This window comes from Agrobacterium sp. ST15.16.024 (assembly GCF_027956545.1).
GTDB lineage: Bacteria > Pseudomonadota > Alphaproteobacteria > Rhizobiales > Rhizobiaceae > Agrobacterium > Agrobacterium cucumeris.
On the sequence record NZ_JAQKGO010000003.1, the window covers coordinates 55,015 to 112,685 of the forward strand.

The 57,671-nt window shown below is 59.0% G+C and carries 53 protein-coding genes and 1 other RNA gene (2 of these 54 only partly in view); 23 read left to right on the forward strand and 31 right to left on the reverse strand.

Annotation, left to right across the window (positions count from 1 at the left end):
- Window positions 1–242 carry the end of a phosphoserine phosphatase SerB gene (gene serB, locus PL640_RS12225; RefSeq protein ID WP_269703072.1) on the forward strand. Its footprint begins 649 nt before the window's first position, so 242 of the gene's 891 nt are visible here — the last part of the coding sequence; its start codon lies off the left edge, out of view; its stop codon occupies window positions 240–242.
- Entirely contained in the window at window positions 239–811 is a 573-nt protein-coding gene (locus PL640_RS12230) for a GNAT family N-acetyltransferase (protein WP_142840230.1), read from the forward strand. The genes serB and PL640_RS12230 overlap by 4 nt, the downstream gene beginning before the upstream one ends.
- Before the next feature lie 24 nt (window positions 812–835).
- On the opposite strand, the gene PL640_RS12235 is transcribed toward PL640_RS12230, so the two are convergent.
- From PL640_RS12235 to PL640_RS12265, 7 genes are all read right to left on the reverse strand, one after another.
- A complete protein-coding gene (locus PL640_RS12235; protein WP_271362134.1) occupies window positions 836–1,585 on the reverse strand; it encodes an SDR family oxidoreductase in 750 nt (249 codons plus the stop codon).
- Window positions 1,586–1,674: 89 nt separating this feature from the next.
- Window positions 1,675–3,219: a Do family serine endopeptidase gene (locus tag PL640_RS12240; RefSeq protein WP_269703078.1), complete on the reverse strand. Its 1,545-nt coding sequence runs from the start codon at window positions 3,217–3,219 to the stop codon at window positions 1,675–1,677.
- A 305-nt stretch (window positions 3,220–3,524) separates the two neighbouring features.
- Complete coding sequence (gene hflC / locus PL640_RS12245; RefSeq protein ID WP_142840233.1) at window positions 3,525–4,451, reverse strand: protease modulator HflC; 927 nt, start codon at window positions 4,449–4,451, stop codon at window positions 3,525–3,527.
- A 1-nt stretch (window position 4,452) separates the two neighbouring features.
- Window positions 4,453–5,574 (reverse strand): FtsH protease activity modulator HflK, encoded by a 1,122-nt coding sequence (gene hflK / locus PL640_RS12250; RefSeq protein WP_142840234.1) that lies wholly within the window; start codon window positions 5,572–5,574, stop codon window positions 4,453–4,455.
- 143 nt (window positions 5,575–5,717) lie between these two features.
- Entirely contained in the window at window positions 5,718–6,245 is a 528-nt protein-coding gene (locus tag PL640_RS12255) for a dihydrofolate reductase (RefSeq protein ID WP_271362135.1), read from the reverse strand.
- Window positions 6,242–7,036 (reverse strand): thymidylate synthase, encoded by a 795-nt coding sequence (locus PL640_RS12260; RefSeq protein WP_271362136.1) that lies wholly within the window; start codon window positions 7,034–7,036, stop codon window positions 6,242–6,244. Before PL640_RS12260 ends, PL640_RS12255 begins: the two co-directional genes overlap by 4 nt.
- A 92-nt stretch (window positions 7,037–7,128) precedes the next feature.
- Window positions 7,129–7,437, reverse strand: a complete 309-nt coding sequence (locus PL640_RS12265) for a DUF2853 family protein (RefSeq protein WP_035242256.1) — start codon at window positions 7,435–7,437, stop codon at window positions 7,129–7,131.
- Window positions 7,438–7,579: 142 nt separating this feature from the next.
- Here PL640_RS12265 and ssrA point away from each other — a divergent pair.
- The 5 genes from ssrA to PL640_RS12290 all read left to right on the forward strand — a co-directional run bounded on the left by ssrA (window position 7,580) and on the right by PL640_RS12290 (window position 9,800).
- Window positions 7,580–7,953: a transfer-messenger RNA gene (gene ssrA / locus PL640_RS12270) on the forward strand.
- 229 nt (window positions 7,954–8,182) lie between these two features.
- Window positions 8,183–8,695, forward strand: coding sequence for an SspB family protein (locus PL640_RS12275; protein WP_046798099.1), 513 nt, complete (start codon window positions 8,183–8,185; stop codon window positions 8,693–8,695).
- Window positions 8,696–8,737: 42 nt separating this feature from the next.
- Window positions 8,738–8,941 carry a DUF4169 family protein gene (locus PL640_RS12280; protein ID WP_269703085.1) on the forward strand — a complete coding sequence of 68 codons (204 nt, stop codon included), beginning with the start codon at window positions 8,738–8,740 and terminating at the stop codon, window positions 8,939–8,941.
- Window positions 8,942–9,047: 106 nt separating this feature from the next.
- Complete coding sequence (locus PL640_RS12285) at window positions 9,048–9,257, forward strand: ribbon-helix-helix domain-containing protein (protein ID WP_271362137.1); 210 nt, start codon at window positions 9,048–9,050, stop codon at window positions 9,255–9,257.
- Between the two features lie 213 nt (window positions 9,258–9,470).
- A complete protein-coding gene (locus PL640_RS12290; protein ID WP_271362138.1) occupies window positions 9,471–9,800 on the forward strand; it encodes a hypothetical protein in 330 nt (109 codons plus the stop codon).
- 245 nt (window positions 9,801–10,045) lie between these two features.
- Here the strand turns inward: PL640_RS12290 and PL640_RS12295 are convergent, their stop codons facing one another.
- Window positions 10,046–13,747 (reverse strand): AsmA family protein, encoded by a 3,702-nt coding sequence (locus PL640_RS12295; RefSeq protein WP_271362139.1) that lies wholly within the window; start codon window positions 13,745–13,747, stop codon window positions 10,046–10,048.
- Between the two features lie 91 nt (window positions 13,748–13,838).
- Entirely contained in the window at window positions 13,839–15,251 is a 1,413-nt protein-coding gene (locus tag PL640_RS12300; protein WP_271362140.1) for an FAD-binding oxidoreductase, read from the reverse strand.
- 294 nt (window positions 15,252–15,545) lie between these two features.
- On the opposite strand from PL640_RS12300, the gene PL640_RS12305 reads away from it, so the two are divergent.
- The 3 genes from PL640_RS12305 to PL640_RS12315 all read left to right on the forward strand — a co-directional run bounded on the left by PL640_RS12305 (window position 15,546) and on the right by PL640_RS12315 (window position 19,082).
- Window positions 15,546–16,448, forward strand: a complete 903-nt coding sequence (locus tag PL640_RS12305) for a hypothetical protein (protein ID WP_271362141.1) — start codon at window positions 15,546–15,548, stop codon at window positions 16,446–16,448.
- A gap of 310 nt (window positions 16,449–16,758) precedes the next feature.
- A complete protein-coding gene (locus tag PL640_RS12310; RefSeq protein WP_271362142.1) occupies window positions 16,759–17,664 on the forward strand; it encodes a hypothetical protein in 906 nt (301 codons plus the stop codon).
- Window positions 17,665–17,882: 218 nt separating this feature from the next.
- A complete protein-coding gene (locus PL640_RS12315) occupies window positions 17,883–19,082 on the forward strand; it encodes a calcium-binding protein (protein WP_271362143.1) in 1,200 nt (399 codons plus the stop codon).
- Window positions 19,083–19,144: 62 nt separating this feature from the next.
- Here PL640_RS12315 and PL640_RS12320 read toward each other — a convergent pair whose 3' ends face one another.
- Together PL640_RS12320 and PL640_RS12325 are read right to left on the reverse strand one after the other, a co-directional pair.
- Entirely contained in the window at window positions 19,145–22,294 is a 3,150-nt protein-coding gene (locus PL640_RS12320; RefSeq protein WP_271362144.1) for an efflux RND transporter permease subunit, read from the reverse strand.
- The gene (locus PL640_RS12325; protein ID WP_271362145.1) at window positions 22,291–23,457 is read right to left on the reverse strand and encodes an efflux RND transporter periplasmic adaptor subunit; all 1,167 of its coding nucleotides are present in this window, start codon (window positions 23,455–23,457) and stop codon (window positions 22,291–22,293) included. The genes PL640_RS12320 and PL640_RS12325 overlap by 4 nt, the downstream gene beginning before the upstream one ends.
- A 226-nt stretch (window positions 23,458–23,683) precedes the next feature.
- Here PL640_RS12325 and PL640_RS12330 point away from each other — a divergent pair, with 226 nt between their 5' ends.
- The 5 genes from PL640_RS12330 (at window position 23,684) to PL640_RS12350 (ending at window position 28,779) form a co-directional block, all read left to right on the forward strand.
- A complete protein-coding gene (locus PL640_RS12330; protein WP_271362146.1) occupies window positions 23,684–24,094 on the forward strand; it encodes a carboxymuconolactone decarboxylase family protein in 411 nt (136 codons plus the stop codon).
- A 102-nt stretch (window positions 24,095–24,196) separates the two neighbouring features.
- A complete protein-coding gene (locus PL640_RS12335) occupies window positions 24,197–26,671 on the forward strand; it encodes an ATP-dependent helicase (RefSeq protein ID WP_142840247.1) in 2,475 nt (824 codons plus the stop codon).
- A 105-nt stretch (window positions 26,672–26,776) separates the two neighbouring features.
- Entirely contained in the window at window positions 26,777–27,589 is an 813-nt protein-coding gene (locus PL640_RS12340) for a glycosyltransferase family 25 protein (RefSeq protein ID WP_271362147.1), read from the forward strand.
- Window positions 27,590–27,874: 285 nt separating this feature from the next.
- Window positions 27,875–28,357: a DMT family transporter gene (locus PL640_RS12345; RefSeq protein WP_142840249.1), complete on the forward strand. Its 483-nt coding sequence runs from the start codon at window positions 27,875–27,877 to the stop codon at window positions 28,355–28,357.
- Window positions 28,354–28,779, forward strand: coding sequence for a DMT family transporter (locus PL640_RS12350; protein ID WP_271362148.1), 426 nt, complete (start codon window positions 28,354–28,356; stop codon window positions 28,777–28,779). The genes PL640_RS12345 and PL640_RS12350 overlap by 4 nt, the downstream gene beginning before the upstream one ends.
- A 16-nt stretch (window positions 28,780–28,795) precedes the next feature.
- Here the strand turns inward: PL640_RS12350 and PL640_RS12355 are convergent, their stop codons facing one another.
- Complete coding sequence (locus tag PL640_RS12355) at window positions 28,796–30,064, reverse strand: DUF2778 domain-containing protein (protein WP_271362149.1); 1,269 nt, start codon at window positions 30,062–30,064, stop codon at window positions 28,796–28,798.
- 451 nt (window positions 30,065–30,515) lie between these two features.
- On the opposite strand from PL640_RS12355, the gene pncA reads away from it, so the two are divergent.
- Window positions 30,516–31,142 (forward strand): bifunctional nicotinamidase/pyrazinamidase, encoded by a 627-nt coding sequence (gene pncA / locus PL640_RS12360; protein ID WP_271362150.1) that lies wholly within the window; start codon window positions 30,516–30,518, stop codon window positions 31,140–31,142.
- Between the two features lie 8 nt (window positions 31,143–31,150).
- Here the strand turns inward: pncA and PL640_RS12365 are convergent, their stop codons facing one another.
- Window positions 31,151–31,387, reverse strand: coding sequence for a DUF2164 domain-containing protein (locus PL640_RS12365; protein ID WP_271362151.1), 237 nt, complete (start codon window positions 31,385–31,387; stop codon window positions 31,151–31,153).
- 180 nt (window positions 31,388–31,567) lie between these two features.
- Between PL640_RS12365 and PL640_RS12370 the strand changes: the two genes are divergently transcribed.
- A complete protein-coding gene (locus PL640_RS12370) occupies window positions 31,568–32,287 on the forward strand; it encodes an AzlC family ABC transporter permease (protein WP_142840253.1) in 720 nt (239 codons plus the stop codon).
- Entirely contained in the window at window positions 32,284–32,598 is a 315-nt protein-coding gene (locus PL640_RS12375) for an AzlD family protein (RefSeq protein ID WP_271362152.1), read from the forward strand. The genes PL640_RS12370 and PL640_RS12375 overlap by 4 nt, the downstream gene beginning before the upstream one ends.
- Here the strand turns inward: PL640_RS12375 and PL640_RS12380 are convergent.
- Window positions 32,595–34,436: an aminopeptidase P family protein gene (locus PL640_RS12380; RefSeq protein WP_271362153.1), complete on the reverse strand. Its 1,842-nt coding sequence runs from the start codon at window positions 34,434–34,436 to the stop codon at window positions 32,595–32,597. The two genes, PL640_RS12375 and PL640_RS12380, sit on opposite strands and share 4 nt — an antisense overlap.
- A 293-nt stretch (window positions 34,437–34,729) precedes the next feature.
- On the opposite strand from PL640_RS12380, the gene PL640_RS12385 reads away from it, so the two are divergent.
- Window positions 34,730–34,903: a hypothetical protein gene (locus PL640_RS12385; protein ID WP_003522343.1), complete on the forward strand. Its 174-nt coding sequence runs from the start codon at window positions 34,730–34,732 to the stop codon at window positions 34,901–34,903.
- A gap of 148 nt (window positions 34,904–35,051) precedes the next feature.
- On the opposite strand, the gene PL640_RS12390 is transcribed toward PL640_RS12385, so the two are convergent.
- The 3 genes from PL640_RS12390 to PL640_RS12400 all read right to left on the reverse strand — a co-directional run bounded on the left by PL640_RS12390 (window position 35,052) and on the right by PL640_RS12400 (window position 37,080).
- Window positions 35,052–35,930 carry a 50S ribosomal protein L11 methyltransferase gene (locus PL640_RS12390; RefSeq protein ID WP_271362154.1) on the reverse strand — a complete coding sequence of 293 codons (879 nt, stop codon included), beginning with the start codon at window positions 35,928–35,930 and terminating at the stop codon, window positions 35,052–35,054.
- A 93-nt stretch (window positions 35,931–36,023) separates the two neighbouring features.
- Entirely contained in the window at window positions 36,024–36,623 is a 600-nt protein-coding gene (sco, locus tag PL640_RS12395) for a cytochrome oxidase assembly protein Sco (RefSeq protein ID WP_046798081.1), read from the reverse strand.
- A gap of 142 nt (window positions 36,624–36,765) precedes the next feature.
- Entirely contained in the window at window positions 36,766–37,080 is a 315-nt protein-coding gene (locus tag PL640_RS12400; RefSeq protein WP_271362155.1) for a hypothetical protein, read from the reverse strand.
- Window positions 37,081–37,148: 68 nt separating this feature from the next.
- Between PL640_RS12400 and PL640_RS12405 the strand changes: the two genes are divergently transcribed.
- Window positions 37,149–37,616: a chemotaxis protein CheW gene (locus tag PL640_RS12405; RefSeq protein ID WP_003522339.1), complete on the forward strand. Its 468-nt coding sequence runs from the start codon at window positions 37,149–37,151 to the stop codon at window positions 37,614–37,616.
- Between the two features lie 220 nt (window positions 37,617–37,836).
- Here the strand turns inward: PL640_RS12405 and PL640_RS12410 are convergent, their stop codons facing one another.
- The 3 genes from PL640_RS12410 to gcvA are packed head-to-tail and all read right to left on the reverse strand — an operon-like array spanning window position 37,837 to window position 39,929.
- Window positions 37,837–38,328: a CreA family protein gene (locus PL640_RS12410; RefSeq protein WP_035220532.1), complete on the reverse strand. Its 492-nt coding sequence runs from the start codon at window positions 38,326–38,328 to the stop codon at window positions 37,837–37,839.
- A gap of 46 nt (window positions 38,329–38,374) precedes the next feature.
- A complete protein-coding gene (locus tag PL640_RS12415) occupies window positions 38,375–38,983 on the reverse strand; it encodes a 3'-5' exonuclease (protein WP_174029814.1) in 609 nt (202 codons plus the stop codon).
- Window positions 38,984–39,026: 43 nt separating this feature from the next.
- Window positions 39,027–39,929, reverse strand: coding sequence for a transcriptional regulator GcvA (gene gcvA, locus PL640_RS12420; RefSeq protein ID WP_271362156.1), 903 nt, complete (start codon window positions 39,927–39,929; stop codon window positions 39,027–39,029).
- A gap of 198 nt (window positions 39,930–40,127) precedes the next feature.
- Here gcvA and PL640_RS12425 point away from each other — a divergent pair, with 198 nt between their 5' ends.
- A complete protein-coding gene (locus PL640_RS12425; protein ID WP_271362157.1) occupies window positions 40,128–41,054 on the forward strand; it encodes a DMT family transporter in 927 nt (308 codons plus the stop codon).
- A gap of 299 nt (window positions 41,055–41,353) precedes the next feature.
- Window positions 41,354–41,881, forward strand: coding sequence for a GNAT family N-acetyltransferase (locus PL640_RS12430; protein WP_271362158.1), 528 nt, complete (start codon window positions 41,354–41,356; stop codon window positions 41,879–41,881).
- A gap of 4 nt (window positions 41,882–41,885) precedes the next feature.
- Here PL640_RS12430 and PL640_RS12435 read toward each other — a convergent pair whose 3' ends face one another.
- The 9 genes from PL640_RS12435 to PL640_RS12475 all read right to left on the reverse strand — a co-directional run bounded on the left by PL640_RS12435 (window position 41,886) and on the right by PL640_RS12475 (window position 54,175).
- Window positions 41,886–42,782 (reverse strand): aminoglycoside phosphotransferase family protein, encoded by an 897-nt coding sequence (locus tag PL640_RS12435; protein ID WP_271362159.1) that lies wholly within the window; start codon window positions 42,780–42,782, stop codon window positions 41,886–41,888.
- 64 nt (window positions 42,783–42,846) lie between these two features.
- Window positions 42,847–45,021 (reverse strand): NAD-dependent DNA ligase LigA, encoded by a 2,175-nt coding sequence (gene ligA, locus PL640_RS12440; RefSeq protein WP_271362160.1) that lies wholly within the window; start codon window positions 45,019–45,021, stop codon window positions 42,847–42,849.
- 114 nt (window positions 45,022–45,135) lie between these two features.
- The gene (gene recN / locus PL640_RS12445) at window positions 45,136–46,809 is read right to left on the reverse strand and encodes a DNA repair protein RecN (protein WP_271362161.1); all 1,674 of its coding nucleotides are present in this window, start codon (window positions 46,807–46,809) and stop codon (window positions 45,136–45,138) included.
- A 15-nt stretch (window positions 46,810–46,824) separates the two neighbouring features.
- Entirely contained in the window at window positions 46,825–47,691 is an 867-nt protein-coding gene (locus tag PL640_RS12450) for an outer membrane protein assembly factor BamD (protein ID WP_142840264.1), read from the reverse strand.
- 235 nt (window positions 47,692–47,926) lie between these two features.
- Complete coding sequence (gene lpxC / locus PL640_RS12455) at window positions 47,927–48,886, reverse strand: UDP-3-O-acyl-N-acetylglucosamine deacetylase (protein ID WP_271362162.1); 960 nt, start codon at window positions 48,884–48,886, stop codon at window positions 47,927–47,929.
- A gap of 270 nt (window positions 48,887–49,156) precedes the next feature.
- On the reverse strand, window positions 49,157–50,908 hold the full coding sequence (ftsZ, locus tag PL640_RS12460) for a cell division protein FtsZ (RefSeq protein ID WP_142840266.1): 1,752 nt from the start codon (window positions 50,906–50,908) through the stop codon (window positions 49,157–49,159).
- A gap of 92 nt (window positions 50,909–51,000) precedes the next feature.
- Window positions 51,001–52,332, reverse strand: coding sequence for a cell division protein FtsA (ftsA, locus tag PL640_RS12465; RefSeq protein ID WP_003522206.1), 1,332 nt, complete (start codon window positions 52,330–52,332; stop codon window positions 51,001–51,003).
- Window positions 52,329–53,261: a cell division protein FtsQ/DivIB gene (locus PL640_RS12470; RefSeq protein WP_161991238.1), complete on the reverse strand. Its 933-nt coding sequence runs from the start codon at window positions 53,259–53,261 to the stop codon at window positions 52,329–52,331. Before PL640_RS12470 ends, ftsA begins: the two co-directional genes overlap by 4 nt.
- Entirely contained in the window at window positions 53,249–54,175 is a 927-nt protein-coding gene (locus tag PL640_RS12475) for a D-alanine--D-alanine ligase (protein ID WP_271362419.1), read from the reverse strand. The genes PL640_RS12470 and PL640_RS12475 overlap by 13 nt, the downstream gene beginning before the upstream one ends.
- A gap of 543 nt (window positions 54,176–54,718) precedes the next feature.
- On the opposite strand from PL640_RS12475, the gene PL640_RS12480 reads away from it, so the two are divergent.
- The gene (locus tag PL640_RS12480) at window positions 54,719–56,023 is read left to right on the forward strand and encodes an MFS transporter (RefSeq protein WP_142840268.1); all 1,305 of its coding nucleotides are present in this window, start codon (window positions 54,719–54,721) and stop codon (window positions 56,021–56,023) included.
- A 75-nt stretch (window positions 56,024–56,098) separates the two neighbouring features.
- Here PL640_RS12480 and PL640_RS12485 read toward each other — a convergent pair whose 3' ends face one another.
- Both PL640_RS12485 and murB read right to left on the reverse strand, forming a co-directional pair.
- Window positions 56,099–56,908, reverse strand: coding sequence for a GGDEF domain-containing protein (locus tag PL640_RS12485; protein WP_271362163.1), 810 nt, complete (start codon window positions 56,906–56,908; stop codon window positions 56,099–56,101).
- Between the two features lie 184 nt (window positions 56,909–57,092).
- Window positions 57,093–57,671 carry the 3' portion of a UDP-N-acetylmuramate dehydrogenase gene (gene murB / locus PL640_RS12490; protein ID WP_046798066.1) on the reverse strand. Its footprint extends 387 nt past the window's final position, so only the last 579 of its 966 coding nucleotides appear in the window; its start codon lies off the right edge, out of view; its stop codon occupies window positions 57,093–57,095.

Consider the following 57,671-nt stretch of genomic DNA (forward strand, 5'->3'; position numbering starts at 1 on the left):
AGCAGGCCAAGGTGGATGCGCTGAACGACATCGCCGCAAAGCTTGGCATCTCTCCGGAAGAGGCGATGGCCGTCGGCGATGGCGCCAACGATCTCGGCATGCTGCATCTGGCCGGCGCGGGTGTTGCCCTGCACGCCAAGCCCGCCGTGGCGGCCGAAGCACAGATGCGCATCGACCACGGCGACCTGACCGCGCTTCTTTACATTCAGGGTTACCGCAAGACGGATTTTGTCACTCCATGATCATCCGCGAAACACCAAGGCTCATTCTGCGCGAGTGGAAGGAGAGCGACCGCGACCTGTTCCGCGAAATCAACGCGGACGAAAAGGTCATGGAGTTTTTTCCCTTCCGCCGCAGCCATGCGGAAGCGGACGCCGTACTGGAAACCATCAACGGCATGATCCGTGGCAGCGGTTATGGCTTCTACGCCATGGAACTGCGCGAAACCGGCGAAGTCATGGGTTTCTGCGGCATATCGCCAGTCATGAACCTCGATCCGCCTTTCCCGCTCGGCACCATGGAGATCGGCTGGCGGCTCGCCACCCGCTTCTGGGGCCACGGCTATGTCACCGAAGCTGCACAATCGCTGCTCGTCATGGCCTTTGATGAAAAGGAAACGCCGGAAATCGTCTCCTTCGCCGTTCACGACAACCACCGCTCGACCCGCGTGATGGAGCGCATCGGCCTGAAGCGGGACCCGTCACGCGATTTCGATCATCCGCGCGTGCCTGATGACACGCATCCGCATCTGCGTCCGCATGTAACCTATGCGCTGACGCTGGCGGAATGGCGGGAACGGCAGTCGCAATAACGCCCTTCCCGCCAGTCTCGAACCTTACTTCACCGCCGCATTGCCGCCATCCGCAAACAGCGCCGCCCCGGCAACGAAACTCGACATCGGGCTGGCGAGGAAAAGGGCTGCCTGCGCCAGTTCTTCCGGCTCGGCGATGCGTTTCATCGCATGCAGGCCTGCCGCCCATTCCTTCTGGGCCGCATCTCCGGCCATGGGTGTGTCGACCCCGCCGGGAAGCAGCCCGTTGGCGCGAATGCCCTGCACGGCATAATCGGCGGTAATGCCTTTCACCAACCCCATCAACGCCGCCTTCGACGTGCCATAGGCCGCCATGCCCGGTATGCCGGCACTGGTGCCGACGAAGCTGGAGATAAAGACGATCGAACCACCGCCCCGCTTCAGCATCAACGGAATCTGGTGGCGCGCACCGAGATATGCGGAAGTGAGATTGGCTGTGATTACATGATCCCATTCCTCGGCGGAAATCTCCGCCAGCGGCTTCATGGCGCCGACCGCGCCTGCATTGTTGACGGCGATATCGAGACCGCCGAAAATGCTTACGGCCGCATCCGTCAGCCGGGAATGAGTTTCCTCAAGATTGACATCGCCGACAACGGCATGGACACGGCCACCGATCTCGCGAATCCCGGCGGCAACCTCTTCCAGTGCCGCAGCACCCCGCGCATTGATGACGACGGCTGCCCCTTGCGAGGCAAACAGCCTCGCCGTCGCCCGGCCGATGCCGGATGACGCACCAGTGATGATGGCAACCTTGTTTTCGAGTAATTTCATATCCTTGACCTCCATTGATGGAGACCAAGGATTAGAGAGGGGCCGGGATCACAACCACCCGATTCCTGCCGAACCGGGTGGAAAGCGCTTTACTCCAGCGGCAGCGCCACCACGCGCAGATTGCCCTGTGCATCGGCAACCATCATATGCGCATTCTTGCGGCCTTCGGATTTCAGGCCGTTGATGCGAACCAGCACGTCGCCGGGAACTTCCATGAAATCCTGACCGACTTCGACGATGATATCGCCCGGTTTCATGCCCTTCTGTTCGGCCGGCGAACCCGTATCGACGCTTGCGACCAGCACGCCTTCAACGCTCTCGGCGATGCCCTTTTCCGTGCGCAGCTCATTGCTGAGAACGACCAGGTTCATGCCAAGCACGCTCTGCGGCGCTTCACGCACTTCCGGCGTTTGGTCCTGAGCCTGATCGTCGGTGCCGCCATCATCATCAGGGGCAACCACGCCGCCATCACCGTCTTCGGCCTGCGGGTCTTCGGTCGCGGCCTTTTCGTCGGTCGTATCCTGCAACTGGCCGAGCTTGACCTTGACGGTCTCCTCCTTGCCGTCGCGCAGGATCACTACATCGACTTCCTTGCCAACCGGGCTTTCCGCCACGATTCGCAAGAGATCACGCATTTCATGAATGTCCTTGCCGTCGAATTTCAGCACGACATCGCCGGCCTGGATCGGGCCGTTCTCCACCGGGCCGCCTTTGGCCACACCGGAGATAAGCGCACCCTTGGCGCTTTCCATGCCGAGGCTTGCCGCCACATCGTCGGTGACCGGCTGAACACGAACACCGAGCCAGCCGCGACGGGTCTCGCCGAATTCGATCAGCTGCTGCACGATATTCTGCGCAAGCTCCGTCGGAACGGCAAAACCGATACCGATCGAACCGCCACTCGGCGAAATGATCGCGGTATTGATGCCGATTACCTCACCCTTCATGTTGAAGAGCGGACCACCCGAATTGCCCTTGTTGATCGCCGCATCGGTCTGGATGAAATTGTCATAGGGACCGGCATTGATGTTGCGGCCGCGCGCGGAAATGACACCGACAGTCAGCGAACCGCCAAGGCCGAAGGGGTTGCCGATGGCCATTACCCAGTCGCCGATGCGCATGCTGCGCGAATCACCGAACTTGACGGCCTTCAGCGGCGTTTTTGGCTCTACCTTCAAGACCGAAAGGTCGGTCTTGGTATCGGTGCCAACAAGCGTTGCCTTCAGCTTCGAGCCGTTCGGGAAAATCACCTCGATGGCATCAGCACCCTCGATGACGTGATTGTTGGTGACGACATAACCGGCGGGATCGATCACGAAACCGGAACCCAGCGAGTTGACCTTTTCACCGCCCTCCGGCTTCTGGCTGTCGAAATAATCCTTGAAGAATTCCTGGAAGGGCGACCCTTCCGGCAACTTCGGCGGAACAGGACCCTTGCCCTCAGTCTTGACGTTCTGTGACGTCGAAATATTCACCACCGCATCCAGGAGCGGCTCGGCAAGATCGGCCACAGACTCCGGCCCATGGCTCTGCGCCCTTGCCGCAACCGGCGCCGAAAGGCTGCCCGCCACAAGCGCGATGCCCGCGACTGCGGCAATGCTGTTGCGAAAAGGCGAAAGAAGGGTCACGGCCATAAGCGTCCTCGCGTTTCAGATAGTCTCGCCTTGCATATATCGACAAAGCATAAGGCGGAATGATGAAGTGTAAAAATACCTTTTCGTGAACAGGCGGATGATGCCTTGCCCCTGCCCACAGCATTGGCACGAAACGGGAGTGAAAAGAAAGGGCCGGCCAAAACCAGTCCTCAGATTACCAACAACGGCCGCCAAGTCCTCTCCTCGGCCATCCCTCGGGTCGTGCCTGAGGATGACGCCGTGCGGGGGCTGTCAAAAAGAAAGGGCCGGTAAAACCGGCCCTTTCAAACTCTCTTGATCCGATATCAGTTCGCCGGCGCGGGCGCCGCGGGTGCGGCAGGAGCCGCAGACGGCGCGCCGTTGATGTTGTTGAAATAACGGAAGAAGGTCGAATCCGGCGACAGGACCAGCGTCGTGCCGGTACCGGTCATCGAATTGGCATAGGCGGCCATCGAGCGATAGAATTCGAAGAAGTTCGGATCGCGCTGGAAAGCCTCGCCGAATATGCGGTTACGGTTGGCATCGCCTTCACCGCGCAGCACTTCAGACTGACGACGCGCATCGGACTCGAACTCGACGACCTGACGGTCGGCGATAGCGCGGCGGCGCTGGGCTTCTTCATTACCGCGGGCGCGGATGAGTTCTGCTTCAGCGAGACGTTCCGACTTCATGCGCTCGAAGGTCTGCTGCGACACTTCCTGCGTCAGATCCGTACGGCGGATGCGGACATCCACGATGCTGATGCCGAGCGATTCCGCGTCAGGACGCAGATCGTCACGCACTTCCTGCATCATCGATGCGCGTGCATCCGAAAGCGCCGATTCAAAGCCGCGAAGACCGTAGACCCGGCGCAAAGATGCGTCGAGACGGGTGCGAAGACGCGATTCGGCCGACATCTGGTCACCCGAGACCGTCTGGCGGAACCGGCGTGCGTCCGTGATGCGATAGACAACAAAAGCGTCTACTTCATAGAACTTGCCGCCCGAAACCTGAACACGGATATTGTCGTGATCGAAGCGCAGCGCCCGGTTCTCGACATATTGCACCCGGTCGGCATCCATGAAGGCGAAGGGCAGCTTGAAATAGAGGCCCGGCGCGGTTTTCACATCCTGGATCTGACCGAAGCGCACGACGATGGCCTGCTGGCGCTCGTTGACGACGAAGATCGATGAATAGCCGAGGAAAAGCACGGCGGCGAGACCGACGAGAATGGCCGTAAGACGGTTACCCATATCAGTTGCCTCCCTGCTGTGCTGCGCCCGTATTGCCGCGCATGATCTCATTCAGAGGCAGATAAGGCACCACGCCCTGCTTTTCGTCGATGATGACCTTGTTGGAGCCCTTCAGGACCTGTTCCATGGTTTCAAGGAACATGCGTTGGCGGGTCACATCAGGTGCCGTGCGATACTGGTCGTAGATGGAGATGAAGCGCTGCGCCTCACCCTCAGCCTCGTTGACGACACGCGACTTGTAGGCGTTCGCCTCTTCGACGATCTGTGCCGCCTGACCGCGTGCCGCACCCAGTTTCTGGTTGGCATACTGGTTGGCTTCCTGAACGAAACGGTCTTCATCCTGCTCGGCGCGCTGCACTTCATCAAAGGCATCGGCCACTTCGCGCGGCGGCGCCGCATCTTCGATGGCGACCGCATTGATGGAAATGCCGGCGCCATAACCGTCCATGGTGGACTGGATGATGGTGCGAACGTCGCCGGCAATCGCCTGACGGTTATCGCGGAAAATATCCTGCGCCGGACGACGGCCAACCACTTCGCGCATGGCGCTTTCGGAAACCTGCTGCAGGGTTTCCGCCGGGCTGTCGACATTGAAGAGATAGGATTTCGGATCCGAAACGGTATAGAGCACCGAGAACTGCACGTTGACGATGTTCTGGTCGCCGGTCAGCATCACGCCGCTCGACGACGAAGACGAGGCGCGCGAACCGATATTCTGCTGCTGCTCGGTGACCTTGACGATTTCAACCGTCTCGATCGGCCACAGATGGAAATGCAGGCCCGGCATCGAGATTTCATCCTTGGGACGTCCGAAACGCAGCTCAACGCCACGCTCGTCCGGCTGGACGGTATAGATGGACTGGATGCCGAGGAAAACGAGGATGACAAGAACGAGGATCGCAACCGCGCCGCCATTGAAGCCACCCGGCAGGACATTCTTGAAACGGTCCTGACTGCGCCGGATGATCTCTTCCAGATCAGGTGGGCCGCCATTGTTGCCGCCACCGCCGCCGCGAGGCCGGTTAGGCCCCTGTCCCCACGGGCCGCCACCGCCACCCTGGTTGTTTCCTCCACCGCCGCCGCCCCAAGGGCCGCCGCCGCCATTCTGATTGCTCCAGGGCATCAATACCTCTTTATAAAAGCCTCTCCCGGTTCCGTTCGAAAGCGATTGCTCGCGTGCGGCGGGAATATCGACCCGTTATAGGAAGGAGAAGCGTCCGTTTCAACGCAGAGGTGGTAACTAAATACCCAATCAGGGTAAATAGTTCACTTTGACGCGGCTCTTCGCAAATAAGTGGTGAACAGAACCGGATAATTGTCCCTTTCCCCTGCGGGAACGGCATTCTCGTCGGTTTTTTCGAAGACCTCAGGATCGATATCCGGAAAAAAAGTGTCGCCATCGAGCTTTACCGCCACATGGGTGACGGAAAGTTGATCGGCAAATGGCATGGCCTGACGATAAATCTCGCCGCCGCCGGCCACGAAAACCTCATCGACACCCAGTTCCGCAGCCTTGTCTTTGGCAAGCTTCAAAGCCTCTTCCAGCGACGAGACCACATCCACGCCCGCAGGCCTGTAATCGGCATTGCGGCTGACGATGATATGCGGCCGGCCCGGCAAGGGGCGCTCACCGACAGACAGAAACGTCTTGCGGCCCATGATGAGCGGCTTGCCCATCGTCATCGCCTTGAAGCGCTTGAGATCAGTGGAAAGCTTCCACGGCATATCGAGGTCACGGCCGATGACACCGTTTTCCGAGACGGCAACGATGATGGTGACGCGTGGCTCGCTCATACTGCGATCGGTGCCTTGATGCTTGAATCGGCCTCGTAATTCTCCAGCGTAAAGTCTTCGAACTTAAAGCCGAAAAGGTCCTTCACCTCAGGGTTGAGGCGCATTGTCGGCAGGGCTTTCGGGGTGCGGGTCATCTGCAGCCGCGCCTGTTCGAAATGATTGGCATAGATATGTGCGTCGCCAAGCGTATGGACAAAATCGCCCGGTTTCAGGCCCGTCACCTGCGCCACCATCAGCGTCAGCAGCGCGTAAGAGGCGATGTTGAAGGGCACGCCAAGGAAAATATCAGCCGAGCGCTGATAAAGCTGGCAGGACAATTTGCCATCCGAAACATAGAACTGGAACAGGCAATGGCAGGGCGGCAGCGCCATTTCGTCCACCAGCGCCGGGTTCCAGGCCGAAACGATGTGGCGGCGGGAATTGGGGTTGGTTTTCAGCGCCTCGATCAAAAGAGCGATCTGGTCGATATGACGACCATCCGGTGCCGGCCACGAGCGCCACTGCGCGCCATAGACCGGGCCGAGATCACCGTTTTCATCGGCCCACTCATCCCAGATGGAAACGCCGTTTTCCTTGAGATAGGCGATATTGGTGTCGCCCTTCAGGAACCACAGAAGTTCATGGATGATCGAGCGCAGATGCAGCTTCTTGGTGGTGAGAACCGGAAAGCCCTGCGAAAGGTCGAAACGCATCTGGTAACCGAAGACCGAGCGCGTACCGGTGCCGGTGCGGTCTCCGCGGTCGGAGCCGGTATCCATCACATGCCGGAGAAGATCGAGATATTGTTTCATGCGTTCTGCCGCCGATTCCCTGATATCAGGAGAATATAATAGCACAGGGCGGCAGAACCAATCACCTAATGCGGGCTTATCCCCGGCTCAAATCAAAGCGACTGGAGTTTGCCCAGTTCCTTGGCCACCAGATAATAGAAGGTCACGCGCGACTTGGAGCGGTCCGCAGCCATGGCTTTCGCAGTGGCGTCGATCGCCTTGTCGGCACTGTCGTCGGTCACGCCGAGCTTCTTGCCGCACCAGCTTGCCTTGACACGCGCAAGTTCTTCCGGATCGGAAGCAGACACCAGCGATGAATCCCGGTTGCGCAACGCAATGCCGAGATGCTTGACGATTTTGCCAACGATGGCTTCGTCGGCTGCCGCATCGTATTTCTTCACATCTGCGAGATAGTCGGTCATATCAACTCCTTCGTGTGTCCCCGGCGCCACGTTGCTTCTGGTGACCGGTTGCATGGAGAATGTGACAGCAATCTCTCGTCGTCAAGAATTGTCTAAATCGTCAACGTCAAACACGAAACCTTTTCATGGAATTGTCATAGCCCCCCTTTTCTCCGCCGGGCGAAACGCCTATATGAGCTTTGCCGGGGCAACCCGGCTATGGCGATAAACGGTCGGTGTAATAAACCTATTGGACCCGGGGGCGGTACCCGGCGCCTCCACCAAAAACCGGCGGACTTCTTTTAAGGGAAGGCCGGCTTTTGATGGGGGCGAAATAGGATCGACAAGGGCGTAAAGATCGAACTTTTGCTCGGCATGATACCGCCGTTATCGGGTCACAAGTGTAGTTGCAAACGACAACAACGCTAAGGAATATGCTCTCGCTGCCTAATGGCGGTGCGGGAATTCCGCTCTAAGTCCTTACGGTTAGCCCCGTAAGGCGGGGTTCGGAGGTACCTGGCAACAGAAACCTCCACCTTCTCCATTTTGCCTGAATTGGTTATATGATAGCTGACTTGCGAACGGCATCGGCTTTTCCGTTGCTGCCGTTCGGGACATTGCGTATACTTGGGCAACGCGCAGCCGTCTGGATCGAGTTCGATCTCCGGTTCAGGATTGCGCAAAGATTCAAAGTGTTACAGCGTCCTTGGCGCGCAAGGCGCGCAGCGCATTAAAAGACGTTCGAATAAGGGAAAGACAGGACCGCATGGGGCAGGATCATATCCGTTACGACATTCTCGCACAGGATGCCCTTCGCGGCGTTATTCGTAAGGTTTTGGGTGAAGTGGCCGCCACCGGCCGCCTGCCCGGCGACCATCATTTCTTCATCACATTCCTGACCGGCGCGCCGGGCGTGCGGATTTCCCAGCACCTCAAGTCGAAATATGCCGAGCAGATGACCATCGTTATCCAGCACCAGTTCTGGGATATGAAGGTAACGGAAACCGGCTTCGAAATCGGCCTGTCCTTCTCCGATACGCCGGAAAAGTTGGTTATCCCTTACAACGCCATTCGCGGTTTCTACGATCCTTCCGTCAATTTCGAGCTTGAGTTCGACGTGCCTCTGGCCGATGAAGAAGAGATGGAAGAGGCCGAAATCACCGCCTATCCCGTTTCCAACGAGGCAAAGCCCGCTTCCACCTCCGAGGCCCCCAAGGCCGGCGAGGAAAAGAAGGAAGGCTCCGTCGTTTCGCTGGATGCCTTCCGCAAGAAGCAGTAAGGCCGTTCTTCCACCACCCGAAACCCAAGGAGACATATCCGCATGGCCGCCGATATCGTCAATCTGCGTCAGTTTCGGAAGCAGAAAGCCCGCAGCGAAAAGGAAAAACAGGCGGAACAGAACCGCCTGTCCTTCGGTCGCAGCAAGACCGAAAAAAACCTGACATCGGCCCTTAATGAGAAAGCTGAAAAGGCGCTCGATCAGGGACGACTCGAAAAGGATGATGGCGGGACCGACAGGGACTGACGATCGGACGTGCCGCAGCCAACTCCCCCGCAAAATCGGAAACCAGTCGCGAAACAGAGGCTTGCCGGCGAAACATGATTCAGATTTCCAGCCGGAGGCCGATCTGATGATCCGCAAGCACTCAGCCACATTACACGGCCACCGCACCAGCATTTCACTTGAAGATGCCTTCTGGGAAGAACTGAAGACGATTGCCGAAAGGCGCAAGATCAGCTTCGCCGCCCTGCTCGCGGAAATAGATGACAACCGGCCCCCCGACAGCAATCTGTCCTCGTCTTTGCGCGTTTATGTGCTGAACTGGCTGAAGACCCGATAATCTTTCCCTCAAGCCCACGACATGGTCACCGGCCCTGATCTTCCAGCCCACAGACTACAAACATTCCGGCCAGAAAACTCGTAACGTCGCGAAAGCATTCATTAAACATTCGCGGCCTAATCTGCGCTGCAAGGCATTCCCGTATTGCGTAGCCTTGTTTTCAGTCTTTGTTTCATAGTTTTTCCAATCCCCACATCCGCCACGAGGCGACCCATGGTTTCTGCCATTTCGGGAACAAGCGCCGCTGTTTCCGTCCTTTCCTCTTCATCCACCTCTTCTTCAAGCGTTTCCGAGCTGAAATCGCAGATTGCCGAAAAGCAGTCGGAGTTGGCCCAGACGACCGAAGCGAAAGCCCAGGAAGAACTGAAGAGCGCCATCGCCTCGCTCAAGGCTCAGCTTGAAGCTCTCGAAAACAGCGCCGAGAAATCGGCAGCGTCGGGCAGCAGCGAGGATAAATCCAGCCTCTCGGGAGAGAGCAGCAGGATTGGCACGAAAAACTTCGATGCCGACACGCCTTTCGGCGAACGCGAGAGCTGGATTTAACCGGCTGCCCGGCAACTCTGGAAACGCCGCCAAAAAACACAGCTATCCAGACCACCGCACCAACAATTGTTCTGAGGCAATGCCATGAGCCGTTGCCAGACACCCCTCCTCTGACTTGACCCGAGGGTGCGCGACCGGGTGCGACGATGGCCATGGATGCCCGGGAAGGGAATGGCCCCGTTTTTGGGTACCAGCCTAGACATCCTGCAAATCTGAAGGCGATCCACCCTCAGATTTCAAACAAGCTATGGATTGACCGGAGCATTTTCCGGCGCCAGGTCCCGGATTGCATTTTCCGTCGGCGGCACGACCAGAATCGGCGCCGATTGCCGCTCCGGCACGGGTTGCTGCTGCTGCTGTTGCTGCAACCGCTCCTGCTGTTCTTTCTCCTGGCGAAGACGCTCCTCGGCCGCAGCCTTCAGCCGGGCCTCCTCTTCCGCCTTTGCTTTGGCTTCCGCCTCCACCCGTTCCTTTTCAGCCTGCCGCTCGGCCGCCTGGGAGCGGTAAAGCGTCACCTCGCGGCGCAGCCGCTGCTTTTCAAGAACGCTGGCCTGCATGGCCTCCACCCGACGGCGCTCCTTTTCGAAAGCCCTGAGCGACAGGTAATTGCTGAGCGTCGAAACATCGATCGTCAAAGCCGGCGCCGCCAGCGGACCATTATAGTTGAGGCGCAGAGACGGTTCGGCTCCAGCAACCGCTTCGGTGCCGGGATTGAAGAGAAGATCGAGATCGCCATTCACGGTCGATGCGGCAATATCCACCGTCGCATCGCCGGCAAGCGTCACAGGATCGATCCCGGCGCGCAGGTTCTGGAAATGCAGCGCACCGCCATTCAGCGAGAACGGCAGGGCCACATCACCGAGCCCGATTTCGCCCTGCCACAGGTTCTGGTCCACCAGCGGCCGAACTTTGGGCGCATCGATCGGCTGCTGCAAACCATCCGCCGCCTGCAGGATCGGCGGCAGGGCGCCGGGGTTCAGCCCCTTCAGCACCAACCCGCCAGCGCGGATTTCACCTGAACCACCCGCCGATTTCAGAATTTCACCGACACTCTTGCCCGTCGATTCGGCCGTCAGGTCGATGGCAACCCGGCCGGTCGCCACCGGGCCATTGGCGTTCGCCCACAGGATAGGCTCCGGATTGGCGTCGGTCACCGCGATCTTGGTGCGGAAAATCCCCGCCCCTTCACCCGTGGACATGGCAAGCCGGCCCGTCAGTTTGCCGCCCATGAAGCCGCCCGTGACATCATCGAGCGAAAGACTGCCCGAATCATGCGTGACCTTGGCCGCCAGACCCGTGATCGTGCCAAACGGACCCGCTTCGAAATTCTCCGCTTTCAGCGACACCGAGGCCTTGAGCTGGGGGAACGCGGCCATGGCCAGCGGCTTGGCGTTGAGCGCACCACTTTCCGGATCGATCACCGGCCCGTAGATCGCATCGCCCAGCCAGGCAAGATCGGCGGTCCTGACCGACAGATCACCGCTGACAGGATAAGGCGCGGCGCGCTGAACCGCGAGATTGCCGGAGAACGGATTGCCGCCCACTTGCCCGCCCACGGAGGAAAAAGCGATCTTCTGTGCATCGACCGCCACTTTCGCATTGGCTTTCACAGCCATGCCGCCGCCGAGTTGCGGTAAACCCACCGCGTTCATGATGAGATATGGTTCGATATCAGCACTTTCGAGCGCCACATCCGCGCTGCCCTCACCGAAATTGGCGGCAGCAACGGCAAAGGAGCCGCTCATCGAAAAATGCGTACGCTCCGTCGAGAAGCGGATATCGGTCTGGGCCGGCGAGCCAAGCGTGCCATTGAGCTTGACGGAAAGAAGCCCCTCGCCATCCGCATCGAACGGCAGCGGATCAAGCCCCGCCTGCCCGAACAGGATCGCCGTCGACTGGTTTTTCAACACCGCTTCCAGCGACATCGCCGTATCATCGGTGATCGACAGGAAATCCGGCATCTTGGCAACGGCCGACAGGCGGCTGCCATTGACGGTACCCGACACGGCCACATTGGCCCCGCCATTTTCACTATTCACTGAAACATCGACGGCAAGATCGGAATTGGCGTACCACGGCGCGCTGGCGGCCAGACGGCTGAGGAAGGGGTGGTTGGGCAATTTCTGCTGCAGCATGGTGAAGAACGGCTGCATATCCGGAGCATGCAGGTTTACCGTGCCCTTGCCCGCATATTTCAGCAACGAACCCTGCAGCTGCCCCGTGGCCTTGACCTCAGCGCCGGCAATATCGCCAGCCGTCATCTTTTCGAGCGTCAGAACACCGCCGGCCATGGTGAAGGCGGTTTCGACATGATTTGCGGTCACGCCGGCCATGTTGAACCGGTCGGCCTTAAACTTGGCGTCAATGCGATGATCGAGAACCGAGCTTCCAACCTGATCGCCCAGCGCCAGACTGCCGAGCGCCTTCAGCGCATCAAGATCGATTTCATTGCCGGCCAGATCAATGGAAAGATTGGACGTCTTGCCATCGGAGCGCCGCTCCAGCTCACCCTTCAGCGAAGCGTCGCCAATGGCAAGCTCGAGATTGTTGAAACGCTGGTTGAGTGTCGTCAGAGAGACATCGGCGGAAAAACCGGCCGCATTCAGCTGCCGGATTGCCGGATCGACCGAGCCGGAGAGCCAGTTGGCAAGCCCCGAAGGCTGGTTTGAGGCGAGAAGCAGATTGCCGTTGAACGCCGGGCCGCCAAGCAATGTCAGCGATCCCTTGGCTTCCAGCTGCGTCCTGCCGGGCAGTGTCGCAACCGCATTCACCACCTGCCAGCCGCTGCCTTCCGGGCGCACATCCAGCCTGATGTCACGGATGGTCGTATCGTCGGAAACCAGCGCCGGAAGGCTGATGCTGGCCTTGCCCGGCACCTGCGGCACTGGAATACGCGCCACCATGGCCGCAAAGGCCTCGATGCGCTGGCGCACGGAGACGGTGGGCTGGCGCGAGGTCTTGCCCGTCTGCACGACGGGTGGCGCAAAGCGCGCGACATCGATCTGCTGACCATCCGCCGTCAGCAGGAATTCCGGTTTCGCACCGGTATCCAGCGTCGCCTCGCCGGTCACGACATAGGGGTTTTCGCTGCCACCAAGCTCCATGCGGTAGCTCGATATGCGCACGCTTTCATTGGTCAGTTCGAAACTGCCGCGTGTACGCGGCGAAGAAAACAGAGATTGTCCCGCCTGTTTCTGCTTTTCGTCTTCCCGGAAGCTGAAAGCGAAAGAGCCGCTATAGGCAGGTTTGCCCGCCGTTGCGGCAATCGCGCCATCAAGATCGACCTCGACCGGATGTTCATCCGGCACCACCCGCACCCTGAGCCCCATGCGGCCAGCGGCATAATCGGGCTCGCTGCTGGAGAGCGAGAACGAACCCGGATGCCCGTCAACGGCAGCACGCCCTTCCGCCTTCCACGGCCCGGCCAGCGAATTGGCGGACATGTCGGCGTTAAGGCCGGTCACGACGCGGTTGCGGCCGGATTGCTCATCGATGAATTCGATTTGCCCGCCTTCGATCTGTACGCTTTCCAGAACCACGGTGCGGGCGGGAATTTCCGCCCGGCTGCCACGCATCCAGTCCAGCGTGCCGTCCTTCAACAGCCTGATCTTGGCTTTTGGCTCCTCGATGCGCATGTCGAAGATACGCGCCTCGCCGGAAAGGAAAGGGGCAAGCTCGGCATCCATGGAGAAACGGGCGACCTGGATGAGCGGCGATCCATCCGCATCCGTTCCGGCGCGCACATCATGCAGGGTTACCGAAGGGAAAGGCAGGATACGGGCCTCCACCCGGCCGTGCACCACCACCTTCTTGCCCAGAATGCGGCTTGCCTGGTCTTCAAAGTCGCGGCGGAAATCCGTCCAGTCGACGAAATAGGGAATGAGCAGCGCCGAAAACAGCACCAAGGCCAGCAGTCCGCCCAGAAAAACCAGAATACGCCCGAGCACTGACCTGCATCTCCCTTCGCGAACGCTGCAAACCTATTCTTTTCTGCCTTAACGGCAAGCAGCCTTTTGTACCAATCAATTGTGAGAATGATCAGACAAGCCGGAACAGCTTGCCCGGATTGAAAATATTATCCGGATCGAGCGACGTTTTGATGGCACGCATCACATCCAGTGCATTCCCAGCCTCTTCGGCCAGAAAACTCATCTTGCCCTGGCCGATGCCGTGCTCGCCGGTGCAGGTGCCGTCCATGGCAATCGCCCGGCGGTTGAGGCGGGCGACGAAAGCTTCGGTTTTCGCGACACTTTCGGCATCCTTGCCATCGAACAGAATAAGGACATGAAAGTTCCCGTCGCCCGCATGGCCGACGATTGGCGCCAGAAAGCCGTTTTCAGCAATATCCCGCTGCGTTTCCACTACGCAATCCGCCAGCCTTGAAATCGGCACGCAGACATCCGTGGAAAGCCCGTCGAGGTCAGGCGCAAGCGCCCGCGATGCCCAATAGGCGTCATGCCGCGCCTTCCACAGCTTGTTGCGCTCGGCAGCATCGCCCGTCCAGCGGAAATCGACGCTGCCGCATTCGGCCGCGATCTCGGCAAATTGCTGCGATTGCAGCGCCGCCGTTTCTTCCGTGCCGTGAAACTCCACGAACAGCGTCGGCTTTTCCGCGTAGTTCAGGCCGGAATAGGCGTTGCAGGCGCGCACCTGCACCTCATCAAGCAGTTCGATGCGGGCAACCGGAACGCCCATCTGGATCGTCATGATGACGGCATCACAGGCCGCCTTGATGCTATCGAAGGTGCAGACCCCGCCGGCGATCTTTTCCGGTATGCCCTGCAGTCGCAGCGTGACCGAGGTGATGACGCCGAGCGTCCCCTCCGCCCCCACGAAAAGCCGTGTCAGATCGTAACCCGCAGACGATTTGCGGGCGCGGCGGGCCGTGCGGATTTCCTCACCATTGGCGACGACGGCGGTGACGGCCAGCACATTGTCCTTCATCGTGCCGTAGCGCACGGCATTGGTGCCTGACGCCCGCGTCGAGGCCATGCCGCCGATCGAGGCATTGGCGCCCGGATCGATCGGGAAAAACAGGCCGGTATCGCGCAGGTAGACATTCAGGTCCTCGCGCGTCACGCCCGGCTCCACCGTCACGTCAAGATCTTCGGCATTCACCTCAATGATGCGATTCATCCGGCTGAAATCGATGCAGATTCCACCATTGGGCGCATTTACCTGTCCTTCGAGCGAAGACCCCGTTCCGAACGGAATGACCGGCACCTTGTACTGCGCACAAGCCTTCACCACGGCCTTCACATCATCAGCGTTTTCGGCAAAGACAACACCGTCAGGCGCCTGCAGGGTCAGATAGGTGGTGGTGTGGCCGTGCTGTTCGCGAAACGCCTGCCCGGTCTGGAGCTTCTCACCAAGCTGCTGCTTCAGCACCGCGAGCACTGAGGCAATGCCCTCCTCGTTCCGCTTTCCCGCCACCACATCTTTCAGCGCCATCGTCTGTCTCCACCGCAACATCCGCCCGTAACGGAGCAGATCCGTTACGAAATTCCGTCAGGTGGTATGGGATAAGGTTAACGCTTTGTCCAGCCGATCAGCCGCCCGAACGGCAAGAACGAACTGCTACCGCCGCGGCTTCGTTGCTCGGCGTATTGCCAGCCCCGAGCAAGCTCCGCCCCATATACACCTTATACGTGAATTTATTCATCGATACTCATAAATGCATATGAATTACAACCGGAATGCGGATCCTGGAAAAGCATGCCCGCGTTCAAACATCAGGGTTTCAAGATGACTACAATTACAAGTCAGCCCTTCACCGCATCGAATTCTTTTCGGCCGCTGACCGAAAACATTTCCCCCGGAGACCAGGCAAGCTCCCCCTCACACGCCATGAAAGGCGTCGATCCTCTGACCGTGCTGCTTGCGTCCGACCCGGACAATGAAACCGGCGACCTCACCTACGACAGGACAGGCAGGATCGACACCATGTCGACGAAAATCATCGCTGACGCTGATAACGTGAAAAGCAACTTAGGCGCCGAGGGGGAACATGACTGGGCAGCAGAACTCATCCGGACCACCAGCCTCGACCTTTCCCCAGCCTCCAGCAGAATGAATTTGTGGGGAGAAAGGTTGCGCTTTGACAAGGCTATGCACGCCCCGGGCGTGCGGCCTGAGGATATTGTCCGCAATTTCGTTCCAGAGGGCATGACAAAGGAGAGTGTTTATGAGCTGACGCCAGAGGCATATCAAACCGCGCTAAGTAACGCGAGCCACAATGCTTCAGAGCGCGAACAGAGGGAAAGTTGGGCGTTACACGGCATCGATTTTGATGCCTATTGGTCCGGTTTTGACAGCCCGGCATATGCCGCCATGGGCGTTCCCGGAAGCATAGAGACACTTCAGAATGCAATCGATTTCTATAACAGCACGCACAAAGCTAAAACCCAACAAGTGGATCCGGAAACCTTGACGGAGAAACAGCGGGCAACACTTAAAATGCTCGAGGAAAGCAATAATTACTGGAAAAAACGCGCCAAGGATCAACTCGATCAGACGATTTCCAGCCTGTTCAGGAGCTACGACAGAACAGGAAATCTGATTGAAACGGATGCCGCTGGCCGCGTGAGCGTCGGAAGCTTCGAACTATCGTACAAAGGTGTTCAGATTTATCGTCCGAACAATAATTGAATAGTCTCCGAACGAGCGAAGCGCTCCACCGCAACATCCGCCCCGTAACGGAGCAGATCCGTTACGAAATTCCGTCAGGTGGTATGGGATAAGGTTAACGCTTTGTCCAGCCGATTAGCCGCCCGAACGGCAAGAACCAATGGCTACTGCCAATGCTCCGGAACTCGGCGACTGCCAGCCCCGAGCAAGCCTGGCCCCATATACATCTTATGCGTGAATTTATTCGTCGATACTCATAAAAGCATATGGATTACAACCTGAATGGGCGTCCCGGAAAGGCGTGTCCCCATTCAAACATCAGGGTGCCAATATGACTACAATTACAAGTCAGCCCTTCGCGGAATCGAATTCTCTTCAGCCGCCGATCAAAAGCATTTCCCCCGGAGACCAGGCAAGCCCTCCCTCACACTCCATAAAAGGTGTCGATCCTCTGACCGCACTGCTTGCCTCTTATCCGGACAACGGAACGGGCGACCTCACATATGACATAACGGGCAAGACAGCAGCCATGCCGGAGAAAGATGCCGCAGATATCCAAAAATCAAACGACGGAGCAAACCGAGAAGCGGAAACACATTGGATGGACGAAATCATCCGAACTACCAGCCTCGACCTTTCCCCTGCCTCCAGCAGAAGGGATTTGTGGGGAGAGGAATTGCGTTTCAACAAGGCCATCCACACCCCAGGCATGCGGCCTGAGGACATTGTCCGCAATTTCGTTCCAGAGGGTATGACAAAGGAGAGTGTTTATGAGCTAACGCCGGAGGCATATCAAGCTGAGATAAGTAACGCGTACCACAATGCTTCAGAGCGGGAACAGAGGGAAAGTTGGGCATTACACGGCGTCGATTTCGATGCCTATATGTCTGGCTTGGACAACCCGGCCTATGCCGCTATGGGCGTTCCCGGAAGCATAGAGACACTTCAGAATGCAATCGATTTCTATAACAGCACCCACAAAGCTAAAACCCAACGAGTGGATCCGGAAACCTTGACGGAGAAACAGCGGGCAACGCTTAAAATGCTCGAGGAAAGCAATAATTACTGGAAAAAACGCGCCAAAGACCAACTCGACAAGACAATCTCCAGCCTGTTCAGAAGCTACGAAAGAACAGGGAATCTGATTGAGACGGATACCGCTGGTAGGGTTAGCGTTGGAGCCTTTGAACTATCGTACAAAGGTGTTCAGATTTATCGTCCGAATGGAGGGAATTGACCAGTCTCCGCGACGACCGCCGCCACTAAAGTCCGCTTTCAACACTTCGGCAACTTCCATGTAACGGCAAATGAGTTGGCATTCGCAAGGAGCATACATCTATGCCCGTGCGGCCTTAACTTGTCTTGCAATATTCACAAAAATCCTCTCGACAGAAACAGCCAAATACGCAACCATAAGTATGCATTTTAACTAATTATATATCAGGAGTATATTATATGGCCAGATATACCGGAAGCGACAAAGCTGACGTCTACAGCGGCACTCCTTATGATGATATAATCTACGGAGGGCGAGGATCTGATCAACTCCGTGGTAACGGCGGCGACGACGTCATTTATGCAGGTGGCGGATGGCTGCCCGGATATGACCGTGTATGGGGCGGTGACGGCAACGATACAATTTATCTCGAGCAAAACCCTTTGCCGAACTATGCTTATGGGGAAGCAGGAAATGATACCATTTTCGGTGGTATAGGGTTGGACACAATCGACGGCGGCTCGGGCAAAGATCGCATTGAAGGCGGTGGCGGCGCCGACACCATTTACGGCGATATGGGTGATGACACCATTGTTCTTGGAATAGGTCATATCACCGCCCGCACCACGGTCGATGGTGGGGATGGCGCAGATAAAATTCACCTCAATTACGGCTTTGAAATGTTTATTTCAGGCGGCGCGGGCGATGACACCTTCTATGCGAACCGTGCATCTCTCACGGGCACGGATTTTGACGGCGGCTCCGGAAATGACATTATTGAGGCAAATTTCAACGAAAGCCGCATCGGCATTCGCTCGATCCGTAACATCGAAGAAATCAAAGGCGCTGGCCATACAAATGTCAGCATCGAATTTGATGATCTCGGTGGTACCCTTGACTTTACGAAGGTCAAAATCACCGACATCGCCAAGTTTCGAGGCTCAGATAAGGCCGATACACTATATTTGACCGGGAAGAACTCCGGGGACGCTACCCTTTATGGTACAAATGACCTGATCGATATGGGCGGTGGAAACGACGTCGTTTACAGTGGCTTCGGCAACGACACAGTTGCTGGCGGATTTGGAAACGATAAACTCTTCGGCGGCGACGGCGACGACAACCTTCAAGGTGGGGACGGCAACGACCTTCTTTCCGGCGAATTTGGCAACGATCAACTTGAGGGCGGAAACGGGAGCGACACCTTCATCTTTCGCACCGGCTACGGAAATGATGTGATTGCTGATTTCTCTGTGACTGGTGGGGATGTGATCGAAATCGCAGGATTTAGCGGCATCGATGAGTTCTCTGATCTTGCCACTTTGTTTAACGAAGCAGGCGGATCGACGGTGATCAACTTCACTCCGTCGGATAGCCTGTCTCTGGTCGGGGTTTCCGCTGCGAGCCTTTCCGCTAACGATTTCCTGTTTGTCGCCTGAGACAAACAGGACTTAATGGTTTCTAAAATGGGCAAGTCGTTCTTCGGCTTGCCCATAAGCTTTTATTCCGCAGCAAGCAGCGGCTTGTCTTCTTCCAGCGCCTTGCGGCGGGCGGCAAGTTCCAGTTCGCGGTGGAGGCGGATTTCCTCATCCGCCTGCGGCTTGGCGAAGCGGGCGATCAGCAGATAGGAGACCGGCGTGATGTAAAGCGTCACCAGCGTCGCAAAACCGAGACCGCCGACGATGACCCAGCCGAGCGCGATGCGAGCTTCCGCACCCGCCCCCTGCGCCAGCACCAGCGGCACGCCGCCGAGAATGGTGGCGATCATCGTCATCATGACGGGGCGCAGACGGATGCTGGTGGCCTTTTCGATGGCTTCGCGCACGGTGGCGCCCTGATCGCGCAGGTGATTGGCGAATTCGACGATGAGGATGCCGTTCTTGGCCATGACGCCGACCAGCAGCACGAGACCGATCTGACTATAGACGTTGAGGCTGGACCCGGTGACCAGCAGGGCGATGACTGCGCAGGCAAGGCCGAGCGGCACCGTGGTCATGATGATGACCGAACTCAGAACGCTTTCGAACTGCGCGGCGAGCACGAGGAAGATGATGGCGATGGCGAAACCGAAGGTCAGCAACATGCCGCTCGAATTTTCTTCAAGCGTCGCCGCTTCGCCGAGCGGCAGCAGGCGAGCGCCCGGCGGCAGCACGGATTGCGAAAGCTCATTCACCTTTTGAAGGGCCTCACCAAGCGAAACGCCATCCCTGAGGTTGGCGGTAAAGCCAACGGAGGGAAGCTGCTGCTCGCGGTTCAGCTGCGGCGCGACCGCATTTTCCTTGAGCGTCGCAATAACCGACATCGGCACGATCTTGCCGTCGCCCGTTTTCAGGAAGACGTTTTCTAGATCGGTCGGATCGTTGATCGGCCGGGTCGAAGACAGGAGCCGTACGGGGATCGCATCGCCATCCACGAAGACATCAACGATCGAGCGTCCCTCCAGCAGCGACTGCATGGCACGCGACAGGCCGGTGATATCGATACCGAGATCCGACGCGCGTTCGCGGTCGATGGAGACGGAGATCTGCGCCTGATTGGGCTCATTGTCCAAGCGTGGCGTGTCGAACAGGCCGCTTTCTTCCATGGAAAGCAGCAATTTCTGCGTCGCCGCCGTCAGCGCCGGATAATTGCTGCCGACCATCGCCATCTGCAACCCGCTGCCGGCGCCGCGAATTCTGAGGCTGTTCGGCTGCATAGCATTGCCGCGCAGCGCCGGCACACTGTTGGCAGCGGAGGTGACGTCGGCGGCGATCTGGTTCTGCGTACGCTCACGATCGGCCCAGGGGGCGAGCGTCAGCACCATGAAGCCGGTATTGGACGAACCGTTCATGCCGGTGATGGAGTAGATATTGCGGATTTCGCCACTGTCGCGCAGCGGCTGCAGGTTTTCCTCGATCCGCTGCAGCTGGTCACGGGTATATTCGAGGCTGACGCCCTGCGGCGCTGTCACCCGCATCATGATCGAGGCGCGGTCTTCACGCGGCGTCAGCTCATTCTGGATCATGCCGAAGGCGATCCACGACAGGCCGGAGAAGATCAGCGCCACGACGATGACGATCAGCGGATTGTTGAGGCAGGCGGAAAGCGTTGACTTATAGGTGGAGGCAAAGACATTGCCGAACCAGGCGAGCGGCCCCGTCGGTTCCTTCAGCCCCTCTTTCAGCATGCGCGAGGCGAGCATCGGGCAAAGCGTCAAGGCAACGATCGAGGACAGGCCCACCGCGAAGGCCAGCACGAAGCCGAATTCACGGAACAGGCCACCAAGCTGGCCGGGCAGGAAGGAGAGCGGAATGAACACGGCGGCAAGCGTCGCCGTCGTTGCGATGACCGCGAAGAAGACTTCCTGCGTGCCGAGAACCGCAGCGGCCCGCGGCCCCATGCCTTCCGTGCGGCGGCGCACGATGTTTTCCAGCACGACGATGGCGTCATCGACAACCAGGCCGGTCGCGAGAACGATGGCAAGCAGCGTCAGAATATTGATGGAAAAGCCAACCATATAGATGGCGACAATGGTGCCGATCAGCGCCACCGGCATGGTGATCGCCGGAATGAGAGTGGCGCGCCAGTCGCGCAGGAACAGGTAAAGCACCACGACGACGATAAGCGCGGAAAGGCCGAGTGCCAGTTCAACCTCGTGCAGCGCGCCTTCGATGAAGACGGCGTCATCGCTGGTCACGACGATACGCGTGCCTTCCGGCAGGTTGGCCGACATGGTATCAACAGCGGCCTTCACGCCCGTGGAAATACTGAGCGTGTTCGACTGCGCCTGGCGGATGACACCGAGACCGACACCCTGCACGCCATTGGAGCGCAGCGAGGTGGATTCATCATCCGCCCCGAGCATGACGGTTGCCACGTCCCTGAGACGAATATTGTTCTTGATCAAAAGATTGGAGAAGTCTTCGGGCTTCGTCAGGCTGGCCGTAGCGCGCACGACGATGTCCTGCGTCGTGCTTTTCAGCGACCCCGCCGGCACGTCAAGCGCAGCACTGGCAAGCGCGTTCGAGACATCGGTGACCGTCAGACCACGGCTGGCGAGTGCCGCCTGATTGAGATCGACGCGGAAAACCTTTTCCTGGTCGCCGTAAAGCTCCACATCCGCAACGCCATCAACGGCGGCCAGACGGTCGATGATCTCGTCATCCACCAGCTTGGTCAGGTCTTCCATGCTGAGTGTGGTCGAGGTGACGGCAAGGCGCATGATCGGCTGGCTGTCGGAATCCGCCTTGATGATCTGCGGTTCGTCGGCATCGTCAGGCAGCTGATTGGTGACGCGGCCGATGGCATCGCGCACATCATTGGCGGCGACGGCGAGATCGACATTGTCGCCGAATTCCAGCGTCACGCGGCTGGTGCCGAATTGCGAATTGGACGAGATGGACTTGACGCCACTGACACGGGCGACAGCACCTTCAATGGTCTGCGTCACTTCCTGGTCGATGGTTTCCGGCGCGGCACCTTCATAGGTGGTCCTGACGCTGATCGTCGGCCGGTCGACATCGGGCAATTCGCGCACTTCGACGCCAACCAGCGCGGCAAGGCCGGCGACGACCAGCAGCGTGTTGAGAACCGCCGCCAGAATGGGCCGGCGCACGAACAGGGCAGTAAAGGCGAGCTTGGAATCCTGCCCGGAGGGTGGCTGCGTCGTCATTGGCTGGCAACCTCTTCAGGCTTCGGCTGATTGTTGACGCGGACCGCGCCGCCTTCTCTCACACGCTGCAGACCTTCGATCACGACAGGCTCGCCCTCCGCCAACTCGGCCTTGACCAGAACGGCATCGGGGTTGCGCTGCACGATCTGCACCCGCACCTTGTTCGACTTGTTGTCGATAACGCGCCAGACATAGGAGCCTTCCGCATCCCACTGCACGGCCAGCGGATCGACCGAAGCATAGGTCTCCCCGGCAAAACGCATGGTCACGCCGAAGGACATACCGGCCCTCAGCTCATCCTTCTCATTGCTGAACTTCGCCCGGATGCGGATCGTCCGGCTTGCCTCGTCAACACGGTTGTCGACGGCCTCGATCTCACCCTTGAAGGCCTCGCCGGGGCGGGAAATCGACGTCGCCTCCACCGGCATGCCGACCTTGATCGCGGTTGCGAAGCGCTCCGGAGCCCAGAAATTGACGAGAATTTCAGAACGATCATCGATGCTGACGATGGTCGATTGCGTGGTAACGTTGTCGCCGATATTGGCAGCGACAATACCGGCCACACCTTCAATGGGCGCGACGATGTCGCGGCGCTTGAGATTGAGTTCGGCGGTGCTCAGCGCAAGCTTGGCGGCCTCTTCGGCAATCTGCGCATCCAGCACGTCAAGCCGGGAAACCGATTTCAGGTTCTTGTAGGAATTGGATTTTTCAACCGCGCTGCGCAGCGTGACCTGCGCCTTGTCGCGCTCGATCACCTGCTCCTCATCATCGAGCCGCGCGAGCACCTGCCCCTTCACGACGCGGGCACCGGATGAAGTGCGGATTTCCGAAACGGTGCCGGAGGCCTGCGGCATGACGACGACCGACTGGATCGCCTCACCATTGCCAATGGCGTTCAGCCGGTCATTGACCGTACCTTTCTTGACGGGAGCCATGACCACCAGGGTCGCGTTGCTGTTGCCGCGCGCGCCGCCGGCATTCTGGCCCGCTGGCGTGCCGGAGGCTCCGGCGCCGGATGCGGCAACCTCGATCGCACCGGCCGGCGTTTTGCCAAGCCCGATGGCAGCGAGAACATTGCGGGCATCGGGCGAATAAAAGCCCCAGAGACAGAGCCCCGCTCCCACCACGGCAACACTGACACCCACCTGTTTCCAGACCCGCATGTATTTCTCCGGTTGATCCGCGCAGTAAAATGGAGTTCCAAACCGAACCCTGTTGGAACGTGCAAAGTATTCCCGCTTGCCTTGACGAAGGCAACGCACAAAACCGTTCCTTACGTAATTGTAATTTGTGATGAATTTTCGTCGGGACGCATGGCGCAACCGTTTCTGTCGCAAATCTCCGCCGATCGGTTACTCTAAAAGCCGAAAACCATTTCCGGAGGAAGCCATGAGCACCGTGACGAAAGCCGAAAATCCCGAAGCCGACCCACGCGTCAAAGCGGTGTTCGATGATATCCGCACCACCCGCAAATCGGATTTCATCAATAATATGTGGCTCTACCTCGCCTTTGATCCTGATCTCCTGGAAAAGACCTGGGCCGAGGTCAAGGCCGTGATGGCGACGCCTTCGGCGCTCGATCCCGTGGTCAAGGAAATGCTTTATATCGCCGTTTCCGTCACCAATGGCTGCTCCTATTGCGCCCATTCCCACACGGCCGCCGCAAAAGCCAAGGGCATGACCACTGAACAACATGCCGATCTGTTGCGCATCATCGCGCTTGCAGCCAAGACCAACCAGCTTGCCGTGGCGCTGCAAGTGCCCGTTGACGCGGCTTTCGATGCCGACAGGCGGGCTTGAGACGAAGAAAATGCCTTGGAATAGGCGTTTTGACTGACGATACGGGAATAAAAGCAGAACACGGTTCTGGCCTTTATATCCCGAATCACTACATTGGGCCGCATGAGCAACAGTTTTGACGATATGCCGTTCTTCGATGAAGAACCCGCCGCACCGCGCAGGGCAACGAACAATGCCCCTTCGGAAAACGGCGGCGGGCTTGGCATTGCCGCCCGTGCCATGGCGGCGCGCGACCAGACACGTGCCGCGCCCGATTATCTGTCCGGCCTCAACCCGGAACAGCGCGATGCCGTGGAAACGCTGGACGGACCCGTTCTCGTGCTCGCGGGCGCCGGCACCGGCAAGACGCGCGTTCTGACGACCCGCATCGCCCATATTCTGGCAACCGGCCGTGCCTATCCGAGCCAGATCCTTGCAGTGACCTTCACCAACAAGGCTGCCCGCGAGATGAAGGAACGTATCGGCGTTCTGGTCGGCGGCGCTGTCGAGGGAATGCCGTGGCTCGGCACCTTCCACTCCATCGGCGTCAAGCTCCTGCGCCGCCATGCGGAACTCGTCGGCCTGAAATCGGATTTCACCATTCTCGATACGGACGATGTTGTGCGGCTAATCAAGCAGCTCATCCAGGCCGAAGGTCTTGATGACAAGCGCTGGCCCGCCAAACAATTCGCCGGAATGATCGACGGCTGGAAGAACAAGGGCCTGACACCGCCGGATATTCCGGAAGGCGACAGCCGCGCCTTCGCCAATGGCAAGGGCCGCGAGCTTTACACCGCCTATCAGAACCGGCTGAAGACGCTGAACGCCTGTGACTTCGGTGATCTTCTGATGCACCCGATCAGCATCTTCCGCCGCCACACCGATATTCTGAAGGAGTATCACCAGAAATTCCGTTACATTCTGGTGGACGAATATCAGGACACTAATACGGCGCAATATATGTGGCTGAGGCTTCTCGCACAGCGCGCCAAGGGCGAGCCGCAGAACGTCTGTTGTGTTGGTGACGACGACCAGTCGATCTATGGCTGGCGTGGGGCCGAAGTGGATAATATCCTGCGTTTCGACAAGGATTTTCCCGGCGCCAAGGTCATCAAGCTGGAACGCAACTACCGCTCCACCGAACATATTCTCGGCACGGCCGGCCATCTGATTGCCCATAATGAAGGGCGTCTCGGCAAGACCCTGTTCACCGAACGCAGCAGCCCTGATGACGAAAAGGTCATGGTGCATGCCGCCTGGGATTCCGAGGAGGAAGCCCGCGCCGTCGGCGAGGAGATCGAGCAGCTCCAGCGCAAGAACCACAAGCTGAACGACATGGCCATCCTCGTTCGCGCCTCCTTCCAGATGCGCGAATTCGAAGACCGTTTTGTCACGCTTGGTCTCAATTACCGCGTCATCGGCGGTCCGCGTTTTTATGAGCGCCTCGAAATCCGCGATGCCATGGCCTATTTCCGGCTGGTCTGCCAGCCGGCCGACGATCTCGCCTTCGAGCGCATCGTCAATACACCCAAGCGCGGCCTTGGCGATACGACGATCCGCAACCTGCATGACTATGCCCGCGCCCGCGATATTCCAATGCTGGCGGCAGCGGCCGACATTATCGAAACCGACGAGCTGAAACCGAAAGCGCGCAAGGCGCTGTTCGACGTGGTGCAGGATTTCCGCCGCTGGCAGGGTCTCCTGGAAAACACCGAGCACACCACGCTTGCCGAACAGATCCTCGACGAAAGCGGCTATACCGCCATGTGGCAGGCCGACAAGACGGCGGAAGCACCCGGACGGCTGGAAAACCTGAAGGAGCTCATCCGCTCGATGGAATCCTTCGAAAGCATGCGTGGATTTCTCGAACACGTCGCGCTCGTCATGGATGCGGAACAGAATGCCGAGCTGGATGCCGTATCCATCATGACGCTGCATTCCGCCAAGGGTCTGGAATTCGACACCGTCTTCCTGCCCGGCTGGGAAGAAGGACTGTTCCCGCACCAGCGGGCGCTGGATGAAGGCGGCCGTTCCGGTCTCGAAGAAGAACGCCGTCTGGCTTATGTCGGCATCACCCGCGCCAAGAAACTCTGCCATATCTGGTTCGTATCGAACCGGCGTATCCATGGCTTATGGCAATCCACCCTGCCCTCACGTTTTCTGGAAGAACTGCCGCCCGCCCATGTGGATGTCGCGGCATCCGACAGCAATTACGGCGGTTATGGCGGGCGCGGCGGCTATGGCCAGTCCCGCTTCGACAAGGCGGAACCCTTCGCCAATAATTATTCCACCCCCGGCTGGAAACGGGCGCAGGCCAACAAATCGGATGCCACCCGCGATAACTGGGGCACACGCTCCGGCCATGCGGTCGAGCGGATTGGTTATGGCGAAAGCGGTCCGCGCACCCGCACGATTGATGGCGAGCTGGTGGCCAAATCCGTTGCCGACACACCGTCGAAATTCGTGGTCGGCGACCGCGTCTTCCACCTCAAATTCGGGAATGGCAACATCTCCGCCATCGAGGGCAACAAGCTGACCATCGATTTCGACCGCGCAGGACAAAAGCGCGTGCTGGATGGATTTGTGGAAAAGGTTTGATTCGAACGGTTAAGACAGGTTCAAGACAGCTTTTTCCATAGCCCGCGTCACATCGTTGCAATAAAGAAATTGCTACACGAGAGCGAAAACCGGGCGAGGACCGCTTTGCATATTTTACCGAAAAGCCAGCGCAAGCTTGCCGTTTTCCTGATCAACATGGATAGCGCCACGAAGCGCCTAGAGGATATGACCGCCAGGCTTGACGCGATCGGGCTGCAGGCGGAGCGTATCGCCGGCGTCAATGGCCGCGAACTCAATTATCCGATCCCGGAATTCAGCGAGATTTCCTACATGCTCATGCATGGCCGGCGCACCTCGCCGCCGGAAATCGGCTGTTATCTCAGCCATGTCGCCTGCGCCAATAAATTCATGGCTGGCGATGCCGATATCGCGCTCATCCTTGAAGACGACGTTGTCTTCGACAATGATTTTCTGAATGCAATCGATGAGGCGGTACTGAACGGCGGCGACTGGGATTTGCTACGGCTGACGACGGTCAGCAACGGCCGCAAATTCCCGTTTCGCCCGCTTTCCAATGGCCGTTCGCTGGCCATTGCCCTGACGCGGGAAAAAGGCTCAGGCGCCTATCTCGTCAACCGTCGCGCCGGAAAATGGATATCGAAACTGATCCCCATGCGGCTCGCTTATGATATCGCATTCGATCTGGAATATCTGGCAGGCCTGAAGGGGGCTTTCATCTATCCGCTCTGCGCCACGCAGGATGCGGATGGCGAAAGCCAGATTCAGAACAACCTGCGCATTTATCGCCTGCCGCGCTGGCGTTATTTTACGGTGCTGCCCTATCGCGCCTATCTGGAAACCAGCCGTTTTCTTCTGCGCGGCCTCCGCTTCGCCATAGCCAGGCTGAGCGTTACGCTCGAAGGTGGCAAGGGCAAAACTGCTCCCGCCGGCAATTAAACCAGCTGGATCATGCCTCGCCGGGCGTAAAACCGATGAGATAAACCGCCGCGATCACGGCTGCGAGAATGAAAATCGAAATGACGAAAATCGTCATCCGGTTCAATGGCTTGCGTGTCGTTTTCTTCATGCTGGAATAATGCGCGGCAGGGTCACTGGTTCCGTAGCGCACAGGATAATGCCACCTGAAGCCGCGAAACGGCGCAATTCGATTCCGCTTCAGGCACATATCGGCTAAAGCTCGGATACTTCTTCAGCTTTCCCGGCCCGCCACAACAGACCGCCATGACAGATATGACGCATCCCCGCCTCAACCCGCTGCATCTTGCCGCCGCCTTCGCTAGCGGTTGTCTTTTGACGTTGATGGTGCATTTCAACGGCCAGCTTGCCCATTACGGCAGCGCGCTGTTTTCCTCGTGGACGGCGCATGGCACAGGTACGGTGGCGGCGCTGATCTATCTCGCCATCATGCGCCCGAAGAACGACCCCACGGCACCGGCAAAACCGAAGGCACCGCTCTGGGCCTATTGCGGCGGGGTCGTGGGTGCGGCCATCGTCATCCTCACCTCCACCGCCGTCAATTCACCGCTGGCGCTTTCCGGCACCATCGCGCTGGGCCTTGGCGGACAGGTGATCTTCAGCCTGCTGGCCGATCTTTTCGGCCTTTTCGGCCTGCCGAAACGACGGCCGGATATGCGGGACATGGCAGCGGTGGCGCTGATCCTCTGCGGTAGCGCGCTCATCATTCTGGTTGGGAGAACGGCATGATCGTCTGGATCGCCATGGCCTTTACCGGCGGGATCTTCGTGGCGCTGAGCCGTCAGATCAACGGCCGCCTGAGCCTGTCGAACTCACCGCTTATCGCTTCCTTCTGGAACCATATTGTTGGCTTTGCCGTGCTGACCGTCATCGGCCTCATCGTCGGCGGTCTCATTCCGCCGGGCGCGGCTGATGCCCCCTGGCTCGCCTTTATCGGCGGCCCGATCGGCGTCGTCTTCATCGCCTCGGGAAGCTGGCTCATCCCGCGCATCGGCGCGGTCAATACCGCCCTTCTGGTCATCAGCGGCCAGATGGTGTCAGGCGTTGTGCTCGATCTCTTCGGCGATCATCCGCCGAAAATCTGGGCAAGCGCGCTTGGCATTCTTCTCATCCTCGCCGGCATGGTGCTGACGCAACGGCGCAGCCGTTGATGAAATTCAAATAAACTCAGGAATCGTTGCCGCGTGAGAACATGCTGAGCAGCGTCTTGCCGCCACTTTTCCCGCTGCTGCTGGCAAGCGTCGGGCGGTTGCCGTTCAGTTTCGGCACCACGACCATGCGCTTGACTTCGCCGCGCTTGAAGGCGGCCAGGAAGCGCGAATAATCCCGGAACACGACGCAGCCATTCGATTCACCGCGTTTCGCCAGCATGTAGGTATGGGCAAGAAGCCCATCGCGGCCATGCGGGTTGACGCCGTTTTCCGGTGTCAGGCGAATGGCTTCGACGCCATGAAACCGCGCTTCGCGCATCGTCAAGCGATAGCTGGAGGGCGGCGTAGAGCCACGCATTCTGACGTGAACAAAGTCGGGATTGTCACGCATCTTGCCGATGCCGGAATGCGCTTCCAGCTTCTCGCCATTCGGCATGTGAACCGTCCCGGAGGAAATATCGTAAATCGCCGTGCCATTGCCGCGATCCGGCCACGGAACCGCATCCATCTTGCTCGGCTCGCGCATCGGATTATCAGGCTTTGCAAAGGCAAGCATGGCACCGGTGCTCTGCTTCGGCTGCTGCGGCGCGCGCAGCGGAACCGGCGCATCAAAATCGGGGGCTGACGCAACCGCAGCCTTGGAGAGGGCCGGACGCGGCGACGGCTCCACCGTCTCAGCCGCCGCCACTTCGGGCCGGAAGCTCGGAAGCGGCACATCATCGGGAAGCAGGCTGCTCGCCTCTTCCTCGATCTGCGGGCGTGCCAGCGCGACTTCGAATGCCGGATGTTGCGAGGCAGCGCTTTGATAGGCGACCTCGGTGGTGCGTCCAAGCGCCGAATCGACGATTGCCGAAGGCCTGAGCGCGGCAAGTTCCTTCACCGACGCCTGCCCTTTGGCATTTGCCGCCGCGCCAAAGCGCTCGCGAAATTCCTTCGCGCCGATTTCGGGCATGATGCCGGCAAGGCGAACGGCCTTCTGCGGGCCATGGCTGTGATCGCTCAGACGAGAAAACTTGCGGACGTGAATATCCCGCCCCGTCGTGTGGCTGATCGCCGTCTCGGCGGAATCGAGCCTCGCCACCAGCGTCTTTTCAAATTGCCCGACGCCATGCGAGGCGGCCGCCATGCTATGCAGCGATGCGAAGGCAGCAAAGGCAAAAAGACCGGCAAAGGCACCGCCACCGAGCAGCGCGGACATTCGGCCAAGCGAAAAGGATTTGCCTTTCTTGAGGCAGGACGACCCGGCAACACCGGCGCCATTATAGGCCGCAGCAGAAAACGCCATGATACTCGTTACTCGAACCGTTCACGCACACCCGGCCAATGCCGGTGGGATTTTGGGGCATCCAAAGAGCGGGTGAACACCACGCCGCTTTCGGAACTGACTGGTTCGAAGCATGACGAATTATGGTAACCAAAGTGTTTACGAGTCCCTGCAAAAATACTTCGTTAAGGTCTGCGCATGTCAGGCGAAGGCGAAACGATGACCGTGCGGGGACGGCGTGCACTGCATCGCTCGTCCCAAAAAATGCCCCTCGGGGCGCCATCGGCCTTTAAAATTTCCGTCGCCGCATCGTCAGGTAAATTCCGACTTGGCCGGAAATTTGCTGTAAATGCGGCAGGACTGCGACGGGACAAGCTGTCGTCATCAACCAGCCACGTGGGCACAAAGGTTGAATGGGTACTTGATCCGCCAAAGCCGGCTTGGCATCCTGCTGGCAAAAGGGAGGCACATCATGAAGGCGCTGCTGCTCATCGACATCCAGAACGGCTTTTGCCCCGGCGGTAATCTGGCCGTTGCCGAAGGGGACAGGATCGTGCCCGCCGCCAATGCCCTCATCGACAATGGTGGTTATGATCTCATCGTCGCATCGCAGGACTGGCACCCGGAAAACCACGGCAGTTTCGCCTCCCAGCACCCCGGCAGGAAACCGTTCGACATGGGCGAACTTTCCGGCAAACCGCAGATGATGTGGCCAGACCATTGCGTGCAGGGCACGCAGGATGCGGAATTCCACCCCGACCTGAAGACGGACGCATTCGACTATATTCAGCAGAAGGGTGAAAACCCCGCCGTCGACAGCTATTCCGCGTTTCGCGACAATGACCAGTCGGCGACGACAGGCCTTGCCGATTATCTGGCCCGACAGGGCGTGACGCAGCTCGACATATGCGGCCTCGCCACCGATTATTGCGTCAGTTTTTCGGTGCTCGATGCCATCGACATGTTGCCCGGCATCAAGGTCCGCTTCATCGAGGATGCAAGCCGCGGCATCGATCCACAGGGCATAAAGGCCGCGATTGCGGCCATGCGGGAAAAGGGCGCAGCAATCATCAACAGCCGCGACATATTGCGCGACTGACCGCCATTTCAACGCAGCCGCGGTTTTTCCAGCACGTCTATGTCACCGGCCGCGTCCTCAAGACGCCGCAGGATTGCAGCATGTGCATCCTTCAGCCCCTGATTATAGAAAACACATCCGACCTCCTCGGCCAGAAACTCCACGAAGATTTCCGCCTCAAGAAGCCCCATCTCGGTTTCGGTCTCCCGGGCAAGGTAGTCCTTGATACGCGCGGCCAGGACCGCCTTTTCCTGCTTTTCGAGCATTGATCTTCCATGATTTCACGGTGTGGGTGCACCGACGAAACCCGATGAGGTCTTTCGTCCGGCGCTGACTGTCGGCGTTACCGTAACGGAAGCTTCAAGGGAATCAATCGATCCATTCATGCAATTCGTTTGCCAGCCGGCCGGGACGGCGATAGAGCGGCGGCAAGGAGTTTCCAGAGAATGTTCAATAAAGATTTTCGCGAGGGACTGAGGACCGGTTTTCCGATCGCCCTTTCCGCCGCCCCCTTTGGCGCGCTGTTCGGCGCGGTTGCAGTTGATAACGGCCTGAGCGTCACCGAAGCCACGATCATGAGCGGCACCGTCTATGCCGGCGCAAGCCAGCTTGTGGGCATCGAACTGTTTGGCCAGAAGGTCGCCCCATGGCTGATCGTTCTTTCCGTCTTCGCCGTCAATTTCCGCCATATCCTTTATTCGGCAGCCATTGCCCGAATGATCTCCGGCTGGTCGCTGATGCAGAAAGCTGCCGGCTTCTTTGTGCTGGTGGATCCGCAATTCGCCGAATCGGTCCGTAAATACGAGAACACCGGCACGGTCGGCTTTTCCTGGTACATGGGCTTTGCCGCACCGGTCTATGTGCTGTGGCTGGCCATGACCATTCTCGGCGCCTCGCTCGGCAATCTCGTCGGCGATCCCAAAGCCATCGGTCTCGATGTGCTTTTGCCGATCTATTTCATGGGCATGGTCCTGAGCTTCCGCCAGCGGGAGAATTTCTACCCCGTGATGCTGGCAAGCGCAGCCGGTGCAACAGTCGCCTATCACTTCGTCGGCTCGCCGTGGCATGTCAGCCTCGGGGCGATTGCCGGCATTCTCGTTGCCGTCCTTTATCCGCCCAAACCCAACGGCGAGGCCAATCCTGAAAACAGGGTGGAAACGCCATGAGCGACATGCTCCATACCGACACGATGATCCTGATCGCGCTCGCCGCCATCGCCACCTATCTCACCCGCATCGGCGGTTATGTGCTGATGACGCGGATGAAATCCATCCCGCCGCGCATGGAAGCCGGACTTAACGCCGTACCGGTTGCGGTTCTGACCACGCTTGTCGCACCCGCCTTTTTCGAAGGCGGATACGAGGTGAAGATCGGCATGCTGGCAGCCCTTCTGGTCTGCCTGCGGTTTCCCGGCCTGACGATGCTGGCAATCGGCTGGGCCGTCGTCATCGCCATCAGGCATTTCGGGCTGCTTTAAGCGATCCTCTCCAGTGGCCTGGTCGCGGCAACAAGCCAGGCTTTCACCTCTTCATCGGTGATCAGCGGAGAGAGCTTTTCCAGAACGTCGGCGTGGTAGGCGTTCAGCCAGTCGAGTTCCTCGTCGGTCAGCAGCGACATGACGACAAGCCTGTTGTCGATGGGGCACCAGGTCAGCGTCTCGAAGGAGAACATTGGCTGGTCGCCGCCGGCCACCTCCTGCGCATCACGCACATAGATCAGGTTCTCGATGCGGATGCCGAAAGCGCCGGGGCGGTAATAACCCGGCTCGTTCGACAGGATCATTCCCGGTAGAAGCTCCTGCGTCGAAAGCCTTGCGATACGCTGCGGTCCCTCGTGCACCGAAAGGTAGGAACCGACACCGTGGCCGGTGCCATGGGCATAGTCGGCGCCTGCCTTCCACAGCGCGATGCGCGCCAAAGGATCGAGGTCGCAACCGCGCGTTCCCTTCGGAAACCGTGCGGTGCTGATACCGATCACCCCCTTCAGCACCAGCGTGAAGAAACGCTTCTGCTCTTCCGGCACCGTGCCGATTGCGACGGTACGGGTGATATCGGTAGTGCCGTTGACATATTGCGCGCCGGAATCGACGAGGAACATCTCGCCATCGGCAAGTGTACGATCCGTGTCCGTGGTGACGCGGTAGTGGATGATGGCGGCATGTTCGCCAGCGCCGGAAATCGTGTCGAAAGACACATCCTTCAGCGGGTTCTGCATCGCCTGCCCCACTTTGGCCCGCGCTGCCTCCAGCGCCTTGACCGCAGCGATTTCGGTGACACTGCCCGGTTGCTGGCGATCCAGCCAGCTCAGATATTCGACCATGGCCGCGCCATCCTGCACGTGTGCTGCGGCCGAACCAGCAAGCTCCGCCTTGTTCTTGCGGGCGCGCGGCAGGCGGACCGGATCGGACGTCTCCACCAGTATACCGCCCGCTGTCGTGATTGCGCCCGTCAGCGCCACCGGCGTCAGATCGGCATCGACCATGACCCGGCCCTTGGCGCTGGCAATCGCATGCAGGCGGTCGGCAATTTTCGATGGCGGCAGTTGCGTCGCCAGTTGCGCCAGATAGGCCTCGACCTCGATGCCGGTCTTGCGCTTGTCGAGAAAAATATCCGTCCTGCCGTCGGCATAGATGATGGCACGGGCAAGCGGATGCGGTGTATGCGGCACGTCATTGCCGCGAATATTGAAAATCCAGGCAATGGAAGACGGATCGGTAACCAGCAGGGCATCTGCCTGCTTGGCCGAAACCGTCTCCGCCAGCAGCGCGATCTTTTCCTTCGCCAGCTTGCCGGTAAAGGCTTCCGGCTGGATAATAACGGGCTCCAGCGGCTCGGACGGACGGTCCTGCCACAGGGCGTCAAGCGGATTGCGCTCCAGCAGCACGACGGAGCCGCCTTTGGCCGCAAGCGCCTTTTCCAGCCGCTTCAATTCAGCGCCGGTATGCAGCCACGGATCGATCCCCAGCCGGAAGCCCTGCGCTGCATGTTCGGATAACCAGACAGAGGGCGGCGCCCCGACCAGATCACCGCCCGTGAAGACGGATTGGTCGACCTGCGATTTGAGCTGTGTCGTATACCGCCCATCGACAAAAACCACGGCCTCGCTGCGTGTCACCAGCGCGATGCCGGCCGAACCGGTGAAGCCCGTCAGCCAGGACAGGCGCTCGGCGCATTCCGGCACATATTCCCCCTGATATTCATCGGCGCGCGGCACCAGAAAACCGTCGATAGCCAGCGCATCGAAACCGGCGCGCAGCGCCTCGACACGGGCCTTGCCAAATTGCGGCGCGGATTTGTTTTCGAAGGTCTGGAACATGGGTGTCTTTCGGGAACTGTCATGAGGAAAGCGGTTCATTCACGCCGTCAAATCATTGGCGCGCAACGACAATGCCACGTGGGCAAACCCGGTTTCAAGCCATATATGACAGAACCGATTACGGCGATAAATTGTGCATATTTTGCGAAATAAGTAATACTAGAAAACAAGTGACATGCATTTTACGCATATCAACCGTGAAATATCCCATCTAACCAAACAAAATCACATCGCTTATATCAAGATCAACACAGCGAGAGAAACACTCTCCTGGCAAAAAGGGATTTGAAGCAATGGCAAAATCTTTCCTCCGCACCGCCTTCGATCGCGTTGTTGAAGCACGCGAGCGTCAGGTGAGCCGCCATGTCAACGCAGCACTTTTGAACCTTGACGACAAGTCGCTCGAAGCGCTGGGCATGAACCGCGCCGATCTGCGTCGCAAGGCAAAGTCCAGCTACGTATTCTGATCAAGTCAGGCGCGGCGATCCTCCCTCCACCGCGTCTGAACAGGAATACGTCGACCCGCTTGAGCAAGCTCCTCCCATATGCTCGCGGGTTCCAGGCGGCGCGAAAGCGCCGCCTTTTCTTTTGCCCGAAAGCAAGATCGAAAGAGCGTCAGTCTTTGCGCAGATGCAGCGTCACCCAGCCGTTGCGCCAGATGGTGCGGATGTGAGAAAGCCGCGCGCCATTATAAGCGGCGAGAACCTTCCAGCGCTGTGACGCAAGAATACCCGACAGGATGACGGTGCCGCCGGGCGCCAGATGCGTGACAAGCTGCGGCGCCATCTTGATCAGCGGCCGCGCCAGAATATTGGCGATGATGAGATCAAATGGACCATGCTTGCGGAAAGCATCGGAGTGAAAACCGGGTGCGGTTTCCAGCGCCATTCCAGACACGATACCGTTCAGCCGTACATTTTCCTTGGCCACCTTGACGGCAATGGGGTCGATATCCGTCGCCAGCACCGGAATGGGGCGCATCTTGCGCACGGCGATCGCCAGCACGCCGCTGCCGGTGCCGAGATCGAGCGCGTTGCGGACCGTCCGTGCCCGCAGAACATCCTCGATCATTTCAAGGCAACCCGCCGTCGTGCCGTGATGGCCGGTGCCGAAAGCCTGCCCCGCCTCGATCTCGATGGCCAGATCATGCGGCTGCACCTTGTCGCGATCATGCGCGCCATGCACGATGAACCGCCCTGCCCTGACCGGCTTCAGCCCCTCGAGCGACTTGGCGATCCAGTCAACATCGGGAACGATCTCTTTTTCAATGACGAGACCAGGAAATGCAGGCGCAAGCAAAGCGCTGACACGCTCGCGGAACTCATCCTCCTGCTCGGCCATCAAATAGACGGAGGCTTCCCAGATGTCGCGCTTCTCATCCACCTCGGTCGTGGCGATAGCAACATCCTCCTCGCCGAAATAATCCGACATGAGATCGAGGATTTCGCCGGCCTTGATTTCGGTCGTGGTGACGTAAAGTCGGATTTCGCTCACGGCGGGCTGCTTTCTCTGGCTGAGGTTGTTGTCTTGCCTTTGCCACAAAAGCTGCGCCAGTCCAATAAGCCTGGCGCAATTATGCCGGCTCTATCAGCCCTTCAGAAGATTCTGGAGCTTCTGCTCGGCAACTTCAGGGTTTTCGCCATAAGCGATGGTGCCTGAAAAACGGCCCTTGGCATCAAGCAGGATGACGGACGCGGTATGATCCATGGTGTAATCGCCATTCGGATCCTTCTCATCCACCGGCACCTTCTTGGCATAGATGCGATAGCCTTTCAGCGTCTCGGCAATCTTGTCGGCCGGACCGGTAATGCCGGTAATCCGCTTTGAAACGTTGGAAACATATTGCTGCATGATCTCTGGCGTATCACGCTCTGGATCGACGGAAACGAAATAAGCCTGCATCTTGTCGCCGGCCGGGTCCACCTTTTCCATCCAGCCGTTCAGCTCGAACAGTGTCGTCGGGCAGACTTCCGGGCAATGGGTGAAACCGAAGAACAAGGCCGTGGGCTTGCCCTGAAACGCCTTTTCGGTGATCGGCTGGCCATCCTGCGCGGTAAGCGCGAAAGGCACGCCATAAGCCGTTTCCACCATCTCCTCACGGGTCTTCGTCATTTCGATCGTCAGCCAGCTGACGACACCGGCAAGAACGACCACCACGGCCCACAATACGATGCGAATATTTCTCATTGTCCAATCCTACCCCGAAAGCCCGCGGCATATCGCAGGCCTTGGCAGACTGATAACGAACGACGACGGCGACGGCAAATCAACTGGACGTATTTACAGGGAGCCGCGCTGATTTGTCACAAAGCGCAGACGGCCCAAACGATCACAGACACCAGGCAATACCGCTCTGCACGGTGGAAAGGAAAATATCCGTGCTGTGCCGTACCCAGCCGTCGAAGGCAAGAAGCACGATGGCAAGCGAAGCGACGACCGCAAGACTTGCCAGAACAAACTTCAGCGGGTTGGAAACGAGTGCGTTCATACCACCATCATAACCTTTTTGCACCGACGCGAGAACCGCCAAAATACCGGGTTTTGCGTGGGAGAGCGCGGCAATTGTTAGGGAAAGTTTAAAATCTTGCTGTGCATTATGACCATAGCGGTTTTTAAAGCCTCGACATGATGTCTCCCGGTCCATGCCGGCCACCGCATAAAGCTCAATCCTGCGTGGGCCTGTTAGAGAGCCATCAGAGGAAACCTGCCGTCATGTCCAACGCCATCAAGCAATCCGGCGCATATCTCGAAATCGTTTCCTTCCATCTGGGCGATCAGGAATTCTGCATCGACATCATGGCGATCCGCGAAATCCGCGGCTGGGCGCCGGTTACCCCGATGCCGCACACGCCGCCTTATGTTCTCGGCCTCATCAACCTGCGCGGCGCCGTCATTCCCGTCATCGACATGGCCGGCCGCCTCGGCATGAAGATGACCGAGCCGTCCGAACGCTCCGCCATCATCGTCACCGATATCGGCGGCAAGCTGGTGGGCCTGCTGGTAGAACAGGTCTCCGACATGATGACCATCCGCTCCGAAGACCTGCAGCCTGCGCCGGATATCATTCCGGAAGAACAGCGCAGCTTCTGCCGCGGCATCGTGGCGCTGGAAAAGAGCATGGTCTGCTTCCTCAACCTCGACACCGTCATTGCGGACGAACTGGCGCGCGAAGCGGCCTGATCAGCTGAAGCCATGCGGGCTGCATGCAGAACCTCAGGGTTTGGCACCACCTGAGCGCCCGTCACCCCGTCACCCCGGACTTGATCCGGGGTCCAGCGCGATCAAGTCTTTGATCGCGAAAGAACCTCTTCACGACGCGGACGCGTCGTGGCTGGATGCCGGATCAAGTCCGGCATGACGGATAGTATTTTGGAATTCCTTATCAAAATACCGGAAAAGCTTACGGCTTGCCCTTCTGCCACGTCACCTGCTGATTATAGAGCGGCACCGTGGAAATCGCCATCTTGGCCGAACCGTCGGTCAGTTCCCGCGCATGCACCAGATAGATCAGCGTGTCATTGGCCTTGTCATAGACGCGGCTGACGACGAGCTTCTTCCAGACCAGCGACATGCCCTGCCGGAATACCTCTTCCCCGCCCTTCGACAGATCGATGTCGCCGATCTCGACCGGCCCCGTCTGGCTGCAGGAAATGGCATTGTTGGAAGGGTCTTCGAACCAGTTGCCGTTCTTCAGCCGGTCGATGACGCCACGCTCGAAATAGGTAACGTGGCAGGTGACACCCTTGATCTTGGGATCGGCGATCGCCTCGATGACGATATCATTGCCGATCCAGTCGACCCCGACCTCACCCACGACCTGCGAATGCGCCGCTGTCACCGGAAGCAATGCCAGAAAGCCCGCAAACAAACCCGACAGAGTTTTCATTGTCATCGCATCTTCTCCGTTATGCTGCTTCAAACATAGGTGGGCGACACCATTAAGCAACCCGGGCGACGGCGCGTTTTTTCATGCTGCAGGGCTGGTAGCCGGTGGAGGTGAGACGGCCGGCGACCATGCCGATCTTTTCCGGCAGATCGCGGATATGGGCGACACGCAAGGCCTTCGCCGCCGCAATTGATGCGGCAGCGCAGACAACCGCGTCTTCGGCGGCATTGTGGTGCACGAAGCGCAGCTGCAGATGATGGGCAATCACATTCAGCTTGTGTGATTCCAGATGTGGCCAGACATGCCGGGCGATCTTGACGCTGCACAGATAGGAAAGATCAGGATAGGACTGCCGGTATTTGTCGAAGGACGCCCGCATGACGCTGAAATCGAAGGCGGCATTATGGGCGATCATGGTGGCGCCATGGAAGTCATCAATGAACTCTTCCATCACCTCAGGAAATTCCGGCGCATCCTCGACATCAGCAGGCCGAATTCCGTGCACGGCAATGTTGAAGGGCGAGAACCGCATGTCCTTCGGCCGAATAAGACGTTCCTCGACACGAACGATATTACCGTCTTCTATCCACGCAAGCCCGACGGAGCAGGCGCTGCCCCGTTCCTCATTGGCGGTCTCGAAATCGATGGCGATGGTTTTCAAGAGTGATTCCCGTTGTTTCATTCCGGCATAGACCGGATTGTCATCAAAGAGAACCGGCCTCGGCTGAACGCGCTTGCGAAAGCATCCATTCGATGAGCGTCACCAGATCGGGATTATCAAGCATGTGTCGTGGATAAACGAGAAAATAGGCAAGCGTGCTGGCCATGTCTTTCCCGAAGGGCGCGATCAATGCACCTTCCGCAAGCTCGCGGGAAACAAGCGAACGGCGGGTCAGTGCAATGCCATGCCCGGCTTTCGCCGCATCCAGTGCGCCATTGCTGTCGATGAAGACCGTGCCGCCGGAGGCATCGACATCGGATGCTCCGGCCGCCTCCAGCCAGCGCCGCCACTCATTCCGGTTTTCATCATGCAGAAGCGGCACGGCTTTCAGGTCCCCCGCCTCCTGAAGCGGTCCGTATTTCTCAAGAAGCTGCGGCGAACAGACCGGCAAAGTGCTGTCATCGATGAAACGGATGCTCTCCAGCCCTTCATAACGGCCAAAACCGTGCCGCACCGCCAGATCGACATCGTCCCGCGAAAAATCCACCAGCCGGTTGGTCACGCTGATGCGGACGTCCACATAGGGGTGTTGCTGCTGAAAGGTCGGCAATCTCGGCATCAGCCATTGTATGGCGAAAGTCGGCGTGCAGCTGAGGGTCAGAACCGTGATTTCGGAGCGTGCCGTCAGTTCCGCCGTCGCCTCGCGCATCATCCGGAAGGCGGTGCGGAGCGCGCCGTAATAACGCTCCCCCTCCCGCGTCAGCTGGATACTGCGCGGCTTGCGGAAAAACAGCTGCACGCCAAGCCGCGTCTCCAGCTCCCGGATTTGCAGGCTGACCGCGCCAGGGGTGACATTCAGCTCGTTGGAAGCAAGCGTGACGCTGCGATACCGCGCCGCGGCTTCAAAGGCCTGCAAGCCTTTCAGCGATGGAAGTTCCGTTGCCATGATTTAGCTGGGCTCAATTATCGCGAGAGAAACTATCGTTTGAAAACACAATAAAACAGGGAGTAAATAGACGCAACGGGATATGAGGGCGGAGAAAATGCCGCAATATCGAATTGAGGTAAACTCAACCGATATCGGGTGGATGGCAACGTGCCTTCCTGCAATCATGTCGATATTCATATAGCGTGGGAGACGACGATGGCGATACAGAAACAGATGGATGCCCGAGAGTGGGCAATGCTCATAGCGCTCTCACTACTCTGGGGCGGATCGTTCTTTTTCGTTGGCGTCGCAGTCAAGGAACTGCCGCCCGTCACCATCGTCACGTTGCGGGTCACGCTTGCCGCTGCAGCGCTTCTCATCGTCTGCCGTCTCATGGGCCTTCACCTGCCGCGCCAATTGGCGGTGTGGCGCGCCTTTTTCGGCATGGGGCTGCTTAACAACATCATTCCCTTCTGCCTGATCGTCTGGGGCCAGACCCATATTGCCAGCGGGCTTGCCTCGATCCTCAATGCCACCACGCCCCTTTTCACCGTCATCGTCGCGCATTTCCTGACCGCTGACGAAAAGATGACGGGCAATAAGCTCGTCGGCGTGCTGATCGGCTTTGCCGGCGTGGCGACGATGATCGGCCCTGCAGCCTTTGGCGGATCATCCGGCCTCTGGGGCCAGATCGCCATTCTCGGCGCAGCCATCTCCTATTCCTTCGCCGGCATATTCGGCCGCCGCTTCAAGGCTATGGGCGTGCCGCCGCTGATGACCGCCACCGGCCAGATATCCTCTTCGACGCTGATGCTTATCCCGGTCGCCCTTCTCGTCGACAGGCCATGGACACTCGCCATGCCAGGCCTCGGCACCTGGGGCGCGCTGATCGGCATCGCACTGTTGTCGACGGCCCTCGCCTACCTCATCTTCTTCCGCATTCTTGCCAGCGCCGGCGCCACTAATCTCGCCCTCGTCACCTTCCTCATTCCCGTCAGCGCCATCCTGCTCGGTTCGCTGCTTCTCGGCGAGCAACTGGAAATGAAGCATTTCGCCGGCATGGCGATGATCGCTGCCGGTCTTGCCGCAATCGATGGCAGATTGCTTTCCAGATTGCGCCAGCCTCGCCAGCGGCTGCAGTGAGACTAGAAGATCGAGGCCGGCTTGCGAGACAACGGCCTCGTTCTTTTCCTCTCACTCCGGTGTTTTCCGGGAATGTGCCGTGCCGTCTTGACGCCCGGCGGCTCCTCTGGCCTTATGCCGCCATGATCAGCTTTGCGACCCACATGCATCTCACCGTGACCATTCGCCCCGCAGGGCGCGTGGCGGTGTCAGTGCGTTAGTCAACTGGTCATCCGTCCACCACCCTGCCACATATTGGCAGGGTCTGGTGTTCCCGCTCTGCCTCGGCTGAAATATCCAAGGAGAGCAGACATGCCGGAATGCGATTACCCTCACCCCTGGACCCCGATGCGCGCTGGCCCGAAGGCCTGTGCATCCGTGCTCGTACCCCGGCAGATGCGCCGGGGATAACGGCACTGCATAACATGGCCGGATTTCGCAACGGGACGCTGCGCTGGCCACATCAGAATCCGGAAGATATTCGCAAAAGGATCGAAACCCAGTCGGCCAACAGCTTTGCGCTGGTCGCCATTCTCGACGACAAGATCGTCGGCGATATCGGCTTGACGCGCCACACCAACCGCCGGGCCCATGCGGGCAGCATCGGCATGGGTGTTCATGATGCCTATACGGGACGGGGAATCGGCAGCGCCATGATCGGCGAAATCCTCGCCATTGCGGATCGCTGGCTGGACCTGAAAAGGATCGAACTGACCGTTTTCACCGACAATGAGCCGGCGCTGGCGCTTTATCGTAAATTCGGCTTCGAGGTCGAGGGCCATCTGAAATCCTTCGCCTTCCGCGATGGCGAATATATCGATGCCTATTGCATGGCGCGTCTGCGGTAATGGTTCAGACGGCCAAGCAATGATCCTCAAACACGCGCCGAATGGTCCGCCGCGACCATTCGGTCATTTCTTCGTTCCGCCCGCGCTCGGCATCCAGTACGATCAACGCCTTCCACAGTGCCCAGCCGCGCCCGCGCTGCCATGTGGCCTCATCCAGATCCAGCGCCCGGCGAAAAACAGCCCGGCTTTCCGCATCAAGCACATTCCACGCGAGAATGAGATCGGACGACGGATCGCCCACGCCGGAACTGCCGAAATCGATGACGGCCGACAGGCGCCCGTCCAGCACCAACAGATTGCCCTCGGCAATATCGCCATGCACCCACACGCCCTGCCCCTGCCAACGGCTCGAAAGCGCAAGCTGCCATATCTCCATGGCCAACGCCTGATCCACCTCATCGGAAAGGCGCGCCGCCGAGGCTCTCGCCTCGCCATCATAGAGCGCTAGCGATCCGCCGCGATGGAAATTATGCGCGCCCGCATGCGGCCCACCCGAAGCATCAATGTTATGCAGGGCTTTCAAAAACCCCGCAACATCGCTGGCGATGGCCGAAAGATCGATGCTGTCCAGCTGCCGGGCGAGAGGTTCACCCTTCAGCCAGCGATAGACGGACCAGCAGAACGGATAATCCTCACCCGGCTGTCCAAGCGCCAAGGGTGCGGGAATCGGAACCGGCAGGAACGGCGCAAGGGCCGGCAGCCACCGATGTTCCTTCTCCACCTGCGCCACATAGCGCTCAGCACTTGGCATGCGGATCAGCATGTCGTCGCCAAGGCGGAAGCTGCGATTGTCCCAGCCGCTCAATTCCACCGGCCGAACATCAAGCGCCGCCCATTGCGGAAACTGGCTGGCAATCAGCGCCCGGACCTGCTGAACGGTGACGACAATGCGGTCATCCATGATGCGTTCCCCGTTTCAGGCGCAAACCTCTGGCGGTGCAGGACAACACGGCGATGACGGCATATCAGCCGCCGATCAGCGCCAGCCACTCATCCTCGTCCATGGTTTGCACGCCCAGTTCCGTCGCCTTGGCAAGCTTGGAGCCCGCCCCCGGCCCGGCCACCAGAATATCCGTCTTTTTCGAAACGGAACCAGCCACTTTCGCGCCGAGGCTTTCGGCCCGGGCTTTCGCCTCATCCCGCGTGAATTTTTCCAGCGAGCCGGTGAACACCACCGTCTTGCCCGCCACAGGACTGCCTTCGGTGGACGGCTTCTCGGCCTCCTTCGGCTGCAACTCCCGTATCAGCCGGTCGATGACGTCGAGATTACGCGGTTCCTTGTAGAACTCGATGATGGCGCGGGCCACCACCTCGCCGATACCGTCGATGCTGTTGAGCTCCGCCCAGGCATCACTTGCCGGATCCGCCGCCGCCTTCATCGCCTCTTCGAAGTGTTCATAGGTGCCATAGGAACGCGCCAGAAGCTTCGCCGTTGTCTCGCCGACATGACGGATGCCGAGCGCAAAGATCAGCCGATGCAAATCGATCTCGCGGCGGGCGTCGATTGCATCGAACAGCTTCTTGACGCTGACCTTGCCGAAACCGTCAATATTCTCGAGCTTGGTCAGGTGGGATGCTTCCTGCCGCGCCTTCAGCGTAAAAATATCGGGCGCAGTCTTGATCGAGAGCGCCGGATCATCGCTTTCGAAGAAGAAATCGATCTGCTTGGTGCCCAGCCCTTCAATATCGAAGGCATTACGCGAGACGAAGTGTTTTAAGTGCTCCACCGCCTGCGCCCGGCAGACGAAACCGCCGGTGCAGCGCGTGACCGAATCGAGCTTGCCGGTCTTTTCATTGCGCTCCCGCACCGCATGACTGCCGCAGACCGGACATTTTTCCGGAAACGCATATTTCACCGCTTCGGCCGGACGCTTTTCCAGCAGCACATCCAGCACCTGCGGAATGACATCGCCAGCGCGCTGCACGATGACCGTATCGCCGATGCGAATGTCATGATCCTCAGGGCGGATGCGCTCGCCGCTGTTACCAATGCCTTCGATATAATCGGCATTGTGCAGTGTCGCATTGGTGACGACGACGCCGCCGACCGTGATCGGGGTCAGGCGTGCCACCGGCGTCAGCGCCCCGGTGCGCCCTACCTGGATTTCGATATTCTCGACCGTGGTGAAAGCCTGTTCGGCCGGAAACTTGTGCGCCGTAGCCCAACGCGGGCTGCGCGAACGAAAGCCCAGCCGTTCCTGCAGATCAAGCCGGTCGACCTTGTAGACAACGCCATCGATATCATAATCGAGATCGGGCCGTGCGACGCCGATTTCATTATAATGCTCAAGCAATTGCTCAGCGGAAGTGAATCGCTTCATCAGCGGATTGACCGGAAAACCCCATTCCCGGAACTTCTCGACGATGCCATATTGCGTATCGGCGATCCGCGCCGGCTGGCCGCCATTCGAGACTTCACCCAAGGCATAGGCGAAGAACCGCAGCTTGCGTTTCGCCGTCACATTGGCGTCGAGCTGGCGCAGCGAACCGGATGCCGTGTTGCGCGGGTTCACATAGGTCTGCTTGCCCTCCGCCTCCATCTGGGCGTTGAGAGCCATGAAGTCGCTCTTGGCCATATAGACCTCGCCACGCACCTCCACCACATCGGGCGCGTCCGAAGGCAATTCGTTCGGGATTTCCTTGATGGTCCTGATATTGGCGGTGACGTTCTCGCCGGTCGTGCCATCGCCACGCGTCGCCGCCGTCTTCAGCTTGCCCTTCTCATAACGAATGGACATGGAAAGGCCGTCGATCTTCGGCTCGGCGGTAAATGCGATGGAATCGTCAGGCAGATGACCGAGGAAGCGGTAGACGGAACTGACGAAATCGCGCAGGTCCTCTTCCGAAAATGTATTGTCGAGCGACAGCATCGGGCGGGCATGCACGATGGGCGCAAAGGTCGGCAGCGGTGTAAAGCCAACTTTTTTCGATGGGCTGTCGGCCCGTACCAGCGCCGGAAAAGCCGCCTCGACGGCATCGTTGCGCCGTTTCAGCGCATCATAGTCAGCATCCGAAATCTCCGGCGCATCCTTGCCGTGGTAAAGCGCATCGTGGCGCGCAAGCTCGGCTGCCAGAAAGGCAAGCTCGGAAGAGGCTTCAAGCTCGGTGAGATTTTCGACGGGTTTCTGGTCTTTCGACATGACGGCCTCTTTTCGGAATTACCGAACGCTTTTAGCCGAAATAACAAACATTAAAAACAGTTTTGCCGTTGGACTCACAAGCCGAATCCGCTCGCACAACGCAACGGGTAGCCTTCAGTCCTTGGCAGCCAGAAGGCGAGCCGCCGCAGCCCTCGCCTCGTCGGTCACCGAAGCACCGGCGAGCATCCGGGCGATCTCTTCGGTGCGGTGTTTCGGCTCCATCGTCGCCACGCGGGTGGCGATGCGCTCGCTGCCATCGCCGGATGGGCCTTTGGAAATCAAAAGATGGGTCGCCGCCCGCGCCGCCACCTGCGGAGCATGGGTGACGGAGAGAACCTGCACCGTCTTCGACAGGCGACGCAGCCGCTGACCGATAGCATCCGCCACGGCACCACCAACACCCGTATCGATTTCATCGAACACCAGGGTCGGCGCCGAACCACGATCCGCCAGCGCAACCTTCAAAGCCAGCAGGAAGCGGGACAATTCACCGCCCGAGGCAACTTTCATGATCGGTCCCGGCCGTGTGCCCGGATTGGTCTGGACGTGGAATTCGACGGTATCGATGCCGTCGGCCGTCGCCTGATCGGTATCGGAGGTGACCTCGACGGTAAACCGTGCCCGCTCCAGCTTCAGCGCCGGCAGCTCGGCCATCACAGCACCGGAAAGTGCATCCGCCGCATGGCGGCGTTTGTCGGACAGTGACTGGGCGGCACGGTCGAAATCGGCTTTGACGACGCCGAGATTGGCCTCCAGCTTGCCGAGCTTTTCCTCACCGGCATCGAGATCGGCAAGATCAGCCACCATTTTTTCGGCTAGAGCCGGCAGGTCAGGCACCGCGACATTATATTTGCGCCCTGCAGCGCGCAGCGCAAACAGTCGCTCCTCCACCCGCTCCAGCTCACGCGGATCGAATTCGGTGCGGCGCAACGCCGCCTCCACTTCCATCTGTGCATTGGAAAGGCTGTCCAGCGCGGCATCCAGCAACTGCACGGTGTCTTCCAGCAGGCCGGGTGCTTCGTGGCTCTTGCGCTCAAGCCGGCGCATCATGGATGCAATGACAGGCACGGGCGAAGCATTGCCATTCAGAAACTCGCTGGCTTCGGCGATATCGCCGGCGATGCGTTCGGATTTCTGCATCACCGCCCGGCGCTCGGCAAGCTCCTCCTCTTCACCGTCACGCGGCGAAAGCCCTTCGAGTTCCTCGACGGAAGAGCGCAGGTAATCCGCCTCGCGGGCGGCGGCCTCCACCTTGGCGCGGTGAGTCTTCAGCGCGCGCTCGGCGTCTTTCCAGGTGCGGTAGAAACCCTGAACGGCGCGGGCCGCATCGCTCAGCCCGGCAAAGGCATCCAGCAGCGTGCGGTGGGCATCGGTATCGACAAGCGCGCGGTCATCATGCTGGCCGTGAATTTCGACCAGCAATTGCCCGAGCTGCCGCATCATCTGCACGCTGATGGCCTGATCGTTGATATAGGCTTTGGTACGTCCGTCGGAGGATTGCACGCGGCGAAAAATCAGGTCGCCGTCGTCATCGAGACCGTTTTCCCGCAGAAGAAGCCGTGTCGGATGATTGTTGGGGACTTCGAACGTGGCAGTCACCTGCCCCTTGTCCTCGCCATGCCGTACAAGGTCGCCATCACCCCGGCCACCCAGCGCAAGGGAAAGACTGTCGAGCAGGATCGATTTGCCCGCGCCGGTTTCCCCCGTCAACACGGAAAGGCCCGCCTCAAAACCGAGGTCGAGCCTTTCAATCAGAACGATATCGCGAATCGAGAGCTGGACCAGCATGGCCTATGCCCCGTCTCAGGCGCCGATAAGCTTCTTGCCGGCGCGCGAAATCCAGGACCCCTTGTTTTCACGCGGCTCCAGCCCGTTGCCCTTCAGCAGCTTGTAGGAGTCCGCATACCATTGGCTGTCGGGATAGTTGTTGCCAAGAACGGCGGCCGCGGTCTGCGCTTCTTCCACCAGGCCCATCGCATAATAGGCCTCCGTCAGACGCGCCAGCGCTTCCTCGATCTGGTTGGTGTTCTGGTACTGCTCGACGACGATGCGGAAACGCGAAACGGCGGCGAGATATTCCTTGCGCTCAAGGTAATAACGGCCGACCTGCATTTCACGGCCGGCGAGCTGGTCGCGGGCGAAACGGATCTTGGCCTGCGCATCGGCGACATATTCCGAATCGGGATAGTCGTTGACGACCTTGCTCATCGCCTCGACCGTACGCTGTGCTGCGCGCTGGTCCTGCGTCACGTCGGAAATCTGCTTCGAATAGGCAAGGCCGATCATGTACTGAACATAAGCCGCATCCTTGGAACGCGGATATTGCCGCAGGAAGCGGCTGCCATTGGTGATGGCCACATCATTCTTGTTGGTGCGCGTCGCAATGAACGTCTGCATGACAAGCGCCTTCTGGCCCCATTCGGTGAATGGATATTGCTTGTCGATCGCCTCGAACTTGCGTGAGGCTTCCGTCATGTTGCCGGCGTTCATGTTGGCAAGCCCCTGCTTGTACAGAACGTCAGGCGGATCGGATTCAAAACCGAGCTTGGTAATGTCGATATCCGGATCGGACTGGCAGGCCGTGACGGCGACACTTGCACCGACCAACAACAACGAAACGGCGATCCCCCGCATCGTACCCTTCATCGCACCAGACCCTACATGCTTCATTCGACAGTTCCCACTTCCCGCGCAAATACATAAGCATCGGCTTTGCACTGGCGTTTCTAGCCATAAAAGCATCCGCAGGGCAACGCAATGATGACGCATTAACGCATTTTTATGGCATCCGCGCGCGCAATCGCATGAATATCAGGCGATATAACGAAACATCTTGCCCTGCATCATAAAAAAGCCGCCCCCAGGGGAGCGGCTTTTTCTGTCAATCGATAGCCTGCGAACAAACTCAAGCAGACCAGGGCGCAAATTCCGGCATGTTGACCGGTACGAATTCGCGGGCGCGCACCATCTGGTTGCGGGCAGCCGGTGCTTCGACGATCTCGTAAGCCGTACGGTCGCCCAGCAGCGCCTTTAGCGCATTGGCATTGACCTTGTGGCCACCGCGATAGGAGCGATAGCAGCCGATGAACTGCGCGCCGGCAAGCGCCAGGTCGCCCACGGCGTCCAGCGTCTTGTGACGGACGAACTCGTCCTTGGCGTAACGCAGGCCTTCCATGTTGATGACGCTGTTATCGTCGGAAATGACGACGGAATTCTCAAGCGAGGAGCCGAGCGCATAACCGGCAGCCCACAGGCGCTCCACGTCACGCATGAAACCGAAGGTACGGGCGCGCGACAATTCGTTCTTGAACGTCTCAGCCGTCAGGTCGCCCTTCCAGGACTGCTTGCCGATCAGCGGCGTGTCGAAATCGATGTCGACCTCAAAGCGTGTGCCGTCATAGGGACGGAATTCCGCCCAGGAAGCGCCCGAGTCGATGCGCACCGGCTTGGTAACGCGAATATAGCGGCGCTTCGCACCGAGGTTCTTTATGCCGACCGATTCGATGGCTTCGATGAAGGGAGCCGAGCTGCCATCCATGATCGGTGCTTCCGGACCGTCGACCTCAACGACGAGGTTGTCGAGGCCCATGGCGTAGATGGCGGCCATGACGTGCTCGATCGTCGCCACTGACTGGGACAGCGAACGGCCGAGCACGGTGCACAGGTCGGTATTGCCGACATTGGCCGAAACCGCCTTCAACTCGGTGACGTTGCCATTGTCATGAAGGCGATGGAATACGATGCCCGTCCCAGCTTCTGCGGGCTGGAACGTCATAGAGACCGGATTGCCGGAATGCACGCCAATGCCTTTAAGCTGAACAGCATTTGCGATAGTGGTCTGAAATCCGAGCAGTCCGATAGTCATGCGTATATGCCTTGTTTTGCAAACCGCGCCGTTTGGTGAAGCGCCGTTCAAGTTTTAAAGCCGGTTTTGGCGACCGGCCAAGTCCGTATTTTCCTTTACCCAGCCTCATACATACGCACATGTAGGTGCCACGACAAATCACTGTTCGTTTCGGATTGTTACACGCATAAACTATTGAAAACGCAAATTAATTTAGTGTTAATCACGCAAAATAAACAAAACGCCCGGGTCGTGAAACCCGGGCGTTTGAAGAGGCGGATGGAATCGCCTTTAGTTGGACTGGCGGCGCAGGAACGCCGGGATTTCCAGCTGGTCGTCATCATGGTGGCTGGACGATGCGGGCGTTGCACGGCCGTGGTCGTCAAGCTGGCCACGACGCGGTGCGTAGAGGCTGGCTTCCGGCGAAAGCGGCGCGCGGCGCTGCGGCGCCATGCTCGGCGCATCCATCATGTCGGAGGGAACTTCTTCTTCTTCGCGGCGACCAAGCGAGTTGGTGATGCGCTTCAGAAGACCCATCGGGCCACGCTCTTCCTGGGCGGCAGGAGCGGCATGGGCGCGGTGTTCCATCTCGGCCTTCACGACCGGCGGAAAGTCCTCGACCTTCGGCATGCGTACCGGCTCTGGCTGGCGGGCAACCGGAGCAGGCTCCTGGTAGACCGGTGCCTGCGGCTGCTGCATGCGCGGAGCCGGAGCGGCAACCTGTTCCGGTGCATGGTAGACGGGTGCCGGAGCAACCGGCGCCGGAGCGACCTGCTGAACCGGCTGAGCCGGACGAAGAGCAGCCGGCGCTTCAGCCGGGGACGATGCGAACAGCTTGCTCTGCGGACGGAAGTCCTGAGACGGCTGCTGGTGAGCGGCAAAACCGAGTTCGCGTTCCATTTCAGCTTCCGCCGAACGGATGGTCTGGGCGATCTGGTCTACGGTCTTTGGTGCCTGCGATACTGCATGTGCAGGCTGAACTGCGGCCGGAGCGGGAGCAACGGCCGCGGAAGGACGGATAAGCGGCTTCGCAGCAGCAGCGCGCATTTCGGCAACATTCTGTTCGCCGATGCCGGCAACACGGTCAATGCCGGTGGCAACGACGGAGACGCGGATGAGACCTTCCAGAGCTTCGTCGAAGGTGGCGCCGAGGATGATGTTGGCATCCGGATCGACTTCTTCGCGAATGCGGGTAGCCGCTTCGTCGACTTCGAACAGGGTAAGGTCGCGACCACCGGTGATGGAGATCAGCAGGCCCTGTGCGCCCTTCATCGAGGTTTCGTCGAGCAGCGGGTTGGCGATTGCCGCTTCCGCAGCCTGCATTGCGCGGCCCGGACCGGAAGCCTCACCGGTACCCATCATCGCGCGGCCCATTTCGCGCATGACCGAGCGAACGTCGGCGAAGTCGAGGTTGATGAGACCTTCCTTCACCATCAGATCGGTGATGCAGGCAACGCCGGAGTAGAGAACCTGGTCAGCCATGGCGAAGGCGTCGGCGAAGGTCGTCTTGTCGTTGGCAATGCGGAAGAGGTTCTGGTTCGGAATGACGATCAGCGTATCGACGGACTTCTGCAGTTCCTCGATGCCCTGTTCGGCAAGACGCATGCGGCGGCCGCCTTCGAAGTGGAAAGGCTTGGTGACGACGCCGACCGTCAGGATACCCTTGTTGCGGGCAGCCTGTGCAACGACCGGGGCAGCACCGGTGCCGGTGCCGCCGCCCATGCCGGCGGTGACGAAGCACATATGGGTGCCATTCAGGTGATCGATGATCTCATCGATGCATTCTTCAGCGGCGGCGCGGCCGACTTCCGGCTGGGAACCGGCGCCAAGACCTTCAGTGACGTTGACGCCGAGCTGGATGACCCGATCTGCCTTCGTCATGGTCAGTGCCTGCGCATCTGTGTTGGCGACAACGAAATCGACACCCTGGAGGCCAGCCGTGATCATGTTGTTGACAGCGTTACCGCCGCCGCCGCCAACACCGAAAACGGTGATGCGTGGCTTCAGCTCGGTGATATCAGGCTTTTGCAGCTGTATCGTCATTTTAGCATTCCTTCTTTCTCTGGCCGCATCGCCCCGCTGGCCGATTCTTGAAAACTCAACTCTGAAACCTCCGGCTTACGCCACGAGGCCACTCAAAAACTCTCTTTCAGCCATTGCCCAACCCGGGCTATCCGGCCGCTGCCCGTACCAAACGGCGAGAACATTCCGCCTTGCGCCGCATGAATTTCGATGTCCGCCACCTGCGGATAGATCATCAGTCCGCAGGCGGTTGAGAATGCCGGACCCTTCGCCGCTACCGGAAGACCGGCCACGCCCATGGGGCGGCCGATACGAACGTTGCGGGCGAGAATGCGCCGTGCCGTTTCCGGTAGCCCCGTCAGCTGGCTTGCGCCGCCAGTCAGGACCACGCGCTTGCCGACAATGGGGCTGAAGCCGGACTTCTGGATACGATCACGGATCAATTCCAGCGTCTCTTCGATACGCGCCCGCACGATGCGGGTTACAAGGGCTCTTGAAACTTGCGATGGTTGATCGCGATCATCTTCGCCAATCGGCGGGATCGAAATCATGTCGCGCTCATCCGCGCCATTCAGCAAAGCCGAACCATGCACCACCTTCAGTCTCTCCGCATCTTCGATTCGTGTCGAGAGGCCACGTGCAAGATCTGTCGTCACGTGATGGCCGCCAAGGCCGATCGCGTCGGTGTGAATGAGACGGCCTTCGGCAAAAACCGAGATCGTCGTGGTGCCGCCACCCATGTCGATGGCCGCGCAGCCGAGTTCGACTTCATCGTCCACCAGCGCTGCAAGACCGCTGGCATAGGGTGTCGCCACCATGCCTTCGACCGAAAGATGCGCGCGGTTGACGCAAAGCTCGAGGTTCTTCAGCGCCGTGCGTTCGACCGTCACCACATGCATGTCGACACCAAGGAGGTCGCCATACATGGAGAGCGGATCACGAATGCCGCGTTCGCCATCCAGCGAATAACCCGTGGGCAGCGAGTGCAGGATCGCCCGGTCCTGACGCATGGACTGCTGGCTTGCCGCCACCAGAACCTTGCGCAGATCGCTTGCTTCCACTTCCTGGCCGCCGAGATCGATGCTCGCGGTATAGATATCGCTTGCCAGCCGTCCGGCGGAAACATTGACGATCAGGCTGTCGACGGTGAGACCCGCCATGCGCTCGGCCGCATCGACCGAAAGACGGATGACGCCTTCCAGCGCGTCGAGATCGGCGATCACGCCTGACTTCACGCCGCGCGAGCGCTGGTGGCCGATGCCGATGATTTCGACCTTGTGGGTGCGGCCCGGCAGAATTTCGCTTTCCTGACGCGGCGTCAGCCGGCCGATCATGCATACGACCTTGGTCGAGCCGATATCCAGCACCGACACGATGTGGCTGCGCTTGGAGGAAAGCGGCTTCAGCCGAGGCAGACCGAAATGGGAAGAACCGAATAAGCTCATGTGTTCTTCTCCGCCTTCTTGAGAGCCTTGGTGCGCGCATCGACGGCGGCCTGACGGCGTTCCGTGGCACCCTCGGTCAGCTGGATCGTGGTGCGATCCGCGAGCCTCAGATCAACCGCGGCGACATCGCGCGACAGAACTTTTTCCTCGAGATCGAGCCGCGCCAGCAATTGCAGCGCCTGCGGCAGGTTTTCTTCCGGCAGCTTGACCACGATGCCGTTATCGAGATGCAGATCCCAGCGACGGCCGGCAATGCGGACATAGGCGCGGACACGGTTGCGGATTTCCGGCCAGTCAGCCAGTTGCCCGACGAAACCGGCAGCACCGGTTTCCGCGTCACGTCCGACAAACAGCGGCAACTCGGCGAATTTATTGTCACGCAACGGCGCGATCACGCTGCCGCTTTTTTCGATCAGCGACAGTTCCGTCCCGTGCTGCCAGATGCCGAAGGCTTCACGCTCCTTCAGGCGAACCTCGACGGTCTTCGGATAGACCTTGCGGATATCGACATCTTCCACCCAGGGAAGCTGGACGAGCTTGCGGCGCGCCGCATCGATATCGAGCGCGATGAGCGAGGTGCTGCCATCGAGGCCGAGAAGCTGGAAGACTTCGATTTCCGAGGTCTGGCGATTGCCAGAGACTTTCACATCTTCAACAGCAAAGCCCGCGGCAGATGTCGTGGTCTGGGTAACGATGTTGGTGTGTCCGCCGAGCGACATGCCGTAAAGCCCGGTCACCGCGTAAAAAGCAATGGCCGAAATCGTACCGGTATGGGCGGGAATGTGAATGCGTCCGGTCGCAAGGCTGACACCGAAACGCACGAAGCGACGCAGCGGACGCGGCAGCACCCTGCGATCGTCGGCATTGGCTGCCGCCGCATATTGCTCGCGCTTTTTTGCCGTCGACTTTTTGCCGGTCACCGCAAACACGAAGCGTCCTCCACCATCCAGCTGACAAGGTTACCAAAGGAGCGGCCAGCATGGGCCGCCATTTCGGGCACCAGGGAGGTCGGCGTCATGCCCGGCTGTGTATTCACTTCAAGCCAGATAACTTCGCCATCTTCTGAGAAACGGTCGTCGTAACGAAAGTCTGAACGGCTTACGCCACGGCACCCGATCGCCTGATGCGCCATAACCGCCAATGTTTGAATCTTTTGGTAAATTTTCGGTGAAATTTCCGCGGGAATGACATGTTTCGAGCCACCAGCCGCGTATTTCGCATCGTAATCATAGAAATTGTGGCCAAGCGGCACCACCTCGGTGACGCCCAGCGCCTCGCCATCAAGCACGCCACAGGTCAGTTCGCGCCCATGAATATAGCGCTCGACCATGACCTGATCCCCATAACGCCATTCCGACGAGGTGAGGATTTGCGGCGGGTGCGACTGGTCTTCCTTGACGATAACGACGCCGAAGCTCGATCCCTCGCGTACCGGCTTCACCACATAAGGTGGCGCAAGCGGATGTTCGCTGGTGAAATCGAAGCGGTTCATGACGCGCTCGGCGGCAACCGGGACGCCGGCGGCGGCAGCAACTTTCTTGGCCTGCGCCTTGTCCATGGCAAGGGCGGAAGCCAGCACGCCGGAATGGGTATAGGGAATGGCGAGATATTCGAGAATGCCCTGAATGGTGCCGTCTTCGCCGAAGGGGCCGTGCAGTGCATTGAAGGCGACATCCGGGCGCAGTTCCGCGAGCACGGCAGCGACATCGCGCCCTACATCGACCCGGGTGACCTTGTAGCCCTCGCCTTCGAGCGCAAGCGCGCAAGCGTTGCCCGACGAGAGGCTGACCGGCCGCTCCGACGAAAACCCACCCAAAAGAACAGCTACGTGCTTGCCGCCCATCGAACCCTCTGACACCAACTCTCCGTTACGAACCACGCCCGAACCGACCGAATTTGACGGACGGTGATTCTGGCACATGATCCTTGAGATCAGTTAAACGCCATTAAGGTTAATGAATCGTTTACTTTCGTTAACCGCCGCGCCCAACATGCCGAGTTCCATTAAAGAATCAGCATCGATCCGGATTCCCTCCTTGGAATCAGAGAGTTGCACCGATTGCAACATGCAGGTTTTCAATGATCGGAAATAAAGCCGCGCCAGCGCGCCAGCGCCTCCCCGCTGAAGGCAAGGTCGAAACGTTAACGAAAGGCGTTTTTCCCCAGCGAAAATTATATGGCGTTTCAGCGTTTTAAATCCGCGACCTGAATCAGTCTCTCAATCACTGGAGCGCGTGAAAAAGCTTCACCGTCGGGATCTCGCATTCAAAGATCACATTATTTGCATTATTTCTTTTTTAGCATTCCATAAGAACAAAAATTGCGTTAACGCAGTCCCTGCCTCCCAAGGCATGACATTCCAATCATCTGAAATGGAACCCAAACCATGACTGACGCGATATCTCCGGTATCGTCGACAGCTGGCAATTCGAACGCTGTAAAGACAAATTCGCCTGCACGAGTTCTCACTGCCAGCCTGGTCGGCACGACCATCGAGTTTTTCGATTTTTACGTTTACGCCACGGCCGCAGTGCTCGTGTTCCCGGCATTGTTCTTCCCGAACAACGACCCGATGACGGCGCTTCTGGCGTCCTTCGCCACCTTCTCCATCGCCTTTTTCGCCCGCCCGCTCGGCGCGGTGGTCTTCGGCCACTATGGTGACCGTGTTGGCCGCAAGACGACCCTCGTCGCAGCGCTCCTGACCATGGGTGTCTCGACCGTCGTCATCGGCCTTCTGCCCTCCTATGAGACGGCCGGCGTTCTTGCCCCGCTGCTTTTGGCGATTTGCCGCTTCGGTCAGGGCTTTGGTCTTGGCGGAGAATGGGGTGGTGCCGTGCTTCTCGCCACCGAAAATGCTCCTCCCGGCAAACGCAGCTGGTACGGCATGTTCCCGCAGCTCGGCGCACCCGTCGGCCTGTTCCTTTCCTCCGGCGTGTTCTGGATCCTCCTGCACTTCATGTCGCAGGAATCGCTGCTCAGCTGGGGCTGGCGCATTCCCTTCGTCGCTTCGATCATCCTGATCGCGGTCGGCATGTGGGTTCGCCTGTCGATCACCGAAACGCCCGATTTCCAGAAGGCCATCGAAAAGGAAGAACGTGTTGCCGTACCGGTCGCCGAACTCTTCCGCAACCACAAGCGCAGCCTCGTGCTCGGCACCTTCGTGGCGCTGGCCACTTTCGTGCTGTTCTATATCGGTACTGCCTATCTTCTGTCCTACAACGTCAAGGTTCTGAAAATTCCGTTCCTCGACGCGCTGGAAGTGCAGATCCTCGGCTCCATCGTCTTCGGTATCTTCATCCCGATCGCCGGCAAGCTTGCCGAGAAATTTGGCCGTCGTGAAATCCTGATCCTGACGACGGTGCTGATCGGCCTGTTCTCCTTCCTGCTGCCCAGCCTGATGACCGGTGGTGAAGGCTCGATCTTCATCTTCGCAGCTCTTGCCATGACGCTGATGGGCATGACCTATGGCCTGATCGGAACGGCGCTCGCCGCCCCCTTCCCGACCCGCGTGCGTTACACCGGCTCGTCCATCACCTTCAACATGGCCGGCATCTTCGGCGCGTCGCTGGCGCCCTATATCGCCACATGGCTGCAGGTGAATTACGGCATGGGTTACGTCGGTTATTACCTCTGCGTATCCGCCATCATCACGCTCGCCTGCATTCTTCTGTCCCGCAAGGACGAAGTCTGATCCGCACGGATTGCCAGACATTAAAAAGCCCGCGAAACCTTCGTTTCGCGGGCTTTTGTTTGCCTGCTTTAACGCTTACGCCACGGCCTGGCGCCGCTCGACATGACCGGTCATGCAGACGCGATTGCGCCCTCCTCCCTTTGCCCGATAGAGCGCCAGATCGGCATTGTGCATGACCTTGTCGAAAATGTCGGCATCGCCGCGAAAGGCCACGCCAATCGAAATCGTCACCGTGATCCGCAAATCCTGATACGCCACCGGGGTGGTCTCGATGGCTGCGCGAACCCTTTCGCACATCTGCAGAAAGGCGAGCGGACTGGTTTCCTGCACAACGACAAATTCCTCGCCACCCAGGCGGGCGACATGCGCAGAAGGATCGAATTGCTCCCTTATCCTGCGAGCGACGTTCGAGATGACGAGATCACCGGCAAGGTGGCTGTATCTGTCATTCACCGACTTGAAATGATCGATATCGAGAAAGGCAACACAATAGTCGCTGCCCAGTTCAGCGCATGCAGCATAAAGGCCGAGCCGGTTGCTGAGGCCGGTCAGGGCGTCCGTATGGCTCAGATGCAGGAAGCGCTCGTGGGATTGCACGAGAATTTTCACTTCCCTGGCATTCAGCCAGCAGACCAGCAATGTAATCGTAAACGCCACCGTCCCGCCGAGCGTCACACTCAACATGATGCCGTTGAAGAGATCGGTTACTAGCCCGAACTGCGCGAGAAGCGTCAGGCCACCCATGCACATCAGAATGACAATGATCGTCACGAGACAAGCGATGCGAATGGAGAATTCCAGCGGCTCGAGCCGCCTGCGGCCCTCCGACGTGGCGACCGAAAAACTTATCATTTCGATCGGTTTTTTCCAAAGACCCAACATCATGCTCAAAAGCACCTAGATCACGTAATGCCGTTGGTATTTCCTGATAAAAAGTAATTTAATATTGAAGGACGAGACGTCGCCTCACCCCGATAATATCGGAAAAACTGTTGATTGACCGTTACGATACACGAAACGGCCAGATCAACAGCAGGATTTTCTTGAAATTGGCAGCATTCGCCGAGGCTTAAGCCCCGAGGAACGGCTCCACTTCCCGGCCCGGCATGAACAGGCCAAGGCGCTTGATTTCCCATTCAAGCCGGATGCCCGATTTCTCGAACACTCGTCTGCGGATGGTCTCGCCCAGATATTCCAGATCGTAGCCAGTCGCGTGGCCGGTATTGATCATGAAATTGCAATGCAGCGATGACATCTGCGCGCCGCCGATAACGAGACCACGGCCGCCCGCCTCGTCGATCAGTTCCCAGGCGGAATGACCTTCGGGATTCTTGAAGGTCGAACCACCCGTCTGCTCGCGGATCGGCTGGACGGTTTCGCGATGATGGCGCACGGCGTCCATATCGGCGCGGATTTTCGCCTTGTCTTCCGGATAACCTTCAAACAGCGCACCGGTGAAGATCAGGCCGGCATCGGCGCCGGAATGGCGGTAGCTATAACCCATATCCGCATTTGACAGCACATGCTGGTTGCCCTGACGGTCGACCGCATAGACTTCCACGACGCGATCGCGTGTCTCGCCGCCATTGGCGCCGGCATTCATGCGCAGCGCGCCACCGATGGAACCGGGAATGCCGTAAAAGAAATG

Bases quoted from the DNA above. Each gene is read 5' to 3' on its own strand.
- PL640_RS12230 (WP_142840230.1), top strand. From the start codon at position 239: ATGATCATCCGCGAAACACCAAGGCTCATTCTGCGCGAGTGGAAGGAG.
- PL640_RS12235 (WP_271362134.1), bottom strand. From the start codon at position 1,585: ATGAAATTACTCGAAAACAAGGTTGCCATCATCACTGGTGCGTCATCC.
- PL640_RS12240 (WP_269703078.1), bottom strand. From the start codon at position 3,219: ATGGCCGTGACCCTTCTTTCGCCTTTTCGCAACAGCATTGCCGCAGTC.
- hflC (WP_142840233.1), bottom strand. From the start codon at position 4,451: ATGGGTAACCGTCTTACGGCCATTCTCGTCGGTCTCGCCGCCGTGCTT.
- hflK (WP_142840234.1), bottom strand. From the start codon at position 5,574: ATGCCCTGGAGCAATCAGAATGGCGGCGGCGGCCCTTGGGGCGGCGGC.
- PL640_RS12255 (WP_271362135.1), bottom strand. From the start codon at position 6,245: ATGAGCGAGCCACGCGTCACCATCATCGTTGCCGTCTCGGAAAACGGT.
- PL640_RS12260 (WP_271362136.1), bottom strand. From the start codon at position 7,036: ATGAAACAATATCTCGATCTTCTCCGGCATGTGATGGATACCGGCTCC.
- PL640_RS12265 (WP_035242256.1), bottom strand. From the start codon at position 7,437: ATGACCGACTATCTCGCAGATGTGAAGAAATACGATGCGGCAGCCGAC.
- PL640_RS12275 (WP_046798099.1), top strand. From the start codon at position 8,183: ATGGGGCAGGATCATATCCGTTACGACATTCTCGCACAGGATGCCCTT.
- PL640_RS12280 (WP_269703085.1), top strand. From the start codon at position 8,738: ATGGCCGCCGATATCGTCAATCTGCGTCAGTTTCGGAAGCAGAAAGCC.
- PL640_RS12285 (WP_271362137.1), top strand. From the start codon at position 9,048: ATGATCCGCAAGCACTCAGCCACATTACACGGCCACCGCACCAGCATT.
- PL640_RS12290 (WP_271362138.1), top strand. From the start codon at position 9,471: ATGGTTTCTGCCATTTCGGGAACAAGCGCCGCTGTTTCCGTCCTTTCC.
- PL640_RS12300 (WP_271362140.1), bottom strand. From the start codon at position 15,251: ATGGCGCTGAAAGATGTGGTGGCGGGAAAGCGGAACGAGGAGGGCATT.
- PL640_RS12305 (WP_271362141.1), top strand. From the start codon at position 15,546: ATGACTACAATTACAAGTCAGCCCTTCACCGCATCGAATTCTTTTCGG.
- PL640_RS12310 (WP_271362142.1), top strand. From the start codon at position 16,759: ATGACTACAATTACAAGTCAGCCCTTCGCGGAATCGAATTCTCTTCAG.
- PL640_RS12315 (WP_271362143.1), top strand. From the start codon at position 17,883: ATGGCCAGATATACCGGAAGCGACAAAGCTGACGTCTACAGCGGCACT.
- PL640_RS12320 (WP_271362144.1), bottom strand. From the start codon at position 22,294: ATGACGACGCAGCCACCCTCCGGGCAGGATTCCAAGCTCGCCTTTACT.
- PL640_RS12325 (WP_271362145.1), bottom strand. From the start codon at position 23,457: ATGCGGGTCTGGAAACAGGTGGGTGTCAGTGTTGCCGTGGTGGGAGCG.
- PL640_RS12330 (WP_271362146.1), top strand. From the start codon at position 23,684: ATGAGCACCGTGACGAAAGCCGAAAATCCCGAAGCCGACCCACGCGTC.
- PL640_RS12335 (WP_142840247.1), top strand. From the start codon at position 24,197: ATGAGCAACAGTTTTGACGATATGCCGTTCTTCGATGAAGAACCCGCC.
- PL640_RS12345 (WP_142840249.1), top strand. From the start codon at position 27,875: ATGACAGATATGACGCATCCCCGCCTCAACCCGCTGCATCTTGCCGCC.
- PL640_RS12350 (WP_271362148.1), top strand. From the start codon at position 28,354: ATGATCGTCTGGATCGCCATGGCCTTTACCGGCGGGATCTTCGTGGCG.
- PL640_RS12355 (WP_271362149.1), bottom strand. From the start codon at position 30,064: ATGGCGTTTTCTGCTGCGGCCTATAATGGCGCCGGTGTTGCCGGGTCG.
- pncA (WP_271362150.1), top strand. From the start codon at position 30,516: ATGAAGGCGCTGCTGCTCATCGACATCCAGAACGGCTTTTGCCCCGGC.
- PL640_RS12365 (WP_271362151.1), bottom strand. From the start codon at position 31,387: ATGCTCGAAAAGCAGGAAAAGGCGGTCCTGGCCGCGCGTATCAAGGAC.
- PL640_RS12370 (WP_142840253.1), top strand. From the start codon at position 31,568: ATGTTCAATAAAGATTTTCGCGAGGGACTGAGGACCGGTTTTCCGATC.
- PL640_RS12375 (WP_271362152.1), top strand. From the start codon at position 32,284: ATGAGCGACATGCTCCATACCGACACGATGATCCTGATCGCGCTCGCC.
- PL640_RS12380 (WP_271362153.1), bottom strand. From the start codon at position 34,436: ATGTTCCAGACCTTCGAAAACAAATCCGCGCCGCAATTTGGCAAGGCC.
- PL640_RS12385 (WP_003522343.1), top strand. From the start codon at position 34,730: ATGGCAAAATCTTTCCTCCGCACCGCCTTCGATCGCGTTGTTGAAGCA.
- sco (WP_046798081.1), bottom strand. From the start codon at position 36,623: ATGAGAAATATTCGCATCGTATTGTGGGCCGTGGTGGTCGTTCTTGCC.
- PL640_RS12400 (WP_271362155.1), bottom strand. From the start codon at position 37,080: ATGGACCGGGAGACATCATGTCGAGGCTTTAAAAACCGCTATGGTCAT.
- PL640_RS12405 (WP_003522339.1), top strand. From the start codon at position 37,149: ATGTCCAACGCCATCAAGCAATCCGGCGCATATCTCGAAATCGTTTCC.
- PL640_RS12410 (WP_035220532.1), bottom strand. From the start codon at position 38,328: ATGACAATGAAAACTCTGTCGGGTTTGTTTGCGGGCTTTCTGGCATTG.
- gcvA (WP_271362156.1), bottom strand. From the start codon at position 39,929: ATGGCAACGGAACTTCCATCGCTGAAAGGCTTGCAGGCCTTTGAAGCC.
- PL640_RS12425 (WP_271362157.1), top strand. From the start codon at position 40,128: ATGGCGATACAGAAACAGATGGATGCCCGAGAGTGGGCAATGCTCATA.
- PL640_RS12430 (WP_271362158.1), top strand. From the start codon at position 41,354: ATGCGATTACCCTCACCCCTGGACCCCGATGCGCGCTGGCCCGAAGGC.
- PL640_RS12435 (WP_271362159.1), bottom strand. From the start codon at position 42,782: ATGGATGACCGCATTGTCGTCACCGTTCAGCAGGTCCGGGCGCTGATT.
- ligA (WP_271362160.1), bottom strand. From the start codon at position 45,021: ATGTCGAAAGACCAGAAACCCGTCGAAAATCTCACCGAGCTTGAAGCC.
- recN (WP_271362161.1), bottom strand. From the start codon at position 46,809: ATGCTGGTCCAGCTCTCGATTCGCGATATCGTTCTGATTGAAAGGCTC.
- PL640_RS12450 (WP_142840264.1), bottom strand. From the start codon at position 47,691: ATGAAGCATGTAGGGTCTGGTGCGATGAAGGGTACGATGCGGGGGATC.
- lpxC (WP_271362162.1), bottom strand. From the start codon at position 48,886: ATGACTATCGGACTGCTCGGATTTCAGACCACTATCGCAAATGCTGTT.
- ftsZ (WP_142840266.1), bottom strand. From the start codon at position 50,908: ATGACGATACAGCTGCAAAAGCCTGATATCACCGAGCTGAAGCCACGC.
- ftsA (WP_003522206.1), bottom strand. From the start codon at position 52,332: ATGAGCTTATTCGGTTCTTCCCATTTCGGTCTGCCTCGGCTGAAGCCG.
- PL640_RS12475 (WP_271362419.1), bottom strand. From the start codon at position 54,175: ATGGGCGGCAAGCACGTAGCTGTTCTTTTGGGTGGGTTTTCGTCGGAG.
- PL640_RS12480 (WP_142840268.1), top strand. From the start codon at position 54,719: ATGACTGACGCGATATCTCCGGTATCGTCGACAGCTGGCAATTCGAAC.
- PL640_RS12485 (WP_271362163.1), bottom strand. From the start codon at position 56,908: ATGATGTTGGGTCTTTGGAAAAAACCGATCGAAATGATAAGTTTTTCG.